The following is a 57,671-nucleotide window of genomic DNA, read 5'->3' as shown; positions in this document are numbered from 1 at the left end:
AACGTGCCATTGAAGATCATTTCGATCACTCTTTCGAATTAGAACAAAGCCTTTTAGAAAAAGGGAAGTATGAAATGCTTGAAAAAGTACAAGCTTCCTCAAAAATAAATATTCATTACATAAGACAGAAAGAACCAAAAGGTTTAGGGCATGCAGTATGGTGTGCACGTAAATTTATTGGAAATGAGCCATTTGCGGTATTACTTGGTGATGATATTGTACAAGCTGATACACCATGTTTACGTCAATTAATGGATCAATATGAAGGTACACAATCATCCGTTATTGGTGTACAAACAGTGTCAGAAAATGAAACACATCGTTACGGTATTATCGATCCAGTTGAACAAAATGAACGTCGTTATCAAGTGCGTCAATTTGTAGAAAAGCCAGTTCAAGGAACAGCGCCATCTAATTTGGCAATTATGGGACGCTACGTATTAACGCCAGAAATCTTTATGTTCCTAGAGAATCAGCAGACAGGTGCAGGTGGCGAAATTCAATTAACAGATGCGATTCAACGTTTAAATGAAATTCAGCGTGTATTTGCTTATGATTTTGAGGGAACTCGCTATGATGTTGGGGAGAAGTTTGGGTTTATTAAAACGACAATTGAGATGGCGTTACAACATAAAGAATTAAAAGATGAATTATTGGAGTATATGACTGAACTTATAAAAATAGAAAATATACATGTTTAAAGGTGAGGTGAAAAGGTTGGAAGAAAGAGGATTAATACATAAATCTGTGGAGAAAGAAATAAGCGTAGTGAAAAAAACATCAATTTTCTATGCATTTTTTAAAAGGACACTGGATATTATAGGTGCTATTGTGGGTTTGATAGTATTTTCTCCATTTTTTATTATAATTCCTATCCTTTACATGCGTGGGGATGCAAAAGGACCAGTTTTCTTTAGACAATCCAGAATTGGTAAAGATGGTAAAGTATTTGGTATTTATAAATTCCGTTCTATGGTAGTTAATGCAGAAGAGAAATTAGAAAAAAATGAAGTTCTATATAAGAAATATGTAGATAATAACTATAAGCTTGAGCCAGAGGAAGATCCACGTATTACAAATATAGGGCGCTTTTTACGAAGAACAAGTTTAGATGAACTACCACAGTTTATCAATGTCCTTAAAGGTGATATGAGTTTAGTTGGTCCAAGACCAGTAATTCAGGAGGAATTAAAAGAATACGGCTCTAAAACTTCAGACTTTTTATCTGTAAGTCCTGGTTTAACAGGTTATTGGCAAGTGAGTGGTAGAAGTGATGTAGGATACCCAGAAAGGGTGGATATAGAATTATATTATGTATACAATCAATCTTTAAAATTAGATATTATTATCTTATTTAAAACAGTTTTATTGGTCGTATTACGTAAGGGTGCTTATTAAACATAATAATCACGTTTTTGAGATTATTCATAAATAGATTCCTTGAGAGAGTTATAGCTTGTTCTATCTGAGGGATCTATTTATTTTTTTATGTCAAATTTTTAGAAAGCTGAATAATATTAGATATATCATTATAAATATTAAATCTGATACATTTAATGGAATTAAGAGGTAATGTAAAATATGAGCGGAAAATATTTTCTTATAGGTCCTTATCCTCCTCCATTGGGGGGCGTGAGTATATATATATATAGGTATAGTAAATTTTTAGAAAAACAAGGTGAAGAAGTAGAGTTTATCGATTTTGATAAAATGGGGCGTTTAGAAAAGTTTGAATTTTTAATGCGTTATTGTTTAATATCACCACAAAAGCATACTTTCCACCTTAATGAATTTAATACATTAACTATGATTGCTTTATTGTTACGGCCATTTCAATGTAGGATTATTTTACAAAATCATTCTATAAGAATTTTAGATACTTTTCGTAATATGAAAAAAATAATGACTAAATTATTTATAAAAAAAGTAGATTATTGTGTGTTGGTTGGAGAACATTTAAAAGATGGATATAGAAAGAATAACATACAACTACCAAAACGAGTCGTTGTAAAATCACCCTTTATACCACCTCCATTAGAGGATGAAGAATATATTTTATCGACGTATAGCGAAGAGGTTATAAGTTTTTTAAATAACCATGAACAAATATTAATAGGCAATGCCTCAAAGATTACATTTTATAAGAATATAGATTTGTATGGAATTGATATGTGTATAGAAGTAATAAGAATTTTAAAAAACAAGTATCCTAAAATAGGATTGATTTTTGCTTTGGCAGAAATAGGCGATGAAGAGTACTTCAAAAGTATTTTAGAAAAAATTAAAGAATATAAAATAGAGGGAAATATATTATTTCTTACAGGGCAAAAAGAATTATGGCCCCTATTTAAAAAATCAGATATAATGATTCGACCAACTTATAGTGATGCTTACGGTATAAGTATTGAAGAAGCAATTTACTTTAATTGTAGAGCTATTGCAAGTAATGTTTGCAATCGACCAGAGGGTACGATATTGTTTGAAAATCGAAATATAAATGATTTGGTATGTAATATTGAAAGGTGTATTGAAGATATGGATTTTAAGGAGAAATCATTATGATGCAGCCATTAGCAAAGCTGAAAGGGAAAATCCATAATAATATAATCCAACTAAGAAAAAAAGGTTTTTTTAGTTTATTATTAACAAAATTTTTAGTACAGTTTGTTGGGTTTGGAAGTGTTATTTTAGTTGCAAAATTTATTTCTCCTGAAAGTATGGCACAGATAAAAAGTTTGCAGACTTATTTAATACTAGCTGTTTTAATAGGTACTTTTGGACTCGATACGGCAATATTGAAATATTGTTCGGAACCTAGGGAGGACAGCGAAAAAAATTATCTCCTCTCATATGCGATTCGGAAAAGTATAATTTTTTGTGTGATTTCTGTAATATTATTTAACTTGTTTTTAATTTTTTCTCCGAAATACTCTGTATTTCAGTGGGGTGTATATACACTGTGTATTCCAATGCTTACTATGACAAATCTTTTGATGAATTATTTGTTAGCCCTGAAAAGGGTAAAAAGAATGGCTGTTATACAATCAATAATAAAAATTCAAAATGCAATATTTATTATTATAGGTACGTGGTTTTTCGGTATTAAAGGATTTATAATCGCAACAGTTCTAGGTTTAATAGTAGGATTATTTCCGCTGTTTAAAGAAGTAAATTCCATAAAAGTGACTTATAATATGTCTGAGAAAATACCGTTTACATTTTGGAATGTTGCATTTTTTAGTTTTTTGGCGAATTTTACTAACAGTATAGGGAATTATACAGATATTATTATTATGGATAGTTTTATTACAAATCGAGTTGAGATGGGATACTATGCAATAGCAACTATATTTTTGTTAGGGGCAACGCAAGTTACCGCTACTTTACAGAATATCTATACACCTTATCTGACTGAAAGTAATAAAGATATTAGTAAGTTAAAACAGATGACTTTTAATATACAAAAAAAGACTTTAGTAGTGAGTATTTTTGTAGGGATTACAGTTTATTTAGGGGCAAAAATATTTGTTCCTATTTTTTATGGGAACTCTTATATAAATACTGTTACATATACTGGAATATTAATGGTTAAATACGTAATATATTCATCCTATGCAATTGTAGCAATTATGTTAATTGCCCTAGGAAGAATGAAAGAGAATTTTTTAGTAAACCTTATTTCTGTTCCCATCATTTTGTTAATTAATTATTTTATTGGAAACCATTTTTCTATCATTGGAATAGCATGGGCGCAAGTATTTAATGCTCTATTGGTATTGGTTATACAATATGCTTTTGTTTTTATAGTGATAAAGAAAGAGAGAAGATACGTTTAAGTTGTTTCTAGAAAAAATAGAGAGTTTTTATAGTAAAGAGGCAGGTGATAGCATATTGAACTATTTCAAAAAAATAGAAGGGTTGTCTGTAAAAGAAGTCCTAGAGAAAGCGAAAAGAAAAGTAGTTTATAAATCGTCAAGAAAGGCTGAATGTTGGAAAGATAGTATAGCTTCTAGTTACTCAAAAGAATTTTTTAATTATGAACTAGAGGAGATTTTATCAAAAACCTTGGAGTATGAATTTGACAAAAATGAAGTGTTACAAATTAGGGATTTAACTTCACTGTATATGAACCATTATTTTGATTTATTAGGATCAGGTTGGTTAAATGTTAAATATAACATGAAGTGCCGGGGATTGGAAAAATATCAGTATACTTCAAAGAAAATTGAAGTTAATAAGAATAGTGATTGGATAAAAAACTTAATTAATAAAGGAAACCAAAATTATAGTGAGTATGTTAGGAGTCATATATCTAGTAGTTATGTACCTATAGATTGGCGAATTGATTTTAAATCGGGGTATACGTGGGACTCAAAAAAACATTATTCAGAGTTGGCTCTTAATACAGTACCAGGGATTGATGTGAAAGTTCCTTGGGAACTTTCTAGAATGCAACATTTAATTCAATTTGTTTGGGCCTATATGCTAGCAGGTAAAGGAAACAAAGAATTTGAAAACCCTAAGGTATATGAAAGAGAATTTCAAGATGAAATTCTTGATTTTATATCTGCAAATCCTCCTAAATTTGGAGTGAATTGGACATGTACTATGGACGTTGCAATTCGAGCCGCTAATTGGATTTTAGTTTATGATTTATTTAAAGTACAGGGGGTAGAATTTAATAAGGAATTTAAAAAAATATTTGTACTTTCTATATATGATCATGGGAAATTTATTTTTAACCATCTAGAACGTAATAAAGGTATAAGAAATAATCATTATTTATCTAATATTGTAGGATTATTCTTTATTTCTGCATACCTTCCTGTTACAAAAGAGGTATCGACATGGTTAAACTTTTCATTCCAAGAATTAATTCAAGAGATGAGCTTCCAATTTTATGAAGAAGGTTCAAACTTTGAAAATTCTACTACTTATCATCGCTTATCTGGCGAACTTATGCTTTATGCAACAGCGGTAGCCCTAGCGTTGCCTAGAGAGAAAATAAAGATATTACATAGTTATAAATTGCAAGATCATATTGGGGTTTGTAAAAAACTAGGTTTTGAAATTGATCCGGATAAATTTTGGGATTTTCATAGCGGGAAAGTATTTCCTGAATGGTACATGGAGAGATTAGAAAAAATGGCTGAATTTACAGTTGATATTACTAAGCCTAACGGAGAAGTTGCGCAGTTTGGTGATAATGATAGTGGGAGATTCTTTAAGACACAGCCAACGTATAATTTATTAACAGTTGAGGAGGCTAAGCAAAAATATTTAAATTTAAGTACTTATAATGAATTAAGTGATAAAGAAAAGTACTGGGATGAAGACTTTTTAGAACACCGCTCTTTAGTCGCGGGAATTAACGCTTTATTTAAAAAGAAGAAATTTTTTAGCTTTGTAAATAAACCTTCTATAGAACATACATTAATTAAAAATATAGTGAAAAATAACATTAAACGATATGAAGAATCTATTTCACAGAATTTAAAATATAATGTGTTAGAAGTTTCCATAAATGAGCACGAGAAAAATGAAATAAATAAATTAGAGCAACAAGAAAAATTTGTTCAATATATTTTTAATTCTAAATCAAATTTAGTTGAAGGTTTAAAAAAGATAGCATATCCTGAATTTGGTATGTATATCTTTAAATCTCAAGATTTTTATTTAGCTATTAGGTGCGGGAAATTAGGTACTAATGGAAAAGGAAGTCATGATCATAATGATCAGCTCAGCATTGAATTAGTAATTGATGGGGAAGATATTATAAAAGATCCTGGAACATACTTATACACCCCAATACCAGAGAAAAGAAATTTATTTAGGTCAACAAAAGCACATTTTACAATTCAATTAGGTGATATAGAACAAAATAACTTTTATGATGGATTGAGTGGCTTATTTAACTTAGAGCATAATACAAATAGTCAGTGCCTGGAATTTAAAAATAATAGTTTTATAGGGTGCCATAGTGGTTATGGTCAGAAAGTGTACAGGAAAATAGTGATATCTGACAAACAGATAGTGATAACCGATTTTGGAACGAGTATTGTTAATCAAGAATTCATTTACTATTCAAACGGCTATGGGCGGATTATGGAAAATAAATAAAGAGCATTTAAAATTAACATTTATAGGGCATAACCCTAGTGGATTAATGGGCTAGGGAGAAAAATATTATGTTATATGATGTATATTAAATGAATTTTAGAAGGGATTTATTACAAGAATATGAAGAGAGTAATGGTAATTAGTTATTGGTATTATCCAGAAAATGTGGCCCGTGCTTTCCATGTGAAGGGTATTGTATCTTCTTTGATACAAGAGGGTTATCATGTTGATTTAATAATTCCTAGAAATAATATGTATCAAGAAATCGATGCTAGAGAATCAGATAATATAACTGTACATCAAGTGAAACCGGGCATTTTACTTCATAAAGAAAAAAATAGATGGGATGTGAATAAAAATATACTAAATAATTCCCAAAGTAATTTCCTTATTAAAGGTTTGAAAAAACTGTATGATGTACTTGTTTGGCCAGATCGAACAGTTGAGTGGGCAATAAATGCATACCGTTATGTGAAAAAAAATAAACTGCATATTAATAGTGAAGCTATGGTGACTGTTGGATTGCCAGTTTCTACTCATATTACAGGACATCTACTAAAAAAAGATGCTTCACATTTAAAGTGGATAGCTGATTACGGAGATCCATTCTCTTATAATCCAGATCGAGAAATAAGAAAATACGATAAGTTTTTGGAATCAAAGATACTTAAGAATGTCGATTCCATAGTAATCCCAACAGAAAATGCGGTAGATTGTTATACTAATTTAGGTGTCAATAGGTCGGAAATTCATGTTATTCCTCAATTATTTGAAGAACAACAAGGTGAAAGCAGCTATAAGATAGATAAGGAAAAATTTAATATAATGTATGCAGGATCTTTTTATAGAGGGATTAGAAGTCCAGTGGAGTTTATCCATGGTCTAGTATTAGCTAGTAAAAAGAATCCAAAGCTACATTTTCATTATTTTGGAAATGTCAATGCGCTAGAAGAATTTTTAGAGATGGAAGGGCTTGATATAAAAACAATTCCTATTACAGTCAACACCTTTAAAGATAGAAGTGAAATTATTAGTATTATGAAGAATATGGATTTATTAATTAATTTAAATAATAAAAGTACAAGTCAAATACCTAGTAAAATTATTGATTACTTGTACGCAGATACGAGAATTTTGAATGTAGGATCAAATTTAACTGAGCTATTTGATAATGTTGATAATGAAAAAGAAAAAATCGCAAAAAAATTAGTGGAGATCAGTAAAGCCCCATCTAATTTTGATTACTCTGAATTGAAGAGGTTTTATAGTTATAATGTTAATTCAAGTAAATATAATAGTATTCTTCAAAAGGGAAACTCTTGATTTATGAAGAATTTATCAATTTTATATAAGGTGTTTGAGAAAATATGAATGTAAAAATCAATAATTTATTACTAGTGTATGTAGCAGTATTAGTTTTGGCGATTTTTGTAAGCGGCGTGGCGCAGAATATAACAATAATTTTTAGTTTATTAGTGTTGAATATACTGGTATACAGACGTTTGAAATTGAATAAACCAATAATTTGTTTATTAGGGATAATGTTGACGATTATATTTGTAATTATAGTATATATTCAATACTATAATGCCATCAACTTAGGCTTTAGCGATGGGAATTTATTTGGGAAAATCGGGGAGAATTATTATGCTGATACAAAAAATTATTATGATGAATCCCAACAACTTGTACAGATACTTTTTAGTCAGAACTTTAAATATTGGTTAACAGGTGATTTTCCTCATTTTGGATTTTATGGCCCGTATAATGCCTATAATATACTTAATGCTGTCTTAATTAGTATATTTGGACCTAACCTTTTAACTTTGATATTATTAAAATTAAAAGTAAGTATTTTAGGTTATTACGTATTATATAAGATAGTAATTAAATACTTAAATGATAAATGGGCTATTTTCTCAATAATGTTATATGAATTATACCCAGCCAATTTACTTGTCGTATCCACTCTTTCTAGAGACAATATAAACTCTTTTTTAGTGATACTAGTATGTTATTACTGTATATATTTTGTTGGAAATAACTTTGAAAATAAAGTAAAGTATACTATTAAAATTTTAATTACATTAATATTTCTGTTTTTATTTAGGGCATATGCCGCTCCTATTACTATTATTTCGTTGAGTTGTGCGTATTTTTTCTCAAAAAAGCAGCCTGTTAAAAATTATTTATTGGTAGCTATGTTGATGGTTGTTGTAGTTATAGGATGCTATGTTTATGGATTCGAAAATGTACAAAATAAATTTACACTAAATGATGGAACTCAGCCATGGATAGCAGAGCGTTCTAAAGGATGGAACTTAGTTATATATAGTGTACTGTATAGCTTTTTGGGACAAACAACAATTTTAAATAATTATGATTTATCTGCGTTTTCTGAGTTTTTGAATCTATCTTCTTTTTATTATCAAAATTTCATTTTGATGTTCAGCTCTGTAGGTATAATTATTCTTATGATTATTAGAAAAAAACAAAAGGATACTTGGATTTGGCTGTTATGCTTTATAATGCCTATTTTGTTTATCCTTTTAATTACAAGTGTATATGGACTTCCAATACCTAGATTATATAATATGTGGATATGGTTAAATTGCTTGTTAATAGGAATCATAATCAACAGATTTAGGGAGAAGTTATTGTTCTTAGGCTTAGTTAGTTTTAGTCTTATTGTTATGTTGATAGTTTTTTTGGTTAAATAATCTATACGTTAAATACAATTAAAGCATTTGTTTATATAAAAATTTAAAATGCTCAAACATAGATAATTATTACATGTGTTTTATATAATGATTATCTATGTTTTTTATTATTATACGAAGTATGAATTGGAGAGGTCTTATGTCAGAAATAGCATTATTAATTCCTGTATATAACGATCAAGTTGGTTTAAATCAAACCTTAGAATCTTTATTGAAGGAAACAAAAGAGAAGGTAGATGTAGTAGTTGTTGATGACGGTAGTAAGGAACCAATCTATGTTCCTGAGACTGTGGGGATTCACCATATTATTTTTATAAAATCCGAAGTCAATAAAGGAATTGAGCATGTCTTAAATTTAGGATTAAAGTACATTTGTGATAATGGCTATACATTTGTTGCTAGGATAGATGCAGGAGATACAATTGAACCTAATCGATTTTATAAACAGAAACAATATATGTTAGATAATCCGAATTATATGTTGATAGGATCGAACGTAAGGCATACAGATATGGATGGTAAAGAAGTGTTTATAGAGCGTGTGCCGCTTTCAACAGAAGAGATAAAAAAGAAGATGCATATTAATAGTTGTTTCCCACACCCATCTGTTATGTTTAGAACAGTGATTATTGAGGATATTGGTGTATATCATACGGATTTTCCGGCAGCAGAAGATTACGAATTTTTCTTTAGGATAATGAATAAGTATGAGGTTTCAAATTTAGATGAAGTTCTCATTCGTAAAGAAATTAATCCTAATAGTATTTCATTAAGTAGGCGAAAGAGACAGTTATATAGCAGAATTAAAATTCAAAAAAAATATTTTAAGCCCCTAGTTTTAGAAAGTTATGTGGGAATAGTAAAATCTTTTATCTTGCTAATAGCTCCTAATAAAATAATTATTGGTATTAAGTCTTTACTAAGTAGATCTTCTAACTAATGATAAAAGGGGTCATGAGCAATGAAAAAGGTTGTTTTTATATGTGAGGCGTTAGGTGGAGGAGTAAGGAGACATTTAGTGGATGTACTCTCCAATCTAGATTTAGATGAATATGAGGTACATGTTGTACATGGTACTAAGCGGGTAGATGATGTATTTCTATCGGCAAAAAATAAGCTTATGAAAAAAGGGCTTTATTTTTATGAAGTCACAGAAATGGTAAGGGAATTATCAATTAAGAATGACATAAGAGCTACAAAATCAATTATAAAAATACTAAGAGAAATTAGGCCACAAATTGTTCATTGTCATAGCTCTAAAGCAGGTGCAATAGGCAGGATAGCGGCAAAAATATGTGGGATAAAAAGGGTATACTATACACCACATGCATATGTATTTCAAAACCCAAATTTATCCCTAAAGAAAAAATTTGCATATAAAAATATTGAAAAACTATTAGGCTTCTTAACAACAAAAGTTCTTCATGTTTCAAAAGGTGAAGAAACATTTGCCTTGGAGCATAAAGTCATTTCGTTAAATAAGTCAATGGTAGTATATAATGGTATTTCATTTCCCGCTATAGATAGTAAATTTCCTTTAAAAGATTGTGAAGAGAAATTGATAGTAGGAACGATTGCGAGAATGGATTATCAAAAAAATCCATGGTTATTTATTCGTATAGCTGAACAGGTAATTAGGGAAAATCAAAACGTTGAGTTTGTGTATATTGGGGACGGAGAGTATTTTAAAGAAGTTTTCGATTATGTTCAAAAAAATAATTTAGATAAATTTATTAAATTAAAAGGATTTCATTCGAATCCAGATATAGAATTAAATCGCTTTGATATATTCCTATCTACCTCCTTATATGAAGGTATGCCTTACTCATTAATAGAGGCGTTATCATATAAAAAACCTATTATTGCGACGGATGTTGTAGGTAATAATGAAATAGTGCTTGATAATTATAATGGTTATCTTTTTGATAAAGATAATGCTGAAGAGGGAACACAAAAAATATTAGAAATTATAAAAGATCCTATATTATATGACAAGCTATCTAAAAATAGTCTTAGGACATTTGAAGAAACCTTTACAATTGAAAAAATGCTATCTTCAATAGAAGAGTTATATTCCAAATGAAAAAATTATAGGTAGTGCAATGAGTCTTTATAATTAAAGAATTAATCATCAATAATACGTAATAATAGGATTTGATTAATTGAAAGAATAATAAAGTATAGTATTTTTATATGAAATGTTCTAGTAAGTATAAGTTTGTATGATTTTATATTTATTATAATTTTAATATATGAGCTAAATAATAAAAAGATAAGGATTGGTGAAAATGAATAAGAAAGTTTGTGTGGTAGGTTTAGGTTACATTGGTTTACCAACTTCAGCTATTTTTGCAAAAGCGGGATATGATGTTATAGGGGTAGATGTAAACCCTGTTGCAATTGAAATGATTAATCAAGGTAAAGTTCATATTGAAGAGGTTGGATTAGGAGAATTAGTTAAAGATGTAGTAGAAAAGGGGAAATTGAGCGCTAGTGTAGAACCAACCAAAGCCGATGTGTTTATTATTGCTGTTCCTACACCACACAATGCTGATCATACTGCAAATTTAGACTATGTCGTAGAAGCTACTAAGTCTATTTTACCATTCTTACAGAAGGAAAGTATTGTAATTGTAGAATCTACGATTCCACCAAGAACTATTGATGATATAGTGGCTCCAATTATTGAGGAACAGGGATGGAAAGTAGGGGAAGAAATTTACCTTGCACATTGTCCGGAACGTGTGTTACCTGGACGTATTTTAATTGAATTAGTAGAGAATACAAGAATAGTTGGTGGGATTAATAAAAAATCTACGCAAAAAGCAGCCGAAGTTTACGGTTGTTTTGTAAAAGGAGAAATTCTTGAAACTACTGCTGTAACAGCAGAAATGTCTAAGCTTATGGAAAACACATTCCGCGATGTAAATATTGCATTAGCAAATGAATTAGCAAAAATCTCTGAAAAACTTGGCGTAAATGCTTTAGAAGTTATTAAATTAGCTAACCATCATCCTCGAGTAAATTTACATCTTCCAGGACCAGGGGTTGGAGGACATTGTTTAGCAGTGGACCCGTATTTTATTATTGAAAAGGCACCCGAAGAGTCTCAATTAATTTCTAATGCGCGCTTTATAAATAATTCTATGCCTGTATTTGTTGTAGAGCAATTAGCAAAAATTATTCCAGATAAAAATGCAAAAGTTGCAGTTTTAGGAATTACATATAAAGGTAATATCGATGATGTCAGAGAAAGTCCAGCTATGACAATTGTAGATTTACTTAAAGAACAGGGTTATGAAGTTGCTGTACATGATCCTCATGTTCATGAAAATCAGGTCCATTTTAATTTATATAGTCTAGAGAATGCTGTAAAAAATGCAGAATGTATTTTAGTACTAACAGACCATAATGAGTTTAAACAAATAGATGAACAAGTCATTATTGATAACGCAAGAAAGGCTATTATATTTGATACACGTAATTGTATGAATATAAGCAGTAAACAAATTTCTTATTACAATTTTAATAATCTATATGAACTAAGAAGTTTAGCAAGCATAAGAGTATAATGAACTAATTGCAAATGGTTGGTTAAAAATGTGTTTTATTAAATGAAAAATTAAATTAGATACTTTATGCGAAGAGTATATAAAAATTTGAACTCTTGCAATTGAGTGCATAAAGGAATTTGATTATTTATGATGACTATAGATATTTTGAATGTATTTAGGCTATAATTGTAACTATGTTTTTTGAGAAAAGATTTCGATTTTCGAAAGAAGGTTAAAAAATGAAAAAGAAAATTTTATTCTGGGTTCTAGGTATTATTGGAATTCTTATTGTCGGTGGTGGAGTATATGCTTATACTGTTTATTCTAATGTTTCTAATACATTAGATGCTGTTCATAAACCATTAGATCGTGAGAAATCTGAAAAACGAGAAAAGAAGGTAGATATTTCAGATCAGAAACCCATATCTATTTTAATGATGGGGGTAGACCAACGTGGTGAAGACCAAGGAAGGTCGGATTCATTAATGCTATTTACATTAAATCCTACGACGAAATCTATGAAAATTGTTAGTATTCCACGTGATTCTTATACAGAAATCGTTGGAAAAGGTACAAAAGATAAAATTAATCATGCTTATGCTTTTGGCGGAATTGATATGGCTGTAAAAACAGTAGAGAATTTTCTTAATGTACCAGTTGATCATTATATTGAAGTAAATATGGATGGATTTAAAGATATTGTAGATGCTGTTGGTGGTGTAGATGTAAATAATGATTTAGATTTCACATATGAAGGAATTCATTTTGAAAAAGGAAACATTCATTTAGATGGTAGAAAGGCATTACATTATTCTAGGATGAGAAAGCTTGACCCACGTGGTGATTTCGGACGTCAAATGCGCCAACGTCAAGTAATTCAAGGAGTAATTAAACAGGGTGCTACAGTTTCTTCTCTAGCAAGTTACGGGGATGTATTAAAAGCAATTGAGAAAAACGTTAAAACAAGTTTAACGCAAGACCAAATGTTTGATATTCAAAAGAATTATAAAGATTGCATGCAGAATAGTGAAGAAATCCAAATTCCAGGTGATGGCCACAAAGCTGCTGATGGTATTTGGTACTACTATGTTCCAGATGCAGCGAAACAAGATTTAACGAATAAGTTAAGAGCGCATCTTGAATTGACTAAGTAATATGTAATAACCCAACTCCTTTGGAAGGAGTTGGGTTTATTTTTGCATGGATTTATATTAGTATTATATATTGTGAGATTAATAGATGAGGTGAATCGATGAATAAGAAAGCAGTACTTGTCCTTGTTATTTTTGTATTGTTTGTAGCTTCGATTGTGAGCGGTAAATTGTACTGGAATAAGAAGATTGCAAATGCAACAGGACAAACGAGTGAAGTAACGAAAACAAAAGCTGAAGTAAAAGATAGCGGAGCAAAGAAAGAAGAGAAAAAAGAGGAGAAAAAACAAGATGCAAAGTCATCTTTTAATGAGGCATACGCGAAGAACTTGCCAGATGCAGTGAAAGAGAAGTTAAAGAAAGCTGCTGAGGATAAAAAGGCAGTAAATCTTGTTATTGTTGGTGATGAAGCTTCTTCATCTGAAAAAGGTGCTTGGGCAGCTAAGCTAACGGCTAATTTAGAAACTGCTTATGGTAAAGGTTTATGGAATGTGACTGTAAAGGAATATAAGGGTGAAAGCACAGAAGAGTTAATTACGAATAAACGTGATAAAGAGATTGCAAAAGATAATCCAGATGTGATCTTATTTGAGCCACCATTTATTACTGATAACGGTAAAACTGGTAATGGGAACTCTGTTGTGAATACACAGAAGTTCGTTCAAGCACTTTCTACTAGTGCAAAAGGTGCTACGATTATGATTCAACCATCAAATCCAGTTTATGGTGCGAAAAATTATCCGAAATCGATTGAAGCATTAAAACAATTTGCGACGCAAAATAATTATACATATATTGATCATTGGGGAGCATGGCCGGATGCTTCAACGAAAGCAATTTTACCATACCTACAAGAAGAATTCGGTTTCCCAAGTGCAAAAGGACATGATGTTTGGGCGAAACATGTAACTGATTATTTTGTAGCTAAGTAATGAAGGAGAGATAAAAGGTGTACGAGTTCCCGTATACCTTTTCCTTTTATAATTAAGATATCTGAAAATAGTAGGAGGAAAACAATGAACTCAATCTTAATCTGCGGCGGAGCTGGCTACATCGGTTCTCACGCTGTGAAAAAATTAGTAGACGAAGGTTTATCTGTAGTAGTAGTAGATAACTTACAAACTGGTCATGAAGATGCAATTACGGAAGGCGCGAAGTTTTATAATGGCGACCTTCGTGATAAATCATTTTTAAGGGATGTTTTTAAACAAGAAAATATTGAGGCAGTTATGCATTTTGCAGCCGATTCTTTAGTTGGAGTTAGTATGGAAAAGCCCCTTCAATATTATAATAACAATGTGTATGGTGCACTTTGTTTATTAGAGGTAATGGATGAGTTTAAGGTAGATAAGTTCATTTTCTCTTCTACTGCAGCAACATATGGTGAGGTAGATGTTGATCTTATTACTGAAGAAACGGTGACGAATCCAACGAATACATACGGAGAAACGAAGTTAGCAATTGAGAAGATGCTTCATTGGTATAGCCAAGCTTCAAATTTACGTTATAAGATCTTTAGATACTTTAACGTAGCTGGTGCAACTCCAAGTGGTATTATTGGAGAAGATCATCGCCCAGAGACACATTTAATCCCTCTTGTGTTGCAAGTGGCTTTAGGTCAACGTGAGAAGATTATGATGTTTGGTGATGATTATAATACACCAGATGGTACTTGTATCCGTGATTATATTCATGTTGAAGATTTAGTAGCGGCTCATTTCTTAGGTCTTAAAGACTTGCAGAACGGTGGAGAGAGTGATTTCTATAACTTAGGAAATGGTAATGGTTTCAGTGTAAAAGAAATCGTTGATGCAGTTCGTGAGGTTACAAATCATGAAATTCCTGCTGAGGTAGCACCGCGCCGTGCGGGCGATCCAGCACGTTTAGTTGCTTCTTCTAAGAAAGCGAAAGAGAAGCTAGGATGGGATCCTAAGTATGTAAATGTGAAAACAATTATTGAGCATGCTTGGAATTGGCATCAAAAGCAACCGAATGGATATGCTAAATAAATATAATAAGTGAAAGAGAGGGTATCGTCGACAAAATATGTTCGACAATACCCTCTCTTTTTTTATAGGATTTTTGCTATACTAAACTGTACTATAATACGTGGTGGAAGGAGGAGAATGATGAAAATACTTGTGGTTGATGATGAATCGAGTATTCGTAATTTGATTCGGATGCAGTTGGAGATGGAAGGTTATGAAGTATTGGCAGCGGCTGATGGGAGAGAAGCTTTAGAGAGATGGAATGAAGGGCCGGATGTATTGATTTTGGATGTTATGCTTCCGGATACGGATGGGTATGAGTTGCTTCGTTTGTTCCGTGAGAGGGATAGGGATATTCCGGTGCTTATGTTAACGGCAAAGAGTCAGATGAATGATAAGTTGCTTGGCTTGCAGCTTGGTGCTGATGATTATGTGACGAAGCCGTTTAATTATGCGGAGCTTATTCTTCGGGTTAAGAATATGGCGCGGCGTGTAAAGAAGACGGAGGCGGCTGTAAGTCATGAAGTAATTGAGGCTGGAGAGATAGTGATTTGTCCTAAGGAAAGAAAGGTACATGTGAGTGGACAAGAGATTCAGTTAACGTACCGAGAGTTTAATTTATGTCAGTTATTTGTTTCAAATCCACAGCGTGTGTTTATGAGGGATGAGTTACTTGAGAAAGTATGGGGATTTGAGTATATCGGAAATACGAGAGCCGTTGATATTATGGTGCAGAGACTTCGCAAGAAGCTTGGGACGAGCGGAGAATATATTAAGACAATTTATGGCGTTGGCTATAAACTGGATTGTTAAGTGGTGATGGTATGTCTTTAAAGCGAAATATGGTGTTTGGAATAGTTGGGCTGTTGATTCCGATTTTTGTTCTTTTATATGCAGTTGTTTATATTACGTTAGAAAAGAATATGTATCATAACGCAGCAGATTCTTTAGAAAAGTTAAGTGTAGAAGCACAAATTTATACGATGAATTATTTAGAGAGGGAAGCAGAAGTGGATACGCTTGGTCCGAATTCACTTTTAATTGCGTCGTATTTAGCGAAGCGTATGGATGTCCGTGTGCAGATGATCGGGAAGAATGGCGATGTTGTTGCAGATACACAAAAAGGAGCATTGCTTCACCGTAACATCGACATTGAGAGTTCTTTGAAGGGAAAGAAGTCTTACGTTTTTGAGGAGACGGATCCAGCTCCTATTCTTTTGTTTTCAAGCCCGGTTTATTATGGAAACGATGTCATTGGAAGTATTCGTTTTATAAATGAGTTAACGGGTGAGAAGGAAGTTTTAACAAATGTGAGCTGGACGTTCTTAATGACATCTCTTTGTTTAGTAGCTACCGGTATTTTCTTTGCGATTCGTTTGGCGAAGTCTCTTCATAAACCGATTGATCAGTTGAGACAAATGGCACAGAGGCTCGCGAATGGTGATTATAAGAGTAAGATTGAGTTAAACGAGTACGTGGAAATCGCTCAGCTTTCAGCATCTTTTAATGCGATGGCCGATGGAATTGAACTGCATATTAAGCAATTGCAGGAGGAGAAGGAGAAGCAGAAAGATTTCCTAGACCGCATTACGCATGAGCTAAAAACACCGCTAACGGCAATTATCGGTTATGTTGATTTAATTCCGAAGTTACAATCGAAAGAAGATGTACAGGAAAGTCTTCGTTATGTGGCTGTGGAAAGTGAGCGTTTATTATCACTTGTAGAGGAACTGCTTAAGTCCTCGAAATATGGGACGAGTACGTTTGAAGTGTCTCCTACAGTTGTGAATATAAAGGAATTGGCAGAAGAAGCAGTTTCAATTGTGAAACCTCGCCTAAATCAATTTGAAATTGAAGTGATAAATGAGTTAACGGATGTACATGTTGTTGCGGATTTTGATAAGACGAAGCAAATTTTCTTAAATGTGCTTGATAATGCAATTAAGTATAGTGATGCTTCGCACATTCGTATGAATGTAATTGTAAATGAGCATGAGGCGAAGGTTTTTGTTCATGATGATGGGATCGGTATAGATGAAGTGGTGTTTGCAGAGTGGAAAGAGTCTCCGAAAGGAAAGGCACTTCCTTCTAGTTACGGGAATGGTTATGGTTTGTATATTTGTCAGGAGATTATGAGTAAGCAGGGCGGAAGCATGCGGATTGAGAGTAGTGAAGAAATAGGTACTACAATATTCATTACATTTTTGCTTCCGAGAAGGATGGAAGACATAAAAAACTTGAAAGCGGTTAAATGATACATTTATGAAACAATTATGCGGTATTTTCGAAACAACGTTTTTTTATCTTGGAGGTAGGCAGAAATGAAAAGGCTATCATTTCAAATTCTTATGTTTGTCATTTGTATGATTGTTTCTCTTGTTTTGTTTTATGTTATGGAGAAGCAAATCTATAATCGAATCAATATTGTAAATGATAAACAAGCCGTTTTACAAAGGGTGAATGAATCTCTTCCAATTGAAGTGAAAGTAAGACATGAAAAGTGGGGAGAAATTGTTGTAACGGATGAAGTTCGTTTGCATACGATTGTTTCATTCTTTGACCGAATTCGAATAGAGCCAGGGGACGTTAAGAGCCAAGAACAAGTATTTACTGGAGAAGTAACGTACTTGAATGGACATAAGCGTACTTTTGCAGTAGGTGACTTGTTCCAGTATGGGGAAAATGTATACGGAAAGAATGGCATGGATCCGATGATTTCAGCACTTCAAACGTATTTATTAAGCCTGTATTACACGCCAGAGCGTATTAGTGATTTCTTTGCTTCAGCAAAGGATGTCGTAGTACGTCAAGGCGATGTGGTACGTACTATCAATCTTACGCACATACTTGATTCTATTCGGTCCGCAAAGCAAATTACAGATTACGGAGAAATTCAGAAGTTATTACAATCGCAGAATGAACCGATTGCTTATATTACAGCTTATAAAACAGGTAAGCGTGTAAAGAATGATCGTGAAGATATTCTTACGATTTCTGTGTATCCATCGTACTTTGTTGTGCAATATCTCGGTGATAATAACGGAAATGTCATGTATATGAAAGGCTCTCTAGCAGAGTTATTCGTAAAGGAGAATGCGTCATGAGAAAGATAGCCTTTTTCTTCTTTTTGCTAGTAATTGGAGGAGCGATGTCTAGTTGCTCTCGAGATACAACCTCTATTAAATATAGTAAAAATGGTCTCCCTATTTTGGATGATCGTCATATTGTTGCGTATGTAGCGGCTCGTGAGGAAGTTGGTGAAGCGTTACTTTCATCATTTTGTAAGCCGCGCGGATGTACGTATGAATTTATTCGTCTTTCAACAGAAGAACTTCTTCGTAGAGTGGAAGAAGAAGCTGGAAATCCGAAGGCGGATATTATTATTGGCGGTACAGTAGATGCGCATCAAATGATGAAGCAGAAAAATCTTTCTATTCCTGTGATAAGCCAACATGCAAATCGTATTTCAAAAACTGTTAAAGATAAAGATGGTTATTGGTATGGTTATGAAGTGGAGAAGCTGGCAATTGCGATTAATAAAGAGCGGTGGAACGAGGAAATAGCGCCGCTCGGTCTCTCGTATCCGTTAAGATGGAAAGATTTATTGAATCCAGTATATAAAGGAAAGATTGTCATGCCCGATCCAAATGTTTCAGGTACAGCATATACGTTTTTCCAATCACTGATTGATACGTTAGGTGAAGAGGAAGCGAAGGGATATGTGAAGAATCTGGCAGAACAAGTTGGAGAAGTAACAGTGAATGGTTACATCCCAGCAGAACTTGTTGCGAGCGGTGAATATATGATAGGCATCAACTTTATGGGAGATCAGAGAATGCTTCAAAAACAAGGCTTTCCGATTTTAAGTAACGAACCTGAGCAAACAGGGTTATCTGTTAATGCGATTTCGAAACTAAAACGTGCACCGAGTGGTATTATTGCGGATTTATTTATTGATTATTGTTTATCAGAAGAAGCGGGGCATATTTTAGAAAAAGTGTCGTTTGGCGTACCAACGATGTTTGCGAAGAATGAGAAAGAAATAGAAGGACAGCCGGTTAGAAGGACGAACCAAAATATATCAAATAGCGGAATAATCGAGATATGGAATAGACAGCGTCTCTCTCTGAAGTGAGAAAAGGAGACGGAAATATATGTTTAAATGGCTCAAGCCAGCACCTGCAATTGAAAGATTGCCAGCGGATATGATCGACCGTGTATATCGATTACTACGTATTCGTGTGTTAATCGGAATTTCAGTTGGATATGCTGCTTATTATTTAGTTCGTAGTAACTTTAATTTATCTACTACGTATTTAGTAGACGAGTTCGGATTTAGCACTACACAAATCGGATTATTAGGTGCAGTAATGGCTGTTGTTTACGGACTTAGTAAATTCTTTATGGGTAATTTATCGGATAAGGCATTTGCTCAACGATTTATTGCAGTAGGTTTATTTTTATCTGGGCTTGTTAATATTTGTTTCGGTTATGCATCTTCCTTTGGGATGATTTTAACATTACTTGTTCTAAACGGTATTGTACAAGGTATGGGAGCACCACCTTGTAGTATTGTGATGACGAAATGGTTTTCAAAGAAAGAGCGTGGTACGAAAACAGGTCTTTGGAATATTTCACATAACGTTGGTGCACTACTTGTTCCACCATTCATTGGGATTGGGGTAGGTATTTTCGGTGAAAGCCATTGGCAAGGCGGCGTATTTATTTTTCCAGCGATAATCGCTATGGTAATTTCAGTTCTAGTATGGATTAATGCGAAGGATACACCAGAATCTGAGGGTCTTCCACCAATTGATGAATATCGTAATGACTATGAAGAACTTGAAAAAGTAGATAATGCTAACAAAATGTCACCAAAAGAAATTTTAATGAAATATGTAGTGAAAAATAAATTTGTTTGGTTCTTATGTATCGCGAATGCATTTGTTTACTTAATTCGTTTCGGTGTTATTAACTGGGTACCAATTTACTTAACAACAGTGAAAGGTTTTACAAAAACAGAAGCGCATTTTGCGTATTCAATATTTGAAACGGCAGCGATTCCAAGTTCTTTAATTGTCGGCCTTTTAAGCGATAAATTATTCAAAGGAAAACGTATGCCATTATGTGTTATGAGTATGGCTGGGGTTGTTGTTGGAACAATCGTCTATTGGCAAGCAACTAATATTATTGTTGTGAGTGTTGCAGTTTCTATTATCGGTTGTTTAATTTATGTACCACAGTTCTTAATCGGTTTAAGTGCAATGGAATTAGTACCGAAATTTGCAGTAGGTACGACAGTTGGTATGTGTGGTCTGTTCGGTTATGTTGGAGGAAGTTTCATAGCAAACGCAGCAATTGGTATCATTGTTGATCGTTCTGGCTGGGATGGTTGCTTCATGTTACTGTTAGCGGGCGGCATATTAGCAACGATATTCTTACTGATTGTTCAAATGGGACATGAGAGAAAAGCTTCTAAGGTAGCATAATATTTTATTTGAAAAAGCTATCCAATTGTTATATTGGATAGCTTTTATATTTTTATTTAGAAAAAACAAACAGTATGAAAAATTGCAGTTTAATATATAAATGATTTTTGTTAATTAATATAATTTTTTTAGATTCCATAAACCAAATAGATACATGGTTATACCGAAAAATCCGCCGCCACAGATGAAAATTACAACCTTAAATAAAGAAATAGAGATTTCCTCTGAACCTACATAGGGAAGGATATAATTCATAAAAACAAACATTTGAAAGCCCCAAAGCACACCTGCTTTTAAGCCAGCTTTTCTTAATTTTTTCTTGTGTTGTAAATATTCTTCTTTTGTTGCACATTCAGTATCACTTAAACCTTTTTTCTTGAATTTAAAGGCTAAATAATTAGCGTAAATCATATTAGATAGAAAAATAAATATAGTTCCTATAGATATTGTGTGGTTCATAGTATCAACAAGTAACATAATAAGCATTACCAACATATTTAACCACCACAAACCAATTCCAGCTACAGATAACTCTTTATTGATTTCTTGTTTTTGGTATTCATCTCTCTCACTTAGTGTTCCAACAAAACTATTATAAACTCTTTCTTTCCATTCAATTTTCATCATTTAATCTCCCTCCCAAAATAGACTATTTAAATCTGTTTTTAGTGCTTTTGCTAATTCGATACACAAGGCTAAAGAGGGATTATATTTATTGTTTTCAATTAAATTTATTGTCTGTCTCGCCACGTTAACTTTTTTAGCTAACTCTAGTTGCGATAGACCTTCAGATTTTCGATATTGTTTAACGTTATTCAAATATAAACCTCCCATTGATGGTTGTAGACCTCGTGTACCAAAATGTCATTTATATGTGACATTTTATAATTGAATAGATGAAATGTCAAATATATATGACAAAAATGATTTTAATAATTTATCTTGGTAAGAAGTTTATTAATAAAAGATGGCTTACATTCATATAAAAAGTACTTGAAAATTCAATTTAAATTATCCTTTTTCCTTTCCTTAAATCTATCTTAAAAGATATAATGTCATATTTCTAATCATTGGAATTTTTGTTACAATATAAATGGATGTGTAAAACTTTGTAAAAATAATGTAATAATATGTAATCTATTTTCAGAAAGTTTTATACAATTTTTATATTAAACTATTAAGTTATAAAAGGGAGCGAGAATATGTTACCAAATACGGTTCGTACTCCAAACAAGAAGAAGAAATGGATTATTATTGGGGTTATTGCACTAATTGTTATTGTAGCGGCAATTAATATTTTTGTTATGCAAGGTAAGAAGAAGGGTGCATCAACAAATGCTGATGCTGTAAGTTTTGAGAAAGTGACAGAGCGTAAGCTGAATAATACGAAGTTAATTTCTGGTCAGGTGAAGCCTGGTAATATTGAAAGCTTCTATGCAGATCCGGCCAAAGGGAAAGTGAAAGATATTGAGGTAAAAGAAGGGCAAGAGGTAGAAAAAGGTACGAAGTTATTCTCTTATGATAATGAAGAGATTAATCTTCAAATGAAGCAAGCTGAGCTTGATCAGAAGATGGCGGATATGCGTTACGATCAAGGGAAAAAGAAGATTGATTCGTTGAAGAAAGAAATTAAGAAGGCGAAAGATAGCGGAGCTGGGAAAGAAGTAACAGATCCGATGGACGAGCAAGTAAACGAGTTAGAGATAGGGCAAAAAACAATTGACCTTGAGAAAGAAAAAGGAAAGTTGCAGAAAGAAGAGTTAAGTAAGAAGCAGAAAGAACTTACGATTTATAGTAATTTCGCTGGTGTTGTTCAAAAGTTAGATAAAGATGCGGCACAAAGCTCATCTCAAGCGTTAGGTGGTCAAGGAAAAGCGTTTTTACAAGTAGCTTCTAAAGATCCATTCCAAGTTCAAGGTACGTTAACTGAGCTTCAGAAGTCACAAATTCAAAAAGATCAAACATTCACTGTAACGGCGAAAGCAAATAATAAGAAGAAGTGGACAGGTAAGATTACAGAGGTAAGTGAGTTCCCAACAAGTGCAGAGATGGCGCAAGCTGGCGGCATGGGTGAAGCAACTCAAAATATGTCTCAATATACATATAAAGCAAGTCTTGATAGCCAAGACGGTTTATCTCCAGGTTACCACGTTTCTCTGCAAGTAAACTTAGAGAATAAGAAGATGATTGCTGTCCCAAGTAAGAGCATTGTAGCAAAAGGCGATGATGCATTTGTTTATGTTGAGGATAAAGGTAAGCTTCGTAAACAAAATGTGAAAAAAGGTTCTACTGATGGGGACTGGACAGAGGTTGTAGAAGGCGTAACAGTGGGGCAAAAGGTGGTTAAAAATCCTTCCGACGATGTGTATGACGGAATGGAAGTGAAAGAGAAATGATTACGTTAAATAATATTGCTAAAACGTATTATCAAGGAAAGTTGGCAGTGCCGATTTTGCACGGTATTAGTTTAACGATTCAGAGCGGTGAGTTCGTTTCGATTATGGGACCGTCTGGCTCTGGTAAGTCGACGCTTATGAATATTATCGGTTGTTTAGATCGTCCAACAGAAGGCGAATATATGCTGAATGACGTGAATATCTTAACAGCAGACGAGTCAAAGCTTGCTTTAATTCGTAATGAATATATTGGCTTTGTATTCCAGCATTTTAATTTACTGCCTCGTCTTTCAGCAGTGGAAAATGTTGAGCTTCCGCTCGTATACGGTGGCGTGAAGAAAGCAGAGCGTCGCAAGCGTGCTTTGGAGGCGCTAGGTAAAGTTGGATTGGCAGATCGCGTGCATCATTTACCAAATGAGTTATCAGGTGGACAGAAGCAGCGTGTAGCGATTGCAAGAGCGATTGCAAATAATCCAACGTTTATTATGGCCGATGAACCGACTGGTGCACTTGATACGAAGTCTGGTGAGCAAGTTATGAATATTTTCACGAAGCTTAATGCAGAAGGTACGACGATTGTTATGGTTACGCATGAAGAGGAAGTGGCAGCGTATTCTTCCCGCCGCATTGTACTGCGAGACGGGAAAGTTACAGAAGATAGAAGGTGTGCGGTATGAGTTTACTAGATAGTATAAAAATTGCCTTATCTTCTATTTTAGCTCATAAACTGCGTTCAGCTCTTACGATGCTGGGTATTATTATCGGGGTAGGTTCGATTATTACTGTCGTTGCAATTGGGCAAGGCGGGGAAGCGATGTTGAAATCAAAATTCGCAGGTTCTGGTGGTAATAACCTTATGCCAATTCAATTTAAAGCAGATATTAATGATGAATTTGCTATAGGTGGATTTGAAATACCGAAGTTAACGGAAGAGGATATTTTGGAAGTAAAACAAGTGAAAGATGTTTCACACGTTATTACAACAAATTCGACAACAGAGACACTTGATGTAAATGATAAAAAAGCAAGGCTGAATGTTATTGGACTTGATAATGAATATTTTGCGGTTAATAAAGTAAAGGTTGTAAAGGGCCGCTCCTTAAATGAATCAGATATTTCTCACGCGAATAACGTTGTGATGATTAGCACAAAAACAGAGGAAACGTTATTTAAGGACGTAAACCCAGTTGGACAAATTATTGAGATGAAGGGACAGCCAATGCAAATTATTGGTGTGTATACATCAGATAATGAATTTATGGGATTTGAAATGGAAGAAGCGTTAATTCCTCTTACGTTATGGCCTGTTTTATATGGGACAGATGATATTCAAAATATCGCAATTCAAGCTAAAAATGTAGACAATTTAGAAGCAGCAGGGAAACGAGCTGTTGATGTATTAAATAGTCGTAAGCCAAGTGAAATCCCAGGTAAATATGAACTGGTGAATTTAAAAGAACTCCAAGAAAATGTTTCTAAAGTAACTAGCATCATGACGATGATTATCGGTGGTATCGCTGGTATTTCATTAGTCGTTGGTGGTATTGGTGTTATGAATATCATGCTCGTATCTGTAACGGAGCGTACGCGCGAAATTGGGATACGTAAAGCGCTTGGAGCAACGCGTAGTAAAATTTTATTACAGTTTTTAATTGAAGCTGTTATGTTAACACTTTTAGGTGGTTTAATCGGAATTGGTCTTGGGTATGGCGGAGCATATATCGTTTCTACATTCGCAAAATGGCCACCGCTCGTTTCGTGGGAAGTTGTCGTTGGAGGCGTACTGTTCTCGATGACACTCGGTATTATTTTCGGATTAATTCCAGCAAATAAAGCTGCGAAATTAGATCCAATTGAAGCATTGCGTTATGAGTAATTAATAGTGTAGTAGAACTACACATTACCGTTCTAGTGGGCGGTTCGTAGCCTCTATATGAGGAAGTGAACCGCCCGTTAGAACGGGTTATATAAATAGAAGGAGGCGTTATAATGGAAGCTAATATTAATACGCAAGATGTAGGTGCGAAGAAGCCATCATTATTAGGAATGATTACTTCTCCAGGTGAGCAATTTGAGAGAATGAAGACGAAAAGTCCAGTATGGGGGGCATTTTTCCTTTTCATTATATTAACAGCTGTAATTGCAGGGATTAGCATGTATCAAGTAATGAATCATCCTGATGTAATGAGTGAGGTGCCTGATGCTGAAACGGCTAAAGTTGTTGGTTACTTCGGAATAGGAGCAGGTATTGTTGGAGGGCTATTTGGTACTGCGATTTGGTTCTTCATTGCGGCAGCTATTTATAAAGTGATTATGATGTTTATGAGTAATGATACTTCATACATGAAATTATTATCTATTTATGTCTACACATATACAATTTCAATTTTAGGTGCAATTGTGAACTTTATTATTAGAATGATTCTTGGTGGAGATATTGAAACTTCTTATACAAGTTTAGCAACTTTATTTGAGCCAGGTACAGTTGCTCATGGTGCTGCTTCATCATTCGAAGTTTTCAATATTTGGACATTAGTTGTAATGGGATTAGGATTACATATTACGGCTGGATTAAGTAAAAAACAAGCAACGATTTTAATTGTTATTTTCTTTATTCTTTCAGTTGGATTTACTAGTTTAAGTGGTCTAGCTCCAAAATTTGGTGCATAATTTATTCTTTTAGAAAAAGGTGACTCTTCAAGAGAGTCACCTTTTTTATTTTTACCCCTATTTCAAATACCACCAACAAAATTTCAAATACTATCTAGTGTAATTTCAAATTCCGTCGGTAGTATTTAAAATTACTCACAATGAAATCTTTTCTTTATTTTTATATTGTGAAGGTACCGCGGAATACTAGAAAGGTATACCTTTTAGAAACGGGTACTGTGTGAAGCCAGCGACTTTTAAAGAGGCAGTTGTTTTGTATGAAGGTATGATTGTAAATCAAATAAAGAAATTAGGTATTCGTAAAGATTATGAAGAGTATTATCAATGTGGTTTAATTGGTCTTTGGTATGCGTATGAAAGGTATGATGCAGAGAAAGGGAGTTTTCCCGCATATGCAGTTGTAACGGTGCGAGGTTATATATTAGAGAGATTGAAGAAAGAGTTCGCAGTGCAGGAGAGGTGTGTATGTGTAGGAGAGTATGAGGATATCTTTCATTTTGAAGATGTTGAAATAAGAGTGAAGGATTTTATGAGTGTGTTAGACGAGAAGGAGAAGTATATTATTTTTGAACGTTTTTTTGTAGGGAAGACGATGGGAGAAATCGCTTTAGAGACGGAAATGACATATTATCAAGTAAGATGGATGTATCGGCAAGCAATCGAGAAAATGCGGGATAGTGTAAAAGGATAAAAATAGAAAATAGAATGGAAGGTAAGGAAATACTACCTTCCATTCTATTTGTTATTAAGGTGATGAATCTTGCATGTTCATTTGGGATAATACATATCCAGCTTTCCATAATTGCTGGCTCAACTTATGGGGACTAATTTGTATCGTTACGGTAGCTCCATTTGAAAAATGAATTTTAGCTTGTTTAGCTTTTTTGAAAAACTCTATTGTATGAACATGTTTGAAGAAAAGCCAAATGCAATTTGGAGAAGCAGGAGATTCTGTTGGGAAAGCACAAATATATTCTCTATGATTGATCGGAATTGGAACGTTTTGTTTGAATTTAAATTTTGTTTTTACGGCATTACGTCTCCCTTGATAAGTAGAATGAATATTTGTTAGACAAGATTTCTGTATAAGTTGGAGAGCAGTTTGACAGGAGTAAAGATGGTTCCCGCTACTGTCGATAATTTTTGTGCGGTAATAAGGGTGTTTACATGGTTCAAGCATCATTGTAGAACTAGAAATAAAAATGTTGTTTTCATTATCCATAATTCTATATCCTCCCTTATAATTTTTATTCCGAATATAATTATATATAAATTAAGTAAATTTACTGTTAATATTCTATTTCATATTGTAAATTTTGTCTATTCGTTTACAATCAATAGGTGATAGTCTTTCTAATTTGCATCGCTTGTACATATATATGAAAATAGAAAAGAGTAGGCGGTGATATAGTATGAAGAAAAAGTATATTATTATGGCTTTAGTTGTCGTTCTCCTAGTATATTTAGCAAACAGTAATCCGAGTAAGGGCGAATATACAGAATGGGCAGCGAAGCAGTTTATGAAGCGTAATGATGTGAGTAAGAAGCTAGATGAAGTTCAAAAAGAGAATGAAGAGGGTCTCCTTGGCGACTTGGCATCGGCCGGTAAAAAGTTAGCGAAAAAGTATGTTGAGCCACAAGTTGGGTTATTAATTGATCATTATACGAAGCGAAATGATTATATATTCTTCTCAACATATACGACTGAGTTTGATATAGGTGAAGAACATTATAAGTACGTATGCGTCGGTTTCTCAAAGATTTTTATTCCGATTGAAATGCCGAAGAAAAAAGACGAATCTGCAAAATGATGCAGATTCGTCTTTTTAATTTTATAGAGTAATTGGAACTTCAGATACATTTTTTTCTACAAGGCGAGCTCCCTTTTTTCTTGTATTTTCATCAATGGATGAAAATACAGATGAGGCAAGGATTGTATCCATTACTTGATTTACGACTTGTGCATCGATTGGTGTGATGGGCGTATCGATAGAAAAAACGACTGTTTTTCCATCTTCCTTCGCGAAAATCAACTCTAGTACTTGCATGTGTTATTCCCTCCTTTGTATTTATCCCGCTATTTACGGGATTTGGGTCTGCCGGTTAAATTGCGGGCTAATAATCAGCGGGGATGAATAAAATCCCCACTGATCCGAGTTTTACTTTATAGTTTAGAAAGATCTGATGTGCTTACAAGTTGTACAGCGTGAAGCGGTGATGCTTGTAAGGAAGCTAGAGCATGAGCTACGTTGTGTACTTGATCTAAGCTCGCATTTGTTTTAACACGTTTAAATTGTTTGCTCTTGAAAACTGTTTTGCCGTTCTTATCTAATCCGTTGTTTAAGACAAGACGTAAAGTTAAATCCATTACGATTGTTTCAATTGCCATGTGTATCACCTCCTTTCACTTTATAAATAGGGTACAAATGTCATGTTTTGGCGTGAAATTTTTTCTTTTTTTTGGTACCCTTAAAAGATTAAGAGAGGAGAATTCTGGATAATGAATCGTAAATGGTTATTTTGGATTCCTGTATTACTATGGATGGGGCTGATTTTCTATTCTTCGGCACAACCATATAAAAAGCAGGATATGCGTTCAGATATTGAACAATATGTAAATGTTGAATTTGTGAAAGAGCATTTTTCATGGGTATCTATTGATTATGGTGGAGGAACCCCTGTTAGTATTGCGAATAAAGGGGTAGGCGGATTTATTGAGTTTTTCCTTCGTAAAGGTGCTCATTTTATGGTGTTCTTTATGCTAGGTTCATTGATTTATTACGCTTTTCATCGATCAGGTTATTCGAGGAAAAGATGTTTTATATATGCCCTTCTTTTCGTTGCCGGTTATGCAACATTTGATGAAATTCACCAATGGTTTACGGGAGACCGTACACCAATGTGGCAAGATTCATTGCTTGATACGTGCGGCGGGTTAACGGGGATTATAATAAGTAATTGGTTTTGGAATAGAAAAAAGCGCTAATCTCATTTTGAGATTAGCGCTTTTTTTGCGGGTAGTAAAACTCCACTTAACTGGCCTGATTCAAGTTTCACTTTATACACCAAGTAATTCTTTTAGTTCGTCTGTTGATAGTTCAGTCATCCAACTATCGCTTGTGATGACAGCATTGTTTAGAGATTGTTTTCTTTCTAGCATTTCATCAATTTTTTCTTCTAATGTTCCTGTTGTAATGAGTTTGTGAACATGAACAAATCGTTTTTGACCAATGCGATATGCGCGGTCTGTTGCTTGATTTTCCACAGCTGGATTCCACCAACGATCGTAGTGAATGACATGGTTGGCAGCGGTTAAGTTTAATCCTGTTCCGCCAGCTTTTAAGGATAAGATGAAAATATCATACGTTCCGTTTTGGAACTCCTCAATCATCTTGTCGCGATCTTTTTTCGGTACACTACCGTTTAAGAAGAGGACACGCTGGCCGAATTTTTCTTCTAGCACACGTTTTAGCATGTTCCCCATGCCGATATATTGAGTGAAGATGAGGCAACTTTCATTTTGATCTTTTATATTTTCTATGAGCTCCATCAACGTTTTTGTTTTCATAGAGCGTTCAACGACATTTTGTGGCTCTTCTTCTTTTAAATAAAGAGCTGGATGATTACAAATTTGTTTTAGCTTGTTCAGCATAAGTAATATAAAGCCGCGTCTTTCAATTCCACTTAATCCTTCGACATTTTGCAGTGTATCTTGAACAAGTTGTTCATATAAGGAAGCTTGTTCACCAGTAAGAGGACAGTAAGCTTTTTGTTCTTGTTTATCTGGTAAATTTAATGCGACTGTTTGATCTTTCTTCGTTCGGCGCAGTAAAAATGGTGAGATAAACCGTTGAACTTGCTGGATTTTTCCTTCATCACGATCCTTTTCAATTGGTGTGACGAAGCGGCGTTGGAATTGCCCTAAGCTTCCGAGATATCCATGATTAATAAAGTCGAAAATGGACCAAAGTTCAGCGAGGCGATTTTCCATCGGTGTACCAGTTAAAGCGATTTTGTGATTTGCTTGCAAGTTTCGTACTGCTTTCGACTGTTTCGTATGTGGGTTCTTAATATTTTGTGCTTCATCCAAAATAACAGCATCCCAGCATAATGAAGTTAGTTCTTCCTCATCGAGTTGAGCCAATGCATAAGATGTTAATACAACATCTGCCGATTGAAGGAAATCTTCAAAAGAATTGCCCTTATCTCTATTACTTCCATAATGTAATTGAACACGTAAATTCGGTGCGAAACGCTCAAATTCTTTTTGCCAATTTCCAAGAACAGATGTCGGCGCTACGATTAATGCAGGGCCTGTTTTGAGATTGTTTTCTTTTATATATAGTAAGTAAGAGATTGTTTGAATACTTTTCCCGAGTCCCATATCGTCAGCTAGCAATGCTCCAAATCCAAGTTTTCGTAAATATAATAACCATTCAATGCCGTGTTGTTGATACGGACGAAGTGTTGCGTTTAGTGAAGTAGGGACATCTACTTTTGGAATATCTCCAATATGAAGCAGCTTTTGGAATAGTTCCTCATAATATCCATCTAGTTCGATTTCAATATCAGTAAACGGACTATCATCTTCTACAATTTCTGTTTCAGCCGTATTTGATAAATGTTGCTGCAGGACATCTTTCATCTCTAGTCCGTATTTATCGGCACGGTTCATGAGTTTCCTTACTTCTTCGATAAAGGCTGGATCTAGTCGCATCCATTGACCGTTTATATTGAATAGACGTTTATTTTGTTCAACGAGTTCGAAAAATTCGCTTTCTGATAAATCAATGCCGTTCGTCGAAATGCGCCAATCAAAATTAACGAGCGTATTCATACCGAAGAACGATTGTGTTTGTGCTGTATTTTGCTTCAGCTGGACACGTAATTTTGGTTTTGTTGCTTTTAAATTTTGCCACCATGATGGTAGTAAAATTGTAATACCGGCTGCAAGTAACTCGTCGCTTGCTTCTGTTAAGAAGTTCCACGCTTCTGTTTCAAAGAGTTCATTTCGGAACGTATCTCCTTCTTTTAACCACGGTATGAGTTTACTAAAACCTTCTTGTGTTTCTGTAATCCGTTCTTCGTAATCGTGCCATCTTTTCGGTAAGGAATCGATGTTTTCATATACATATATGCGATGCGCCCCGCGCTTTGGTGTCACAATTGTTTCAAGCTTCCACATTTCAAATTCTTCTTGTGGTTCTTGTAGTCTTAGTCCGATTGTAAACGGAAGATCATCTTCAATATAACCAATTTTCCGAAGCCAATCTTCTTCATGTAGTGCTGTTTCCAGTTGTCTTTTCGTAAAGTCATAATGTTCATATAGTCTTTTAGCATCTTCCCAGCCGTCATTTGAGCGGTTGTCTTGTAATATGCTTTCATTTACTGCTGCTGAGAAAAGCGATGCTAATGTGTCATCTTCAATTGGTGTATTTTGAACTTTCCAAGATGGTTGTTTAGGCCAATGATTCATATCTGGTACGAAACTACCACTCGTAAAGGCATCCCATAGTTCATTTGCATCTTTCGTAAGTGCTGTAATCGTGCCGTTTATTTGAATATGTGCAAAGGAATTCATCGGTTTGTTTGCAATGTATTCAAAGGCTTGTGCATTTGTTAGCAGCACACCTTGTTTTCCTTCGAAGGTTGCTTCTTTTAGAAACGTACCGTAGAAAGAAGTGGAGTGCCATGTGAATGCATTTCGTTTCCAACTTGTTACGGATAATGGAGTACCGCTGTCATTTTCTCCCCAAAGGAACCAACCTTGACTAACATGCTGGAGCCTAATTGTTACTTCAGTTTGATTGATCATCGATTAATTTTCCTTTCCGTAATTCCTCTTGTAGTGCACGCAGACGTGAATGGAGATTGGCGATGTGAATAATGAAAGCATCCCATTCATCGGTGCGTTTTAATCGTTTATATAATGTACGTAATTTCTTTAAGTAACGAACTGCACGTTTATATGATTTACGATTTCGTTCTTCAATCGCCTCTACAGCAGCAAGATGGTAAAGAGGAAGTGCCACTTCTGGCGCTTCTTTTTCAATATCTTTCAGTGGCTCTTTCAACAGTTCGATTGCCTCAAATCCATATAAGAGATGAAGCTCTGCCCATGTGCGATACTGTTTTTTCGCGAGTACGTACTGTTCGTAGTTTGTGAAACTATACGGTAATAGTTCTTGTAAAATCATTTCAAAACCAGCTTGTTCATTTGTATGTGTTGCGTATGTTTCATACATGATTACAAATAGCCGAACGATATCTTTTATGAAAGTCGTATTTTCGTGATCTTGGATCGTTTTCTTTACTTGTTTATACGTAAAGGAAAGCCAGTTTTTTGCACGATCCCATTGCATGGCACTTAATAGTTCTTCTAACCAATAGAAGTATAGACTCACAACAGAAGCAGGTTGTTTCTTTAGTAAGTCCATCGCTAGTACATCTTCATCATTTAAAAAGAGAAGATGAGAAGACGCTAATGCTTTGGATAGTGGATTGATTTTCGTATCGATTCGTTTTTCTTCCTCTTGTATGTTCTCTTTATTGTTTAAAAGTTCACTCCATATGTGACGATAAATGAAAAATCGCTCTTGCGTATAAGCATCGGTAGAGAAGAATACTTCATGAACGAGACGAGCTGTTTCTTGCAAAATTATTTCAGACTCTGAAGGAATCGCTTCTGATTGTAAGTCCCGAACGATGGATTCCACTTTATCTACAAATAGGCGAACGACATTAACAGGTTGGTGATAAGAATACGTTTTGTTTGCTTCGAATGCCTGAATTTCTTCTAATAATTTTTGAAAGCAGTAAATTGCTGCATGTAACCTGAATAATTCATGTATGGCGATGACGCGCGGAGCTTTCCGCTCAAGCTTCGTATAGAAATCTGTAAAGATACTCATAAGAAAATACATTTGTTTATAAGTAAGGCGAGCTTGTTCTTTTTTAAATGAATCATATTCTTTTTCAAAATATGATTCCCAACTTTTATAATCCGTTTCTTCAAAAGCTGATGATTGCAATACTTGTCTTGCAGTTCTAATAGGAGGAAGGGAAGGTTTCGTATTATTTTTAAATAAAGTTAATACATCTCCTACTTGCCCGAAACTAGACGCTGCAGATAGTAATACAGCGAGCATATGCTCACATTGTGTTGGTGCGAAGCAATCACAATAACTTTCAGCGACATTACGAATCGGAATATGAACGCTATATACGTTGCCTTCCGCATCTACAGTTCCTGATAGTGTATAACCATCAAAGTCAACGTTGTAGACAACACCACTACGATATAGGTGCCGAGCTGTAGCGACATGTTCCTGATCAGCTGTTTGCTGCGGATCTAGTCCTTGAACGAACTCATTCGCAATCATCATAATTTCATCTTTCGTAATTGAGTGTTGCAGCATAATATTCCTCCGTACACATATTTCTTTCCTTTACCATTATAAACAAAAAATGCTCAAAACAGAAAAAATGAAATTTGGATTACATAACTTGAAAATCATGGTAATATATAAAATGTTAATTTTGTATATTAATATATACGTATAGGAGGAGAAATAATTTGTCAGATTTACAGACGAAGTTAGGTAGTGGAATGAATAAGTTACAAGAAGGAATAGAACAAGGGAAAATGAAGTTGCAAGTTGCACAAGAAATTGCTCAATTGAAAAAGGGAATGCAAGTGCAAATGCAGAAAAAAGCAGAGGTTCTATTAGAGGTTGGGCAGCAAGTGTATGTTCAATTAAGAGGAAGTGGAGTAAATGAAGCGAGCTTAAAAGAAATGATTGCTCCAGTTCAAGAATTTGATGTAGCTATTTATCAAGCAAGAAAGCGCATTGTTGAATTGCAAAAACAACAAGGTGAAAAAGCTACATGTGAATGTGGTGGACCTTTATCAATAAATGATAAGTTTTGTGGTTCGTGTGGAAAACCTAACCCGATGTTAGCAGTAGAAAATGAAGGTGAAACGGTAAATTGTATTTCATGTAATGAGCATATCGATAAAAACTCTACTTACTGTCCAGTTTGTGGAATTAAGCAAAGTGGGGAGTGAATTAAATGTATTGTCGCACATGTGGAAAACAACATGGTGAAGAAGTAAATTATTGCCCAAATGAAGGTAGTATGGAGATTGCAGGAGCTATAGATGCAGTAACATTAGAAAAAGATACTGCAAAATACTGCAAAGGTTGTGGCAGTGAAAATGCTCAAAAAAATTTATATTGTCAAAAGTGCGGGTATTCTTTATCTGTTGTGAAGAAAAAAGAACAATCTGTAAAATTGCCTACAATGGATGGTGCTCCTAAAGTTGAATTTAAAGCAGATAAAGCCGTTTTACAAAAAGGTTTTATTGGTGGGGCTGTTGCAAGTATTCTCATGTTAATTGCTGGTTGGATTGGTAGTTTATTATTTGCTTCTATGTTAAGTGAGATGTTTAGCAAATTTGCGAAAGAATTAGAAATGTTGCCAAGTTTTTATTCGAGTGCAACTTCTACGATGTTAAGTTACCATTTACTTGGTTTTACAGCTAACGATGATAGTGGGTTGATATTTTCTTTATCTTGGCATACTCCATTTACATTATTATTAATCATTCCATTTATTATTTTCGCTGGTACAGGAATTTGGTTAGGGAAACAGCATGTTGCGAAAACGATTAAAGATCAAATCTTTATGGCAGCAACAGTTGGTATTATTTATGGCGTCTTTTTATTCATTATAAGTTTTATAGCATCACAATCTTTTGCAATTCCATTCTCAGAAGCAGGTAAGATTACGGTTGGCTATTCAGCGATTAAGAGTTTATTGAGTGGTTTTGTATGTGGGACATTATTTACCTTATTAGGATTTATTGCTCATACAAGCAAAAACAATATGGCAGTAGCATTTCAAGAGTTAATGCCATATGGAGCGTCTGTGTATTACGGTGTTTCAGCTATGATAAAAGGACTTTTAGTAACAGCGGTAGCGGTTTGTATTATGGCGTTAGTAAGTAAGGAAGACGGTATTGAACCATTAAAAGAAATAACAACTTTAAAATCTGAAAGTACATTATTAGCATTAGAGTTAACACCTCAATTATGGAGTATGGCTCATTTTGCGCCGTTAGAAGTATCAAGTCCAGCACTTAGTAAAGAATTCACTAGAATTGGTAAGAAATCAAATACATATGAGAGCACGCTATCGTTTTCATTTATATCAGGCGTCTCTGTAAATGGCGTAGAGCTTAGAGAGATATTGATTTCAAAAGGAGCAAATGAGGAAAGCCTTGCAGAATTTGATAAAGTGAATAACGTATTCCATTATGGTTTATTACTGCTTATTATTCCATTGTTCTTTATGTTTAGAGCGGGAAGAAAGTTAGCTAAATTACCGACCGCCAATATATATATTACATTAGCGGTATGTAGTGGTTCTTACACAATTATGATGATTGTAATGAATATGATTTCTAAGTTCCAAATTAATGTTTCAGGAACGGTAACAGGTTTATTTGGAACAAGTGGAACGGTATTATCTATGCAAAATTCATTTATATATTTAACTTTGTTTAGCTTGATTGTGACATATGTAGCGGCATTTGCTGGAATGAAATTAGCTAAAAAATAGGAGGAGAGCACGTTGAAGTTTTGTGGAACATGTAAAAAGAACGTTGCAGACCATTTGAACTTTTGTCCGGAGTGTGGGAGTAAAGTAGAAGTAATCGTTGATAACACTGCTGCTTCATATACAGAATTACAAAGCGAGACAAAATCAGTGAAAAGTAAGAAAAATTTATTTTTGATCATTGGTTTTGCTGTTATTGCTGCATTATTATTTGGGGCATATAAATTTGGAGCATATAAGTTTTCAAAAGAAAAGCAAGTAAATGTAATGATTGAAGCATTCCAAAAGAAAGATATTAATGCAATTGATGAGTTTGTAAAAGCGAATGATTCAAGCTTAAAGATTAAGACAGAGGATATTAAAGCGTACATGCGTTATTTAAAAGAGAATCCTTCTTACAACAAACAATTACTGTCTTATTTACAGAAAGAGACAGTAGATCAAAAGTTAACTAAAGATAAATCTTCATTTAAGGACGGGGAAATAGTAGAAGAGGGAAAAGAGTGGTTCTTATATCCAAAGTATAAGTTTAGCATGAAATCTTATTATATGAGCATTAGTACAACTGCAAAAAATGCAGAAATACATGTGAATGACAAAAAAGAAACAGAGCTTTCTAGTGATAAAACTTCGAAAGAGTTGGGGCCATACTTCCCAGGTACATATGTTGTAAAGGCAACGGCGAAGACAGAACTGACTGAATTAGAAACAGAGAAAGAAGTAGATTTAGCGGATGAACAGAGCGAGAAGGTGAAAGTGGATTTATCGCTTGAAGGTAAGTATGTAAGCATTTCTTCTGATGAAAGTGATGCAACTGTATTTGTGAATGGGAAAAAACGTGGAAAATTAAATTATGGAAGTTATAAGCTTGGCCCTGTATCCACAGATGAAACAGTAGAAGTACATTTAGAGAAAACTACTGATTTTGGTGTGATGAAATCTGAAAGTGTTAAAATTGGAGACCAAAGCACGTATTACTTAAAATTCCCGAAAGAAACATCAAGTTCAGCGGTGGGCGAATTTGTAAGAAATCATATTTATGATAACGTACGTGCAATTTCATTAAATGATTTTAGTTTAATTGAAAAGAATTATGATAAGAGCGGGAAATCGTATAAGGAAGACCGTGATTATATACAGTATTTACACAAAAAAGGAATTACAGAAGACTTATTAACGATGGAAGTTCGTAATGTAGAGCGTCAAAGTGATACGAAATATAAAGTAACGACATATGAAGAGTATCATATTCGTTACGGTGATGGATCTGTGAAGTTCAAAAGTTTTAATAACGAACATATTGTAACTGTGAATGGAAATGGAAAGATGTTGTATCATTCTCTTGGTGCAAATAATACGTTGAAATCAGAAGATGTATCTGGTCCAACTCGTTAATATGAGAGAAGCTGTTCAATATTTGAACAGCTTCTTTTTTGTAGCTAAATCGATATTTCGTGTCGAACCGTTGATATATCGTAAGTTATGATAGATATAATTGAAAAATCGTTGATATATTTTTTTACAATTATGAGTGTGTTTCCTTTAATATTTCTTGTACATATGGATCATGTAATATCTGCTCTATAATTGGTAACATGTTTTGTTCAAATGGAATATCGATAGGAAATGGCTTTTGAGAGCCTGGTTTTACTCCATATTGCACAATTTTGTAATGTGTATTGTTTTCAGACTTGAGCACAATTAACTTATAGCGGTTATCATCGCCAGCGAGTGAGAAATCAATAGAAGTAGCGTTATATGTTACTTCATCTTTATATATGTACGGTTTTGGCGTACCAATCCAGTCTACTTTTGCTTGTACATTCATGGGCATAGCCTCCTTATATGTATTATAAATAAATAAAAGCCAGCTCTCAATAAAGAGAACCGGCTTGTAATTTAGCAGTCATTGGTTATTTTAAAATTTTCACTTTAACAGTTTTGCGTCCCCATTTTTGAGCAGCGCTATCTGATCCAAGTAAGATATCGATACGGTTACCTTTAATTGCACCACCAGTATCTCCAGCGATAGCTTCTCCGTAACCTTCTACCCATACTTTAGATCCTAATGGGATTACTTTCGGGTCAACAGCGATCATTTTCATGTTTGGATTCGCAGTTAAATCATGACCCATTGCAGTTAATACACGGCCGCCATATGTGCCACCGTTTTCGCTCGGGTGAGCTGTATATGCTGTAGCTACAACTGTTAACTCACGACCACCAGATGGTTCGCTAGTTTCAGCAGCTTTTACAGCAGGCTTAGCAGCTGGTTTTGCTTGTGCTACAGGTGTTTGAGCCTTAGCTGGTGCTTCAGCTTTAGCAGGAGCCGTTGTTTCTTGTTTCTCAATTACAGGTGCTGTACCTGTTAAGAAAGGAACATGAACATAAGCTGTTTTCCCGTTATATTCAAATTGTAACCACTCATTTTGTACTTGGTTCGTTGTTTCGATTACATCGTCTTTCTTCAACTTTCCAAGAACCTCTGAGTTTGTGTTCGCTTCAGCACGTACGTTTAATACGTTAGCTGTTACGTAGTAGATGCTTTTTGTGAACTCTGCACTTACGAATGCGTCTTTACCGTCTAAAGTAACTTTTGACCATCCGTTCTCTGTATTTTGTACATCTATTTTATTACCGTTTAGTAATTTACCGACAACTTTTGATTCCGTAGTAGGGTTTTCGCGTACGTTTAGTACATCTGTTGTTACAACAGTTTCTGCATTAGCAGATGATGTGAAAATCCCAAGACCAAAAACTGCTGCTGTTGCTATACCAATTAATTTTTTCATGATAGCCTCCATTGCGTTTGTTTTCGTGTCCTCATTATAGCAACAGATTTTTTCGGATTTGGGGAAAACACACAATTACAAACCATTCGTAATAAGTCGTTAATATCCTGTAATATAACAAAAAATATAAGAAAGCGTTTTTCATTCTATATGAATCATAGGTTTCTAGTTATATTCAAAATATTTAATACAACATGTTTTTTTCGACGTAAATAAAAATGTTACAGTGATGTTACATGATGTTTACTAAACGATTACATTCCTTGAGTATTTTACCGTTTTATGGGTAATATAGTTATATAAACATAAACATTTTGTTTGTGAAGCTATAAACACGTGCTATATACTAGCAAAAAAACCGCATAATTGTTACAAAACGAAAGGGTTGCAAGGAAGAAATTTGCCCTTTTTTACATATGTAACATATCCTTTTTTAGGAAAATACATTCCTATCCGCGTTTTTCTCACACAATTTGACAGCAGTATTTCTAACTTGTAGCTCTTGCAGAGTGAAAAGGTTATACGAAAGGTAAGGCTGTCCATAAGAATTCGAATTGGTGAAGGTGAAAGTAAGAAAATCACCGCAAAATTATAGTTTTCTATCCGATTTTACATATCGGAATTTATGTTATTTACAAAAGCGAAACCTACGAAGGGGGATTTGATGAGGAAACTGACAAAAACATTCATCGTTTCATTAACATTATGTATTGCATTTACAATTTGGGGGATTATTCCCGAATCTATTATTGGAAAAGGTAGTTTAGGAAATGTAACAACCGCAATTCAAACTGCATTAGTTAGTAAGTTCGGCTGGTTTTATATTATTTCCGTTTCTATTATTTTAGGTGTGTCTATCTTTTTAATTGTTTCGAAATACGGTTCTATTCGTTTAGGTAAAGATGATGACGAACCTGATTATAGTTATATGACATGGTTTGCTATGCTATTTAGTGCTGGTATGGGTATCGGGTTAGTTTTCTGGGGCGTTGCCGAACCATTAAACCATTTATACGCACCTCCGTTTGGAGAAGGTGCAACTGAGGAAAGTGCGCGTCTTGCACTGCGTTTTTCATTTTTCCATTGGGGATTACATCCTTGGGGACTATATGCGTTTGTAGCGTTATGTATTGCTTACTTTACCTTTAGAAAAGGAAAAGCAAGTACGATTAGTGCGACAGTAGGTCCGTTATTTAAGGGCGGGGAACACGGGCGTATTGCTCATTCATTTGATGTGTTAGCTGTTTTTGCAACTGTGTTTGGTGTTGCAACGTCATTAGGTCTCGGTGCAAAACAAATTGCGGGTGGTGTTAGTTATTTAACATCTATCCCGAACTCATTAACGACACAGTTAGTTATTATTGCAATCGTAACGGTTCTTTTCATGTTATCTGCACAAACAGGTCTTGATAAGGGAATTAAATATTTAAGTAATACGAATATTATTTTTGCGTTTGCACTTATGATCATTGTATTATTTGCGGGTCCAACAAACTTTATTATGAATTACTTCACTTCAACAATCGGTTCTTATATTCAGGAATTACCAAGCATGAGCTTCCGTTTAAGTCCATTAGACGAAGGTGGAAACCAATGGATTCAATCGTGGACAATTTTCTATTGGGCATGGTGGATTGCATGGTCACCATTCGTAGGTACGTTTATTGCTCGTGTTTCACGAGGCCGTACAATTCGTGAGTTTGTTATCGGTGTGTTACTCGTACCGACCGTAATTGGTGCACTGTGGTTCTCCGTTTTCGGCGGAACAGGTATTCATATGGAGCTGTTTGGTGATGCACATATCTTCGAAAAAGTGAAAGAGATGGGAACAGAAGTAGGATTATTCGCTATGTTCGATCAGATGGGCAGCTTTGGATCAGCTTTATCAGTTTTAGGTATTTTACTTATTGCAACATTCTTTATTACATCTGCAGACTCTGCAACATTCGTTTTAGGGATGTTAACGACACATGGTAGTTTAAACCCACCAAATCGTATTAAAATGATTTGGGGTATCGTTCTAGCCGCGATAGCTTCTACGCTATTATATATTGGCGGATTAGAAGCATTACAAACGGCAGCTATCATTGCAGCATTCCCGTTCGTCTTTGTTATTTTCTTTATGATGGCAGCATTATTTAAAGAGTTACAAAAAGAAGGACGTATGAAGCGTCATTAATAATAGAAGGAAAAGAGCTGATTTCATATCAGCTCTTTTTTTATCCCTCTATTTGCTGAGCAGTAAGAACCCCACCTCAAAATTCAGCAAACGCAAATAAATCGAGCTGCTTGTAAAAGCCTGATTGGTGATGGCTAATGAAAGTTTCACTTTATATAGAAGGAATTTGAAATGCGGGTAGGGGAAATAAAATACTTTACCATATAAGTAGTATGCCTTTTATACGAAGAAAAAACGATAGGTTTCGACAATATTCGATCCCTTGCGAATTCTATTCATATTTTTGACAAAAAATTGTCGGAAATGTGTTGTCACGTTTATATATATGTGCTATATTATTTCCTGTAAGCGATTTCAAATAGTTTTAAAGCGCATTCAAGGGGGACATCTAGAATAATGAAACGTTACGAAAGAAAGTGGAAGCATATTTGTTTGAAACGTGTGGCACATCGTAGTGTCCAAGAAAGCACGGAACCTAAGACTGAAACGCGCAAAGAACAGCAAGAGAAGCAATTGGTTCTACAAAAATAGCAATCACTTTTTCGTATATAAATGAAGGTCGATCGTTCGTTGGGGGATGGACGTGAAATTACTTTCAGCTAAGGGGTATTGTCTGATATATAATTTATACGGCAATAAATAAGCACAGAGCATACGGCGCTCTGTGCTTATTTTTATTATTTATCTTTTTTGAATCGAACTGTTTTATCCCAGCCAATGACTTGTTTCTTGCTCTTTGCACGTAAGTATAAGATTAAGCTACGAATAAATAAGTACGTAAAGAGCTGTGCGTACGTAAAGTACATAATAACGCTAATAAAAATATTAGTCGGTGTAAAGGTTCGTTCGACACTCTGGGCACTAAATAATTGAGAAACATATGTAATATATGCGACATACCACATAAATAGTAGCGGAATGCTATATTGAATTTGGAATATCCCGAGTAGCCCAATTACAAACCAAACGTTCGAAATGATTAGGAATAGCCAAAATACAACATACACTAGAACTTGTTGTAAGGAATGAACAAGCAGCTTTCCTTTAAAGAAACTTAATGATGAGAACATTTTTTCTAAAATATATAAATTTCCCTGGAGCCAACGTGTACGTTGTTTAATAAGAATTTTTAAATGCTCTGGTTCTTGTTCCCAAGTAACTGATTCTGGGACGATTGGTAAGAGATAACCTTTTTGTGTAATTCGTAATGTTAATTCAGCATCTTCTGCAATTGCGTAAGGGTCATAGCCACCAAGCTCTTCTAGTGCGGAGCGACGAAGAAGCATGTTTGTTCCTGTCAGCGAGCCCGTTTGGAATAGTAACCAGCGTCCAGATTGCATAAGGAGCTGGAAGATTTGGAATTCTAGCGAAATCATTCGCGTTAACCAGTTTCTTTTTTCGTTTACTGTACGAACGTGTCCAACAGCTCCAACAGCATCTTCAGTTGTTTCAGCGTGTTCTACAAGCATTCGCAGTGCGTGTGGTTCAGGTTGGTTATCTGCATCGTAAACACAGAAGTACTCACCATCTGAAATACTAAGCCCATAGTTTAGTACACGTGATTTACCCTTCGGTTCACCGGGAGGAACACGAATATGACGAATATGAGCATAAGCTTTGTCGAAATCATCTCCGATTTCAGGTGTTTCATCTTGAGAGTTATCATTTAATAAATAAATAGTTAGCTTTCCTGGATATTCAATCTTTGCCATCGCCTCTAAAGTATCTTTAATAACGACGCCTTCATTATGGGCAGGTATGAAAATATCGACGCTCGGATAATGTTCTAGCGTACGATATTTTCGTTTACTATTTCGGTGAATTAAGCCCGCGATTGTTAAGAAAGAGTAGTAAACGAGTAAGCCAGAGAATAGAAAGGCCGTAAAAATAAGTACATATTTAATTGAAAATGTGATACTAATCCAAAAAATGAGTACGCAAAACAGAAGGAATAAAAGAAGTATAACGAGAGTCATCATAACAGTGTCTGTCCTTTGTTTCCAATTTGCTCGCGTGAAATTTTTATATCTTTGATTGCTTCAGCAGCAAGCCATTGCTCCATTTTTGGTTTTAGGCGGTTCATTACAATGTCAGCACCAGCTTCATTTGTGTTTTGTAATAAAATAACTAGCGTATTATTATCATATTCAGCAGCAAGGTCAAAATCATTCCTTACCGTTTCAACTAATAAAGAAGCTACACGGTCCATAACACTTTCCTTTGTATATTTACTAAAGGAAGTGAAATCAAAGTAAACAATAATGCCTGTTTCATTACGACGATTCATTGCAGTCGTTAATAACGCTTGGCGTCTCTCGAATTCTTGTCTTGTTAGTAATTTGGATTCTCCAATATATTGTTCCAATGTTCTCACACGCTCAGTTAAAGCTTTATTTTCATGAATCACTTTTTTCAATAGGTGAGTTGTTATATATACAATGAAGAAGTTAGCTGCCATCAGGAAGTGGGTAATCATATATTGCCATTGATCTGATGTACTCCATAAGTGAAGCCATGCTTGATAGAACAAATAAAATACGGAAATAATGGTTCCTAGTATGAAGAAAATAAATGCTGTTTTGTCAGCTAAAAATAAGAATAGTACATTTACGATTACGTATATTATTGTAAAAATGAGAGCATGCTCATATTTCGTCACATATACAGTAGTAAAATAAAATACAATTTGTAAAATCCACATAGAGAGGATTTTATAGAACTTATCTTTCACAAAACTTTCCTCCTTAAAGCTATTTCATCAATAGATACTTGTAGTATGCGCAATTATTAAGAAATTGACCATGTCGTTAAACTCTTTTGAAGGGCAACAACAAGTAGTATCTCTATTTTCATAAGAAAAATAAAAAGACTTAAACATTATTGTATCATAATGTGCTTATATTTAGGATAAATTGATTAATAGATACATAAAAGACGTTTGGATTGCATGAAAAAAGTCTCCTCTTGTAGAAAGAGAAGACTCTATATAAGTTTATAGGAACATCATACCTGCAACTGCTGCGTTTAAGAAGTTCGCTAATGTACCAGCGATAACTGCTTTAATCCCTAATTGTGCAATTTGTTTACGGCGAGTAGGAGCTAACGTTCCTGTTACACCCAATTGAATTGCGATAGAAGAGAAGTTTGCAAATCCACAGATTGCAAATGTTAAAATTAGATTTGTTTTGTCAGAGAACTCTGCCATGTGTGGTCCTAAGTTTGCGTATGCAACGAATTCGTTGATTGCAAGTTTTTGACCGATAAAGCTTGCTGCTTGTATCGCTTCACCAGGAGAAACCCCGATTAAGATTGCGAATGGTGATAATAAGTAACCAAAGATTAAATCAAGACTAAGTTTAATATCGAACAGAGAACCAACCCATCCTAATAATCCATTTAATAAAGCGATTAATGCGATGAAAGCCATTAACATTGCTGCTACGTTAATAACAAGTTGCATACCTTCAGATGCGCCGCGTGCAGCTGCATCAATAACATTTGCGTCTTCACGTTCTGTAGAAAGTTCAACGTTATTATCTACTTTTTCTGTCTCTGGCATGATTAGTTTCGCAATTAATAAGCTCGATGGAGCCGCCATAATTGCAGCTGCTAATAAGTGCTCTAACGGAATACCCATTGCTGCATAACCGACAAGAACGGATCCAGCAACAGCTGTCATACCGCTTACCATAATAGTGAAGAATTCACTATTTGTTAAGCGTGCTAAGTAAGGTTTAATTAAAATTGGAGCTTCAGTTTGTCCTAAAAATACAGTCGTTACTGAGTTTAGGCTTTCTGCTTTAGAAGTTCCAAGAAGTTTACTTAATGCACCACCAACGATGCTAACAAATTTCTGCATAATACCGAAATAATATAAGATTGCTACTAATGAACTAATAAATACGATTGGAAGTAGTGCTTGAATAAAGAATACAAATCCCCAAGGTCCCTTTGCGTTGACTAAATCCCCAGTAACGAACTTAATTCCCTCGTAAGAAAAATTAATTAATCCTTGAACACCGTCAGCAGCGTGTTTTAAACCTGCTTTACCAGCATCCCATCGTAATACGATAAATGAAAATGACATTTGTAATGCTAGCGCGATTAAAATTGTGCGCCAATTAATAGCTTTGCGGTTGGAAGATAGTAGAAAAGCAATTGCTAATACTCCAATCACGCCGCCAATTCCCCATAAAAGATTCATGCAGTGTATGCTCCTTCCTCATAGTAAAAACAGTGTATAAACCAGTTGTCTATACGTTTACGAATATAACATCTTAAGTAACTTATCATAATGGACATCGGAGGTCAAACGTCTAATGAAAAGTTTAAATAAAAAGAAAATTCTTCAAAAAAACACATATAAAATAAATAGACATGAAATAGGTTATGTTTTTTATGGAAATATATACATTATGATAACGTTATGCATTGTTTTTGCAGAATAAAGTGTATGAAATGGAAGAATGGATACATTATTTTTATAGAGGGAAGGTAGGGGAAAGGGAGTAATGTGTTGAAATCGTACAAAAAAGCCTTCTAGTAAACTAGAAGGCTTTGAAACTATTAATTAAGGTGCTTTCGTGTATCCTAAGAAGTGGCTCTTCCAATAAGAGTTACTTAATGAAGCGATTGCTACACCTTTATCTCCAGCTTGGATAAATGATCCGCCCCCAAGGTAAATACCCATGTGAGAAGGACCAGATTTATAAGTGTTTTGGAAATAAATTAAGTCACCAGGTTGTGGACTTGAAGTTTGTGGTAGGCTACTCCAATATCCTGCAACACTTTGGCGGCTAATGTTATGACCAAATTTCTTAAATACGTGGTAGATGTAGCCACTGCAGTCTACGCCGTTAGCAGAAGTTCCGCCCCAAACGTACGGTACACCTTGCATTGATTTTGCATATGCAAGTACGGAAGAACTGTCGCCGCTATTGTTGCCTGTATTATTATTGCTATTGTTTTGATTGTTATTTTGGTTATTGTTAGGCTTATTATCTACTGCGCCTCCAACTGGTGTTTTAGATAGGTAACGTGTTCCGATATAACCAGTTTGACCGTTGTAGTTAATTTTGCTCCATCCAGAGTTTTCAGAGATTACTTGAACCTTCTGTCCTTGTGGAAGTGCGCCTATGATTCTATAATTTGTACCTTCGCCGCTACGTACATTTAGTGCAGAAGCATTAATGTAGTAGTCGCCAATTGCACCTTGGTTAGGTTTTTCAGGTTGTTTTGGTTGCTCAGGAGTAGTAGTGCCACCTTTAACGAATTTTACAAATTCGCTACTAACAAAGCCTGTTTTTCCTTGGTAATTTACTTTAAACCAACCGTTTTCAGATCCAACTACGTTTAATGTTGTACCATTTAAAACGCCACCAATTACACTATGGTAAGCGGCAGGGCCTGTACGAACACGTAAAGACGTAGCGTTAACTACGTAAGAACCGCCAGTTTGAATAGTTCCATTATTATTGTTTTGCTCTTGTTTGTTGCCTTCTGTAACGTTTTCGTTAGAACCGCCTTTTGTTACGTAGTCTTTGCTTACATAAGCAGTTTGTCCTGCGTAATTGATTTTGAACCAATCTTGAACTTCGCCAACAACTTGTACTACTTGTCCTTTTTTGACAGAACCTACAGTTGTATGAGAAGTGCTAGGACCTGTACGAACGCGAAGGGAAGATACATTTACTGTATAGTTTCCGCTTGCTGGTTTTACTTCTTGGTTGTTATTATTCGTATTGTTGTTTGAAGAACCTGCATTAGAAGAAACGCCAGATACGAATTCGCCACTTACATAACCTACTTGTCCATTATGGTTAATTTTCACCCAACCATTTTCTTGTCCAATTACGTTTAATGTTTGTCCTTCATATACACGTCCAGAAACAGAACTAGATGTGTTAGGAGCTGTACGTACACGTAATACATCAGCGGTAACTTTATTGTTGCCACCTGTACTTACATTGTTGTTTGCTGCGCCACTTTTTGATACAAATTCGCCACTAACAAAGCCTGTTTGTCCATTAATGTTAATTTTGAACCAACCGTTTTCTTCGCCAATCACGTTTAGTGATTGACCGTTATAAACGCGTGAGATGATGTCGTGAGAAGTGCTTGATCCCGCACGAACATGTAATACGCTCGCGTTTACCTTATAAGAGGAGCTGTTTGATGCAGAAGCTTGGACAGTTGTAGCAGCTTTTTGTGTATTTTGTTCAGGTGCAGCTTGAACACTATCAAGTGTAGGTGCTGCTCCTCCTGCTACAGACACTGCCGCAAGACCGGCAAGATACTTTTTCATAATTTGTCGATTCCTTTCTGTCTGTAATGTAGTGAAGAAATATTTACCAACTGTTAAAAATTCTAAAGAGCATGTCGATTACTGTCAAGACTTATATAGGAATCTGAATATGACAAAAAGATTACAAGAAAAAAATCAAGGCATAAAATTACACCTTGATTTCCATTTAAATGCATATATTGAATATGAAAGGACAGAAATTATTCGTGTTTAAGAAGATGCCATATTGGATTGTAATAAGATTTGATTAAAAGATTTTTGCAGTTTTTTGGTGATAGGCCCAACTTGCCCATCTTGAATCGCGGTCCCATCAAGGTGGGTCATTGGTAAAATTTCAATCGTTGTGCCTGTAAAAAAGCATTCATCTGCTTGATAAACGTCACGAACGCTGAAAAGTTCTTCCTGCACAGGAATGTGAAGAGTATTCGCTAAAGAAAGGACATATTGACGAATAATGCCATTTAAAATAAGGTGATTGGCTGGATGTGTGTAAAGCGTTCCGTTTTTAATTAAAAAGAAGTTGGAATGGCTTCCTTCCGTTACAATACCGTTCCTTACGAGAAGTGCCTCTTTACAGCCTTTCCGTTCAGCTTTCGTAGCAGCTAGTACGTTTGGTAATAAATTTAATGATTTAATGTCACAGCGTAGCCATCGAGTATCGGGTTCTGATATAGCGCGTATACCATATTCAATCCATAAAGCTGGTCGTTCTTTTTTTGTAATATAGGCATAAATTGTCGGAGGGTTGTCATATGAAAATACATGTGTGCGAGCTTGTACACCACGAGATACTTGCAAATAAATGGTGCCATCTTCGTGGAAATGGTTTCGTTCAATTAATTTGTAAAGTAAAGTGATGAGCTCAGCTTTTGAGAAAGGGAGCGATAATTCTACTTCTTCCATGGATCGATATAATCTCGTTATGTGCGGATCTAATAAATGAAAGTTCCCTTTATATAGGCGAATAACCTCATAGACACCATCTCCGAACTGCGAACCTCTCTCTTCAAGTTCTATGTACGTTTGTTGTTTTGTTGTATCAATAACTTCATCATTCCAAAGTACAAATTTTTCGTATGCCAATTTCCGTCCCATCCTTTCGTAAGTACGTAAGTAACGTGAAACTTTCATTCATGCGATATAAAAATCACTATAGTAATTTTTATGTGAGCAATTCTCTACATATGACCATATATGTATTTGTAAATCATAGGGAAATAAGGATGATCTACCCCGCATTAACGGCAGTAAAGCCCCTACTTACAAATTCGGGTAGAGCAAAGAAGTGAAGTGGGCGAATCACTGCCCGTAAATGCCCGATTGATGAGGGCTGATTAAAGTTTCACTTTACAGCATTTTGTATATACAAATTCGAAAATAAGAAATGAGAATCCTGCTTTTAAATAAAAAAAAGCAACATTCTTATGGAATGCTGCACAAGGAGGGTAGCTATCTTTCATAGGGACATTGTCTCGTTGAATGCTTTGTGTATGGAAACAAAACAAGTTGAAAGACAATTATAAGAAAGTAGAAACAAAAGATTTACACATTTCTTTAAGGGATCTTACGAAAGATGAGAGATAAGAAATATGTAGAACCTCGTTTACATATTTTATTATAGAGATTCTTCATTAACACTATGTGAATATTTGGTAAAGGTTATGTAATTTTAAAGTTAATGAATATAAGTAGTTGTATGGAAGAAAATAAAAAAGAGGCTGAGATTACTCAGCGCTCTTCTTTTCTTCTTTAATAACTGTTTTTACTTCACCAGTTTTGATCTTATTACTTTCAGAGAAGCGAAGTAAGTCACCTTCAATGATTTTATCAGACATGTTCAATTCATTTTGGGCACGATCAATTAGTGGCTGGGATTCTTCTTTCGGTAATTGTACAACTTCGCCAGTAGCACGGTCATAGAATGTACTGTTTGTGTACATGTATTTATCTGTAACGAAGCTACCGTCACGAAGAACAACGAATCCTTTATTATCAGGTGAGAATACATCATGACCGAATCGAACGTCATTTGTAGAATCTACACCAAGTAAGTTTAGAATAGTTGGTTTAATGTCAATTTCACCAGTTGGTTTCGAAATTGTTTTACCTTCTTTTTGACCTGGAACGTGAATAAACATCGGTGTTTTTTGTAAGTTCATATGGTCAAATGCAGTGATTTCTTCTTTTCCTAAGAACTGTGCCATTGCACGGTTATGGTTTTCAGAAATACCGTAGTGGTCACCGTAGAATACGATTACTGAGTTGTCGTAAATACCTTCTGCTTTTAGACGCTCAATAAAGTGTTTCATTGCTTCGTCTAAGTAACGAGCAGTTACCATGTAACGGTCAAATACTCCATCACCAGAATTGTATTCATCGATTAATTTTGTACTGTCATCGTAAGTGAATGGGTAATGATTCGTTAAAGTAAGGAAGCGAGTATAGAATGGTTGCTTCACTTGTTTTAGCATATCAATAGATTGATCGAAGTACTCGATATCTTTTAATCCCCAGTTTAATTTTGTTTCTGGCGTAATCTTGTAGTCAAGCTCGTTGTAGTAACGATCATAACCAAGTGCTGGATACATAATGTTACGGTTCCAGAATGTTGCGTTGTTTGCGTGGAATACCGACGTGTGATACCCTTGCTGACGTAAAATTTCTGGAGTTGCTGTATATTCATTGTTACCGTGTGTGAAGAATACAGCACCGCGGTCTAGTGGATATAACGAAGTATCTACTAGGAATTCAGCATCAGATGTTTTACCTTGACCAGTTTGATGGAAGAAGTTATCAAAGTAATAACTTTCTTTCGTAAATTGGTTTAAGAATGGTGTAACTTCTTGTCCATTAACTGTTGCACCAATTAAGAATGTTTGTAATGACTCAAGAGAGACAACAATTACGTTTTTCCCTTTTGCAGTACCGAACATATTTGGATCTGGTTTACTTTGTGTTGTTTTTACGTAGTTTTCTGTTTCTTGTAATTTACTACCGTCAGCGAACGCTTTTTGTGAACTTGATTTTGCTTGTAAGCCAAGATCGTATACTTGATGTACATATAATCCTAAGTTTTTAACAAGCATAACGCGGTCGAATGAACGTGTTAATAGTTCTGGGCGTTCAGCTTCTGCAAGTCCTAAGTTTGCGAAGAAAATAGCAACTGTTGATACGAAGTATAGAGAACGCATCGGGCGTGCTACACGCTCTGTAGGTGCAAAGTTCTTCATTTTCTTTAATAGAACGAAGAAAACGATAATGTCTGCAAATGCAAGAATAATTTTGTAGTTAAATAATTCTTTCACACTAGAACCTAAACTTCCGAAGTTAGATGTTTGTCCTAGCACCGGTAATGTAACGAAGTCATTGTAGAATCCGTAGAACATTACGTTACCAACAAGAACGATTGTTAAGACAAAATTAATTCCAAGTGCTATATAGTTACGTTTTTTCCCTTTTGCAAATAATGCAAGACCAACAAGCAGTAATGATGCTGCTAATGGGCTAAGGAATAAAATGAATTCTTGCATGAAAGATTCAAGTTTTAAATCAAAGCTTGTGCGTGTAATAAGGTAAGTTTTCAGCCATAAGGCTAAAGCTACGAATACAGTGAAACGCACATTTTGAAATTGTGATTTCAAGGTTTCTTTCATTCATTTCCACCCTTTCTCTATCAGGCTTGGTCGATTTTGGAGCGAAAAATGCTAAAATAAAAAATACATAGTTTTCTTGGCCATAATTAAAGGTTCTATATTCACCCATATACGACTATAACTATGCATACCCTTTTGGTTTCTTTTGTTGCTCATAAGCATAACGTCATTTCTGTATTATACAACAAAATTCATTTCTGAGAAACACTATAACATTTTACATTTTTTGTATAAGATTTGTCACTACCAGAGAAAACTTTAACATTCGTTTATATGTCCGTCAACTAGAAAATATAACAAAGGTAGAGCAGAATGTTAAGTGGAAGTGAAAATTTTCTTTGTTGAGAAATAAGAAATGAAGATGGGTAAGGGTTATCTAGAAATCTATTATATGAAGGAAATAGTGTGAAAATTAACGAACACTTGTTCTTTTTTGGTTTGTTTGTTACAATAAAAGTTCATTGATAGGTTTTGTGTAATTTCCATGAACTTTTACTGATAACATATTGTAGCTTATTTCTTTTTAAAAATAGGGAGGCTTTTTACATGAAACAAAAATTTTCAGTTGAAGCGTTTTGGAAGAAAGTAAAACATGTTGCAAAGCAAGCAGGGCAATCTGTCATTTATGCAAGTTTATTACTGTTTTACGTTTTGCAAAGACCCGATGTTCCAAAACGAGTGAAAATTATTGTAATTGGAGCACTTGCTTATTTTATTGCACCGATTGATGCGATTCCAGATTTCATTGCTGGAATTGGCTATACGGATGATTTGGGGGCGTTAACGGCCGCACTAATACAGGTGTCGTTATACGTCAATGAAGATGTGAAAGATAAGGCACGAGTGAAGTTGGCAGAATGGTTTGGTTCGGATATAGACACAACATTTATCGATCAGAAATTAGGTCAATAGGTGAAACCTGTCATAAGGTGACAGGACGAACGTAAGCGAGGAAGTGCATTATGCCATCAGGAAGAACGCATACGAAAATTAACTTAATATCCCTTCCGGTTGTTTTGTTTTTGCTCTTTTCGTATGGATTAACAAATTTTGATTTTTTATTAACTTTTGCGATTGGTTTTTTAGTAGGTACTTCATTTTTAACACCAGATTTAGATACGTACAGTAATGCTTATAACAAATGGGGTTTCTTACGTATATTTTGGTATCCTTATAAGAAAGTAATGCCGCATCGATCTTTCTTTACACATACGATTATACTTGGTGATGTAATTCGTATTGCGTACATGTTAATCGTCTTTTCTCCATTTTTATTACTATTAAATGTAATCGCACTGGATGGTAATTTAATAGAAATTGCGAAGAAGCATGAGGTTGAAATTGTAACGTTCTTAATGGGAATTGTTGTGGCAAGTACGCTCCACATTATAGCGGATAAAGTGAATACGCGCCGAAAGAAAATGATGAGAAAAAAGAAGAAACGCAGAAGATAAAGTGAACGAATTAGGAAAAGGGCCCCTTGCAAATTGCAAGGGGCCCTTTTTAAACAAACATTTGTTTAAAATTAAGCTTTCAGCACTTTAATTCCTTTTACAATGTTCCAGATGAAGTAGTATAAGCTGATGATTCCGCAAATAGCTAAGACAATCATTGATCCAATTCCAAGTGTTACATCTGGTTGATCAGATCCAAGACCCATAATTCCTAGAATAGTTACGCCAATGAATGTAGCGATACTTGGAATGATGTGTGTCCATAGAGCACGTTTTGCATGTGGTTTTGTTTCAGCGTCTCCCACGATCCAAACGATAATAGGGAATAAGATAGGGGCAAATAGTACACTAAAGTATGATAACGCAGCTAATATTTTATTTCCGTTCATATATATCACCTCATGAATAATTTCTGTTGTTATACTATTATTATGCAATAATTTTAGCAAACTTCCTATCGATGAACATTACAAGAACGTGACGATTTTGTAAGATTTTCTGTTAAATAATAAAATTTTCAAAAAAATCTTTTTTAATAGAAATTGTTATGGTACAGTATAAATGAAAGTTGTTGAAAACGTTTTCTTAAACGTTTTTTTATTTTAGGCTTAAAGGTATGATGACCTGATAGTCTATTGATGAGGTTATTCTATTTAAAAGGGGATTCTTTAGGGGGAGAGAACAATGAACACATGGACACAAGTTTATGATCCATTCGGAAACATTTGGATTTCGGCAGCGGTCGCACTTATTCCGATTATCTTTTTTTTCTTAGCTTTAGCAGTTTTCCGCATGAAGGGGTATGTGGCAGGATTTATTACAGTTGTACTTACAGTTTTAGTAGCGTTATTCGCTTATAAAATGCCGTTCACGATGGCAATGGCAGCAACCGGGTACGGTTTTTTGTATGGGTTATGGCCAATTGCTTGGATTATCATTATGTCCGTATTTTTATATAAAATTTCTGTGAAAACAGGTCAATTTGATGTGATTCGTGCATCGGTATTATCGATTACGAACGATCATCGTCTACTCGTTATTTTAATTGGATTTTCATTTGGAGCATTTTTAGAAGGAGCGGCAGGATTTGGGGCACCAGTAGCGATTACAGCAGCGCTTCTTGCGGGTCTTGGGTTAAATCCTTTATACGCAGCAGGTCTTTGTTTGATTGCAAATACTGCACCAGTGGCGTTCGGAGCGATGGGAATTCCGATTACAGTTGCTGGACAAGTAACAGGTATTGATCCACATAAAATTGGACAAATGGCTGGGCATCAATTACCGTTCCTATCATTATTTGTTCCATTCTTTATCGTATTTTTAATGGATGGATTTAAAGGTATAAGACAAACGTGGCCTGCGTTACTTGTAGCGGGTAGTTCATTTGCGATTACGCAGTTCATTACAGCGACATTTTTAGGACCGGAACTTCCGGATATTACATCGGCACTTGTAAGTTTAATTAGTTTAGCACTGTTCTTAAAAGTTTGGCAGCCGAAAGAAATTTATCAATCCGGGCAAGCAAATAGTGAAGTAGCAGTAACAACGACAGCGGCATCGATGCCGAAATTAACGTTTGGAAAAGTAGTGAAAGCATGGTCTCCATTTATCGTATTAACGGTTATGGTAGTCATTTGGAGCCAAAGTTTCTTTAAGGCATTATTCGCTCCAGGAGGGGCTTTAGAAAGTCTTGTATTTAAGTTTGAAATTCCAGGTCTGCATAATTTAGTAATGAAAGCAGAGCCAATTGTAAATAAACCAACGCCTTACGAGGCAATTCTGAAGTTTGATGTATTATCGGCAACTGGAACAGCGATTTTAATTGCTTGTATCATTTCCATGTTTATTTTGAAAATGAATGTAAAAGATGCAGTAGTGACATTTAAAGAAACGTTAAGCGAATTAAAAATGCCAATTCTATCTATCGGATTTGTACTAGGGTTTGCATTTATCGCAAACTATTCTGGTCTATCTTCTACGTTAGCGTTAGCATTAGCCGGAACTGGCGGACTATTCCCGTTCTTCTCACCATTCTTAGGCTGGATTGGCGTATTCCTAACAGGGTCTGATACGTCTGCGAATGCACTGTTCTCAAATTTACAAGCCATTACAGCGCAGCAAGTCGGCGTATCTGAAGTGCTTCTTGTTGCAGCAAATACAACAGGCGGTGTAACAGGGAAAATGATTTCCCCGCAGTCGATTGCAATCGCTTGTGCAGCAGTTGGTCTTGCTGGAAAAGAATCGGATTTGTTCCGTTTTACAGTGAAACATAGCTTGTTCTTCGTCATAATTGTGGGGATTATGACTTATGTTCAGGCATATTATTTAACTTGGATGATTCCGTAAATAGCAAAAGAAATAAACTTTTCATTTTTCAGATTATCGTGTATGATGGGAAAGTATTGAAAATTAAATCAGTGATAAACTAGGGGTGCCTAACGTATGCGTAGGCTGAGAGAGAAGCGCGTGAACTTCTTAACCCTTTGGACCTGATCTGGCTCGTACCAGCGTAGGGAAGTTAACGGCTTTACATAATGATGTCTTTATGAGCCAGGTCCTTATTTTTTTATGGACCTGGCTCTTTTTATTTTGGCATGCGCTGGCCATATCTCGTCCTTGTCACGAACAGGGGGGCAACAAAATTTATGAAACAATCTGTTTCAGCTGAGCAAATTGAATTGAAATCGAGTTTACCAGGGAGTAAGAAAGTATATGTGGATGGACCACGAGAAGGTATGAAAGTGCCGATGCGTGAGATTGAACAAAGCGAAACGAATGGTGTCCCAAATCCACCAATCCGTGTGTATGATACGAGCGGTCCTTATACAGATCCTGCGTATAAGGTCGAGTTGGAAAAAGGAATTCCAACGCCGCGCCACTCTTGGATTATGGGGCGTGGTGATGTAGAAGCATACGAAGGGCGTGAAGTGAAACCAGAGGATGACGGTGTGAAAGTAGCTTCGAAGCATACACCTGTTTTCCCGCAAATGGATCGCCAGCCACTTAGAGCAAAGCAAGGTGCAAATGTTACGCAAATGCACTATGCACGTAATGGCATTATTACGTCTGAGATGGAATACGTTGCGATTCGTGAAGGGGTAGAGCCGGAGTTTGTTCGTAAGGAAATCGCAGAAGGCCGCGCTATTTTACCAGCGAATATTAATCATCCAGAAGCTGAACCGATGATCATCGGGCGTAATTTTCATGTGAAGGTAAACGCGAATATCGGAAACTCAGCTGTATCTTCTTCGATTGCAGAAGAAGTAGAGAAGATGACATGGGCAACGCGCTGGGGTGCGGATACGATTATGGATTTATCTACAGGTAAAAATATTCATACGACGCGTGAGTGGATTATTCGTAACGCGCCTGTACCAGTTGGAACTGTACCGATCTATCAAGCGCTGGAAAAAGTAAACGGAATTGCAGAAGATTTAACGTGGGAAGTATATCGTGATACGTTAATTGAGCAGGCGGAGCAAGGCGTTGATTACTTTACGATTCACGCTGGTGTATTGCTTCGTTATATTCCAATCACGGCAAAGCGTACGACAGGTATCGTTTCGCGCGGTGGTTCGATTATGGCGCAGTGGTGTTTATTCCATCATAAAGAAAACTTCCTATATACTCACTTTGAAGAGATTTGTGAAATTATGAAGCAGTACGATGTTTCGTTCTCTCTTGGAGATGGATTACGTCCAGGGTCTATTGCAGATGCAAATGACGAAGCACAGTTTTCCGAGCTTGAAACACTTGGTGAATTAACAAAAATTGCTTGGAAACATGATGTGCAAGTTATGATTGAAGGACCTGGACACGTACCGATGCACTTAATTAAAGAGAATATGGAGAAAGAGCTTGATATTTGTCAGGGCGCGCCGTTTTACACACTTGGGCCACTAACGACAGATATTGCACCAGGTTATGACCATATTACATCTGCAATTGGAGCTGCGATGATTGGCTGGTTTGGAACAGCGATGCTTTGTTATGTAACGCCGAAAGAACATTTAGGTTTGCCAAACAAAGATGATGTACGCACGGGTGTTATTACGTACAAAATTGCAGCGCATGCGGCTGATCTTGCGAAAGGACATAAAACGGCTCATCAGCGTGATGATGCACTTTCAAAAGCACGCTTCGAATTCCGTTGGCGCGATCAATTTAATTTATCTTTAGATCCTGAACGTGCGATGGAATATCATGATGAAACGTTGCCTGCAGAAGGGGCAAAGACAGCTCACTTCTGTTCAATGTGTGGACCGAAGTTTTGTAGTATGAGAATTTCACATGATATTCGTGAATATGCAAAAGAAAATGATTTAGAAACGACAGAAGCAATTGAAAAAGGAATGAAAGAGAAAGCAGAAGAATTTAAAGAAGCTGGTAGTCATTTATATCAATAACATGTTACACCTCTTTACTTGATTGATCACACTGTAGTACCTAACTTTATTATAGAAGAAGCCCCATTTGCTAAGACGGTAGCAAATGGGGCTTCTGTTGTTTATAAGGCGAAGAAGAGATGTACCCAGTAGAATAAGAGGAATAGTGTGACGACTGTTGTGAGCGGGATAACGATAAGGGATACACTTAAATAGTCTTTCCATTTTACTTTAATTTTGTTTTGTTTCAGAATATACATCCAAATGAGTGAAGCTAGCGTACCAATTGGTAGTAATAGTGAACCGATGTCACTACCAATGATGTTTGCAAGATAGATAGTTTTTAATGTGACTGGATCTAGTCCCATTTCTGTTAATGTGATTGTACCAATCATAAGGGCAGGATGGTTATTGAAGACGTTAGAGAGGATGGATACAAGTCCGCCCATTGCAAAGCTAGCATAGAGTAGATGCTGATTCACAACTGGCTCGAGCCATTGTACAAGTGCAGCTGTTAATCCTGCGTTGTGTAGTCCGTAAATAATGACGTACATAGAGAAGGCGAAAATTAAAATGTGCCACGGTGTCTTTTTCAAAATGTCGACAGGATTTGTTCGTAAGTAGTACCATCTCCAAATGAGAAGAACGAGTGAACCAAGTACTGCAACGATTTCAATTGGGATGGATAAGAAGGATGCAACGAATAGAAGACAGCGCATCAGGAAGACGAAACCTAATACTTTTAACATGAATCTTGTCCGTTTTTGTTTCGTATCGACAGAATTATTTCCTTTTAGTGGATGGAAGTTTTTCGTGAAGAAAATTTCTTCAATATCATATGAAGAAACAGGTAATTTTTTCGGAAGTTTTTTCTTCAAAACTGTATACATGAGCCATGACATAAATAATAAGCCTAATGTTGCAGGTACAAACATCATAGCGGTATGCATATAAAGAGTCATATGGACGATGTTTAATGCGATTAAATTTACGATATTACTTACACCAATTGGTGCACTAGATGCCGTAGCGATTAAAGCACCACTTAATAAATAAGGAATTTGTTGATGTGGTTTTAATTGAAGGTTTTTTAGAAGAAGAATTAAAATGGGAGTTGTAATTAAAATACTACCGTCGTTATTAAATAAAAGAGTCATAAGAAAACATAATAATTGAATATACCAGTATAGACGGC

50 protein-coding genes and 1 riboswitch (2 of these 51 cut by a window edge) are annotated in these 57,671 nt (G+C 35.1%); of the genes, 33 read left to right on the top strand and 17 right to left on the bottom strand.

Annotated features, from left to right (window positions below; translation table 11 throughout):
• From bpsC to pgtP, 18 genes are all read left to right on the top strand, one after another.
• Positions 1 to 701 carry the 3' portion of a UTP--glucose-1-phosphate uridylyltransferase BpsC gene (bpsC, locus tag AC22L0_RS22380; RefSeq protein ID WP_048655553.1) on the top strand. 181 nt of this gene lie to the left of the window's left edge, so the window shows 701 of its 882 coding nt (coding positions 182-882); the start codon falls outside the window, past its left edge; the stop codon is at positions 699 to 701.
• A gap of 16 nt (positions 702 to 717) precedes the next feature.
• A complete protein-coding gene (locus AC22L0_RS22375; protein WP_080348301.1) occupies positions 718 to 1,398 on the top strand; it encodes a sugar transferase in 681 nt (226 codons plus the stop codon).
• A 183-nt stretch (positions 1,399 to 1,581) separates the two neighbouring features.
• On the top strand, positions 1,582 to 2,562 hold the full coding sequence (locus AC22L0_RS22370) for a glycosyltransferase family 4 protein (RefSeq protein ID WP_048655552.1): 981 nt from the start codon (positions 1,582 to 1,584) through the stop codon (positions 2,560 to 2,562).
• Positions 2,559 to 3,836 carry a lipopolysaccharide biosynthesis protein gene (locus AC22L0_RS22365; RefSeq protein ID WP_048558303.1) on the top strand — a complete coding sequence of 426 codons (1,278 nt, stop codon included), beginning with the start codon at positions 2,559 to 2,561 and terminating at the stop codon, positions 3,834 to 3,836. The genes AC22L0_RS22370 and AC22L0_RS22365 overlap by 4 nt, the downstream gene beginning before the upstream one ends.
• Position 3,837: 1 nt before the next feature.
• On the top strand, positions 3,838 to 6,120 hold the full coding sequence (locus AC22L0_RS22360) for an alginate lyase family protein (RefSeq protein WP_087948337.1): 2,283 nt from the start codon (positions 3,838 to 3,840) through the stop codon (positions 6,118 to 6,120).
• A 120-nt stretch (positions 6,121 to 6,240) separates the two neighbouring features.
• Positions 6,241 to 7,443 carry a glycosyltransferase family protein gene (locus AC22L0_RS22355; protein ID WP_048558305.1) on the top strand — a complete coding sequence of 401 codons (1,203 nt, stop codon included), beginning with the start codon at positions 6,241 to 6,243 and terminating at the stop codon, positions 7,441 to 7,443.
• 44 nt (positions 7,444 to 7,487) lie between these two features.
• Complete coding sequence (locus AC22L0_RS22350) at positions 7,488 to 8,840, top strand: glycosyltransferase family 39 protein (protein ID WP_001101150.1); 1,353 nt, start codon at positions 7,488 to 7,490, stop codon at positions 8,838 to 8,840.
• Between the two features lie 139 nt (positions 8,841 to 8,979).
• Positions 8,980 to 9,780 carry a glycosyltransferase gene (locus tag AC22L0_RS22345; RefSeq protein WP_048655550.1) on the top strand — a complete coding sequence of 267 codons (801 nt, stop codon included), beginning with the start codon at positions 8,980 to 8,982 and terminating at the stop codon, positions 9,778 to 9,780.
• Positions 9,781 to 9,801: 21 nt separating this feature from the next.
• A complete protein-coding gene (locus tag AC22L0_RS22340; protein WP_048655549.1) occupies positions 9,802 to 10,923 on the top strand; it encodes a glycosyltransferase family 4 protein in 1,122 nt (373 codons plus the stop codon).
• 205 nt (positions 10,924 to 11,128) lie between these two features.
• Entirely contained in the window at positions 11,129 to 12,412 is a 1,284-nt protein-coding gene (locus tag AC22L0_RS22335) for a nucleotide sugar dehydrogenase (protein WP_001036872.1), read from the top strand.
• 221 nt (positions 12,413 to 12,633) lie between these two features.
• Positions 12,634 to 13,548 (top strand): polyisoprenyl-teichoic acid--peptidoglycan teichoic acid transferase TagU, encoded by a 915-nt coding sequence (tagU, locus tag AC22L0_RS22330; RefSeq protein WP_000727081.1) that lies wholly within the window; start codon positions 12,634 to 12,636, stop codon positions 13,546 to 13,548.
• Between the two features lie 98 nt (positions 13,549 to 13,646).
• Positions 13,647 to 14,477: an SGNH/GDSL hydrolase family protein gene (locus tag AC22L0_RS22325; protein WP_001034163.1), complete on the top strand. Its 831-nt coding sequence runs from the start codon at positions 13,647 to 13,649 to the stop codon at positions 14,475 to 14,477.
• A gap of 84 nt (positions 14,478 to 14,561) precedes the next feature.
• Positions 14,562 to 15,554: a UDP-glucose 4-epimerase GalE gene (gene galE / locus AC22L0_RS22320; protein ID WP_048534530.1), complete on the top strand. Its 993-nt coding sequence runs from the start codon at positions 14,562 to 14,564 to the stop codon at positions 15,552 to 15,554.
• Positions 15,555 to 15,674: 120 nt separating this feature from the next.
• Entirely contained in the window at positions 15,675 to 16,346 is a 672-nt protein-coding gene (locus AC22L0_RS22315) for a response regulator transcription factor (RefSeq protein ID WP_000699553.1), read from the top strand.
• An 11-nt stretch (positions 16,347 to 16,357) separates the two neighbouring features.
• Positions 16,358 to 17,788, top strand: coding sequence for an ATP-binding protein (locus AC22L0_RS22310; RefSeq protein WP_487272438.1), 1,431 nt, complete (start codon positions 16,358 to 16,360; stop codon positions 17,786 to 17,788).
• A 66-nt stretch (positions 17,789 to 17,854) separates the two neighbouring features.
• Positions 17,855 to 18,637 carry a DUF3919 family protein gene (locus AC22L0_RS22305; RefSeq protein ID WP_000826622.1) on the top strand — a complete coding sequence of 261 codons (783 nt, stop codon included), beginning with the start codon at positions 17,855 to 17,857 and terminating at the stop codon, positions 18,635 to 18,637.
• Positions 18,634 to 19,668, top strand: coding sequence for an ABC transporter substrate-binding protein (locus tag AC22L0_RS22300; protein WP_001225645.1), 1,035 nt, complete (start codon positions 18,634 to 18,636; stop codon positions 19,666 to 19,668). Before AC22L0_RS22305 ends, AC22L0_RS22300 begins: the two co-directional genes overlap by 4 nt.
• Positions 19,669 to 19,687: 19 nt before the next feature.
• Entirely contained in the window at positions 19,688 to 21,022 is a 1,335-nt protein-coding gene (pgtP, locus tag AC22L0_RS22295) for an MFS transporter (RefSeq protein WP_016110992.1), read from the top strand.
• 114 nt (positions 21,023 to 21,136) lie between these two features.
• On the opposite strand, the gene AC22L0_RS22290 is transcribed toward pgtP, so the two are convergent.
• Positions 21,137 to 21,649 (bottom strand): DUF3278 domain-containing protein, encoded by a 513-nt coding sequence (locus tag AC22L0_RS22290; RefSeq protein ID WP_000975590.1) that lies wholly within the window; start codon positions 21,647 to 21,649, stop codon positions 21,137 to 21,139.
• Positions 21,650 to 21,841, bottom strand: coding sequence for a helix-turn-helix transcriptional regulator (locus AC22L0_RS22285; protein ID WP_001067016.1), 192 nt, complete (start codon positions 21,839 to 21,841; stop codon positions 21,650 to 21,652).
• A 383-nt stretch (positions 21,842 to 22,224) separates the two neighbouring features.
• On the opposite strand from AC22L0_RS22285, the gene AC22L0_RS22280 reads away from it, so the two are divergent.
• From AC22L0_RS22280 to AC22L0_RS22260, 5 genes are all read left to right on the top strand, one after another.
• Positions 22,225 to 23,418 carry an efflux RND transporter periplasmic adaptor subunit gene (locus AC22L0_RS22280; RefSeq protein WP_000937316.1) on the top strand — a complete coding sequence of 398 codons (1,194 nt, stop codon included), beginning with the start codon at positions 22,225 to 22,227 and terminating at the stop codon, positions 23,416 to 23,418.
• The gene (locus AC22L0_RS22275) at positions 23,415 to 24,095 is read left to right on the top strand and encodes an ABC transporter ATP-binding protein (protein ID WP_000631626.1); all 681 of its coding nucleotides are present in this window, start codon (positions 23,415 to 23,417) and stop codon (positions 24,093 to 24,095) included. The genes AC22L0_RS22280 and AC22L0_RS22275 overlap by 4 nt, the downstream gene beginning before the upstream one ends.
• Positions 24,092 to 25,294, top strand: coding sequence for an ABC transporter permease (locus tag AC22L0_RS22270; protein ID WP_000054354.1), 1,203 nt, complete (start codon positions 24,092 to 24,094; stop codon positions 25,292 to 25,294). The genes AC22L0_RS22275 and AC22L0_RS22270 overlap by 4 nt, the downstream gene beginning before the upstream one ends.
• A gap of 113 nt (positions 25,295 to 25,407) precedes the next feature.
• The gene (gene yknW / locus AC22L0_RS22265; RefSeq protein WP_000387922.1) at positions 25,408 to 26,088 is read left to right on the top strand and encodes a YknW family membrane protein; all 681 of its coding nucleotides are present in this window, start codon (positions 25,408 to 25,410) and stop codon (positions 26,086 to 26,088) included.
• 220 nt (positions 26,089 to 26,308) lie between these two features.
• Positions 26,309 to 26,779: a sigma-70 family RNA polymerase sigma factor gene (locus tag AC22L0_RS22260; RefSeq protein WP_002197020.1), complete on the top strand. Its 471-nt coding sequence runs from the start codon at positions 26,309 to 26,311 to the stop codon at positions 26,777 to 26,779.
• Positions 26,780 to 26,833: 54 nt separating this feature from the next.
• Here AC22L0_RS22260 and AC22L0_RS22255 read toward each other — a convergent pair whose 3' ends face one another.
• Positions 26,834 to 27,310: a competence protein ComK gene (locus AC22L0_RS22255; protein WP_000368309.1), complete on the bottom strand. Its 477-nt coding sequence runs from the start codon at positions 27,308 to 27,310 to the stop codon at positions 26,834 to 26,836.
• Between the two features lie 190 nt (positions 27,311 to 27,500).
• Between AC22L0_RS22255 and AC22L0_RS22250 the strand changes: the two genes are divergently transcribed.
• Positions 27,501 to 27,899 (top strand): DUF4359 domain-containing protein, encoded by a 399-nt coding sequence (locus AC22L0_RS22250; RefSeq protein WP_000731405.1) that lies wholly within the window; start codon positions 27,501 to 27,503, stop codon positions 27,897 to 27,899.
• 21 nt (positions 27,900 to 27,920) lie between these two features.
• Here the strand turns inward: AC22L0_RS22250 and AC22L0_RS22245 are convergent, their stop codons facing one another.
• Together AC22L0_RS22245 and AC22L0_RS22240 are read right to left on the bottom strand one after the other, a co-directional pair.
• Positions 27,921 to 28,136, bottom strand: a complete 216-nt coding sequence (locus tag AC22L0_RS22245) for a DUF2922 domain-containing protein (protein ID WP_001197593.1) — start codon at positions 28,134 to 28,136, stop codon at positions 27,921 to 27,923.
• A gap of 116 nt (positions 28,137 to 28,252) precedes the next feature.
• Entirely contained in the window at positions 28,253 to 28,477 is a 225-nt protein-coding gene (locus AC22L0_RS22240) for a DUF1659 domain-containing protein (RefSeq protein WP_000963861.1), read from the bottom strand.
• Between the two features lie 111 nt (positions 28,478 to 28,588).
• Between AC22L0_RS22240 and AC22L0_RS22235 the strand changes: the two genes are divergently transcribed.
• Positions 28,589 to 29,074 carry a VanZ family protein gene (locus AC22L0_RS22235; protein ID WP_001080708.1) on the top strand — a complete coding sequence of 162 codons (486 nt, stop codon included), beginning with the start codon at positions 28,589 to 28,591 and terminating at the stop codon, positions 29,072 to 29,074.
• 72 nt (positions 29,075 to 29,146) lie between these two features.
• Here AC22L0_RS22235 and AC22L0_RS22230 read toward each other — a convergent pair whose 3' ends face one another.
• Positions 29,147 to 31,903, bottom strand: coding sequence for a DEAD/DEAH box helicase (locus tag AC22L0_RS22230; protein ID WP_086392946.1), 2,757 nt, complete (start codon positions 31,901 to 31,903; stop codon positions 29,147 to 29,149).
• A complete protein-coding gene (locus AC22L0_RS22225) occupies positions 31,887 to 33,506 on the bottom strand; it encodes an SWIM zinc finger family protein (protein WP_087965190.1) in 1,620 nt (539 codons plus the stop codon). The genes AC22L0_RS22230 and AC22L0_RS22225 overlap by 17 nt, the downstream gene beginning before the upstream one ends.
• Positions 33,507 to 33,664: 158 nt before the next feature.
• Between AC22L0_RS22225 and AC22L0_RS22220 the strand changes: the two genes are divergently transcribed.
• The 3 genes from AC22L0_RS22220 to AC22L0_RS22210 are packed head-to-tail and all read left to right on the top strand — an operon-like array spanning position 33,665 to position 37,104.
• Positions 33,665 to 34,156: a zinc ribbon domain-containing protein gene (locus AC22L0_RS22220; protein ID WP_001281753.1), complete on the top strand. Its 492-nt coding sequence runs from the start codon at positions 33,665 to 33,667 to the stop codon at positions 34,154 to 34,156.
• A gap of 5 nt (positions 34,157 to 34,161) precedes the next feature.
• Positions 34,162 to 35,712, top strand: coding sequence for a zinc ribbon domain-containing protein (locus AC22L0_RS22215; protein WP_000271640.1), 1,551 nt, complete (start codon positions 34,162 to 34,164; stop codon positions 35,710 to 35,712).
• Between the two features lie 12 nt (positions 35,713 to 35,724).
• Positions 35,725 to 37,104 carry a zinc ribbon domain-containing protein gene (locus AC22L0_RS22210; RefSeq protein ID WP_000666896.1) on the top strand — a complete coding sequence of 460 codons (1,380 nt, stop codon included), beginning with the start codon at positions 35,725 to 35,727 and terminating at the stop codon, positions 37,102 to 37,104.
• 130 nt (positions 37,105 to 37,234) lie between these two features.
• Here AC22L0_RS22210 and AC22L0_RS22205 read toward each other — a convergent pair whose 3' ends face one another.
• Positions 37,235 to 37,537, bottom strand: coding sequence for a DUF3910 family protein (locus AC22L0_RS22205; RefSeq protein WP_001102542.1), 303 nt, complete (start codon positions 37,535 to 37,537; stop codon positions 37,235 to 37,237).
• Between the two features lie 85 nt (positions 37,538 to 37,622).
• On the bottom strand, positions 37,623 to 38,501 hold the full coding sequence (locus tag AC22L0_RS22200) for a cell wall-binding protein EntA (protein ID WP_000733346.1): 879 nt from the start codon (positions 38,499 to 38,501) through the stop codon (positions 37,623 to 37,625).
• A 664-nt stretch (positions 38,502 to 39,165) separates the two neighbouring features.
• On the opposite strand from AC22L0_RS22200, the gene opuD reads away from it, so the two are divergent.
• On the top strand, positions 39,166 to 40,680 hold the full coding sequence (gene opuD, locus AC22L0_RS22195) for a glycine betaine transporter OpuD (RefSeq protein ID WP_001230117.1): 1,515 nt from the start codon (positions 39,166 to 39,168) through the stop codon (positions 40,678 to 40,680).
• A 677-nt stretch (positions 40,681 to 41,357) separates the two neighbouring features.
• On the opposite strand, the gene AC22L0_RS22190 is transcribed toward opuD, so the two are convergent.
• The 6 genes from AC22L0_RS22190 to AC22L0_RS22165 form a co-directional block, all read right to left on the bottom strand.
• Positions 41,358 to 42,659, bottom strand: a complete 1,302-nt coding sequence (locus AC22L0_RS22190) for a glycosyltransferase family 2 protein (RefSeq protein WP_087965193.1) — start codon at positions 42,657 to 42,659, stop codon at positions 41,358 to 41,360.
• A complete protein-coding gene (locus AC22L0_RS22185) occupies positions 42,656 to 43,411 on the bottom strand; it encodes a nucleotidyl cyclase domain-containing protein (RefSeq protein WP_098331211.1) in 756 nt (251 codons plus the stop codon). Before AC22L0_RS22185 ends, AC22L0_RS22190 begins: the two co-directional genes overlap by 4 nt.
• 261 nt (positions 43,412 to 43,672) lie before the next feature.
• Positions 43,673 to 44,884, bottom strand: coding sequence for a NupC/NupG family nucleoside CNT transporter (locus AC22L0_RS22180; RefSeq protein ID WP_001051029.1), 1,212 nt, complete (start codon positions 44,882 to 44,884; stop codon positions 43,673 to 43,675).
• Between the two features lie 366 nt (positions 44,885 to 45,250).
• Positions 45,251 to 46,984, bottom strand: a complete 1,734-nt coding sequence (locus AC22L0_RS22175; RefSeq protein WP_087965198.1) for a C40 family peptidase — start codon at positions 46,982 to 46,984, stop codon at positions 45,251 to 45,253.
• 210 nt (positions 46,985 to 47,194) lie between these two features.
• The gene (locus AC22L0_RS22170; RefSeq protein ID WP_074595267.1) at positions 47,195 to 48,079 is read right to left on the bottom strand and encodes a D-amino-acid transaminase; all 885 of its coding nucleotides are present in this window, start codon (positions 48,077 to 48,079) and stop codon (positions 47,195 to 47,197) included.
• Between the two features lie 629 nt (positions 48,080 to 48,708).
• Positions 48,709 to 50,637, bottom strand: a complete 1,929-nt coding sequence (locus tag AC22L0_RS22165; RefSeq protein ID WP_000665358.1) for an LTA synthase family protein — start codon at positions 50,635 to 50,637, stop codon at positions 48,709 to 48,711.
• A gap of 546 nt (positions 50,638 to 51,183) precedes the next feature.
• On the opposite strand from AC22L0_RS22165, the gene AC22L0_RS22160 reads away from it, so the two are divergent.
• On the top strand, positions 51,184 to 51,549 hold the full coding sequence (locus tag AC22L0_RS22160; RefSeq protein ID WP_000810369.1) for a YkvA family protein: 366 nt from the start codon (positions 51,184 to 51,186) through the stop codon (positions 51,547 to 51,549).
• Between the two features lie 50 nt (positions 51,550 to 51,599).
• Positions 51,600 to 52,091 (top strand): metal-binding protein, encoded by a 492-nt coding sequence (locus AC22L0_RS22155; protein WP_001139060.1) that lies wholly within the window; start codon positions 51,600 to 51,602, stop codon positions 52,089 to 52,091.
• 71 nt (positions 52,092 to 52,162) lie between these two features.
• Here AC22L0_RS22155 and AC22L0_RS22150 read toward each other — a convergent pair whose 3' ends face one another.
• On the bottom strand, positions 52,163 to 52,480 hold the full coding sequence (locus AC22L0_RS22150; protein WP_001014099.1) for a magnetosome magnetite crystal formation protein family: 318 nt from the start codon (positions 52,478 to 52,480) through the stop codon (positions 52,163 to 52,165).
• A gap of 295 nt (positions 52,481 to 52,775) precedes the next feature.
• On the opposite strand from AC22L0_RS22150, the gene lldP reads away from it, so the two are divergent.
• On the top strand, positions 52,776 to 54,437 hold the full coding sequence (lldP, locus tag AC22L0_RS22145) for an L-lactate permease (RefSeq protein ID WP_001099339.1): 1,662 nt from the start codon (positions 52,776 to 52,778) through the stop codon (positions 54,435 to 54,437).
• Between the two features lie 71 nt (positions 54,438 to 54,508).
• Positions 54,509 to 54,624, top strand: a riboswitch (TPP riboswitch).
• Positions 54,625 to 54,736: 112 nt separating this feature from the next.
• The gene (gene thiC, locus AC22L0_RS22140) at positions 54,737 to 56,497 is read left to right on the top strand and encodes a phosphomethylpyrimidine synthase ThiC (RefSeq protein WP_000814479.1); all 1,761 of its coding nucleotides are present in this window, start codon (positions 54,737 to 54,739) and stop codon (positions 56,495 to 56,497) included.
• A 101-nt stretch (positions 56,498 to 56,598) separates the two neighbouring features.
• Here the strand turns inward: thiC and AC22L0_RS22135 are convergent, their stop codons facing one another.
• On the bottom strand, positions 56,599 to 57,671 hold the 3' portion of the coding sequence (locus tag AC22L0_RS22135) for an arsenic transporter (protein WP_000021120.1). It continues 286 nt past the right edge of the window; only the last 1,073 of its 1,359 coding nucleotides appear in the window; its start codon lies beyond the right edge, outside the window; it ends in the stop codon at positions 56,599 to 56,601.

The organism is Bacillus sp. LQ01 (genome assembly GCF_057624735.1).
The sequence above is the reverse complement of the archived record's forward strand: the minus strand, read 5'-3'. Positions and strand labels throughout refer to the sequence as shown.

Coding starts and splice junctions, on each gene's coding strand:
- AC22L0_RS22370 (WP_048655552.1), top strand. CDS start 1,582: ATGAGCGGAAAATATTTTCTTATAGGTCCTTATCCTCCTCCATTGGGG.
- AC22L0_RS22365 (WP_048558303.1), top strand. CDS start 2,559: ATGATGCAGCCATTAGCAAAGCTGAAAGGGAAAATCCATAATAATATA.
- AC22L0_RS22355 (WP_048558305.1), top strand. CDS start 6,241: ATGAAGAGAGTAATGGTAATTAGTTATTGGTATTATCCAGAAAATGTG.
- AC22L0_RS22350 (WP_001101150.1), top strand. CDS start 7,488: ATGAATGTAAAAATCAATAATTTATTACTAGTGTATGTAGCAGTATTA.
- AC22L0_RS22345 (WP_048655550.1), top strand. CDS start 8,980: ATGTCAGAAATAGCATTATTAATTCCTGTATATAACGATCAAGTTGGT.
- AC22L0_RS22340 (WP_048655549.1), top strand. CDS start 9,802: ATGAAAAAGGTTGTTTTTATATGTGAGGCGTTAGGTGGAGGAGTAAGG.
- AC22L0_RS22335 (WP_001036872.1), top strand. CDS start 11,129: ATGAATAAGAAAGTTTGTGTGGTAGGTTTAGGTTACATTGGTTTACCA.
- tagU (WP_000727081.1), top strand. CDS start 12,634: ATGAAAAAGAAAATTTTATTCTGGGTTCTAGGTATTATTGGAATTCTT.
- AC22L0_RS22325 (WP_001034163.1), top strand. CDS start 13,647: ATGAATAAGAAAGCAGTACTTGTCCTTGTTATTTTTGTATTGTTTGTA.
- galE (WP_048534530.1), top strand. CDS start 14,562: ATGAACTCAATCTTAATCTGCGGCGGAGCTGGCTACATCGGTTCTCAC.
- AC22L0_RS22315 (WP_000699553.1), top strand. CDS start 15,675: ATGAAAATACTTGTGGTTGATGATGAATCGAGTATTCGTAATTTGATT.
- AC22L0_RS22310 (WP_487272438.1), top strand. CDS start 16,358: ATGTCTTTAAAGCGAAATATGGTGTTTGGAATAGTTGGGCTGTTGATT.
- AC22L0_RS22305 (WP_000826622.1), top strand. CDS start 17,855: ATGAAAAGGCTATCATTTCAAATTCTTATGTTTGTCATTTGTATGATT.
- AC22L0_RS22300 (WP_001225645.1), top strand. CDS start 18,634: ATGAGAAAGATAGCCTTTTTCTTCTTTTTGCTAGTAATTGGAGGAGCG.
- pgtP (WP_016110992.1), top strand. CDS start 19,688: ATGTTTAAATGGCTCAAGCCAGCACCTGCAATTGAAAGATTGCCAGCG.
- AC22L0_RS22290 (WP_000975590.1), bottom strand. CDS start 21,649: ATGATGAAAATTGAATGGAAAGAAAGAGTTTATAATAGTTTTGTTGGA.
- AC22L0_RS22280 (WP_000937316.1), top strand. CDS start 22,225: ATGTTACCAAATACGGTTCGTACTCCAAACAAGAAGAAGAAATGGATT.
- AC22L0_RS22275 (WP_000631626.1), top strand. CDS start 23,415: ATGATTACGTTAAATAATATTGCTAAAACGTATTATCAAGGAAAGTTG.
- AC22L0_RS22270 (WP_000054354.1), top strand. CDS start 24,092: ATGAGTTTACTAGATAGTATAAAAATTGCCTTATCTTCTATTTTAGCT.
- yknW (WP_000387922.1), top strand. CDS start 25,408: ATGGAAGCTAATATTAATACGCAAGATGTAGGTGCGAAGAAGCCATCA.
- AC22L0_RS22255 (WP_000368309.1), bottom strand. CDS start 27,310: ATGGATAATGAAAACAACATTTTTATTTCTAGTTCTACAATGATGCTT.
- AC22L0_RS22250 (WP_000731405.1), top strand. CDS start 27,501: ATGAAGAAAAAGTATATTATTATGGCTTTAGTTGTCGTTCTCCTAGTA.
- AC22L0_RS22245 (WP_001197593.1), bottom strand. CDS start 28,136: ATGCAAGTACTAGAGTTGATTTTCGCGAAGGAAGATGGAAAAACAGTC.
- AC22L0_RS22240 (WP_000963861.1), bottom strand. CDS start 28,477: ATGGCAATTGAAACAATCGTAATGGATTTAACTTTACGTCTTGTCTTA.
- AC22L0_RS22235 (WP_001080708.1), top strand. CDS start 28,589: ATGAATCGTAAATGGTTATTTTGGATTCCTGTATTACTATGGATGGGG.
- AC22L0_RS22230 (WP_086392946.1), bottom strand. CDS start 31,903: ATGATCAATCAAACTGAAGTAACAATTAGGCTCCAGCATGTTAGTCAA.
- AC22L0_RS22225 (WP_087965190.1), bottom strand. CDS start 33,506: ATGCTGCAACACTCAATTACGAAAGATGAAATTATGATGATTGCGAAT.
- AC22L0_RS22215 (WP_000271640.1), top strand. CDS start 34,162: ATGTATTGTCGCACATGTGGAAAACAACATGGTGAAGAAGTAAATTAT.
- AC22L0_RS22205 (WP_001102542.1), bottom strand. CDS start 37,537: ATGAATGTACAAGCAAAAGTAGACTGGATTGGTACGCCAAAACCGTAC.
- AC22L0_RS22200 (WP_000733346.1), bottom strand. CDS start 38,501: ATGAAAAAATTAATTGGTATAGCAACAGCAGCAGTTTTTGGTCTTGGG.
- opuD (WP_001230117.1), top strand. CDS start 39,166: ATGAGGAAACTGACAAAAACATTCATCGTTTCATTAACATTATGTATT.
- AC22L0_RS22190 (WP_087965193.1), bottom strand. CDS start 42,659: ATGATGACTCTCGTTATACTTCTTTTATTCCTTCTGTTTTGCGTACTC.
- AC22L0_RS22180 (WP_001051029.1), bottom strand. CDS start 44,884: ATGAATCTTTTATGGGGAATTGGCGGCGTGATTGGAGTATTAGCAATT.
- AC22L0_RS22175 (WP_087965198.1), bottom strand. CDS start 46,984: ATGAAAAAGTATCTTGCCGGTCTTGCGGCAGTGTCTGTAGCAGGAGGA.
- AC22L0_RS22170 (WP_074595267.1), bottom strand. CDS start 48,079: ATGGGACGGAAATTGGCATACGAAAAATTTGTACTTTGGAATGATGAA.
- AC22L0_RS22165 (WP_000665358.1), bottom strand. CDS start 50,637: ATGAAAGAAACCTTGAAATCACAATTTCAAAATGTGCGTTTCACTGTA.
- AC22L0_RS22160 (WP_000810369.1), top strand. CDS start 51,184: ATGAAACAAAAATTTTCAGTTGAAGCGTTTTGGAAGAAAGTAAAACAT.
- AC22L0_RS22155 (WP_001139060.1), top strand. CDS start 51,600: ATGCCATCAGGAAGAACGCATACGAAAATTAACTTAATATCCCTTCCG.
- AC22L0_RS22150 (WP_001014099.1), bottom strand. CDS start 52,480: ATGAACGGAAATAAAATATTAGCTGCGTTATCATACTTTAGTGTACTA.
- lldP (WP_001099339.1), top strand. CDS start 52,776: ATGAACACATGGACACAAGTTTATGATCCATTCGGAAACATTTGGATT.
- thiC (WP_000814479.1), top strand. CDS start 54,737: ATGAAACAATCTGTTTCAGCTGAGCAAATTGAATTGAAATCGAGTTTA.